Source organism: Parasphingorhabdus sp. (assembly GCF_048269865.1).
Classification (GTDB): Bacteria; Pseudomonadota; Alphaproteobacteria; order Sphingomonadales; family Sphingomonadaceae; genus Parasphingorhabdus.
Genome location: NZ_JBLWUA010000006.1, coordinates 173015 through 230210 on the forward strand (window position 1 = coordinate 173015; position 57196 = coordinate 230210).

Below are 57196 nucleotides of genomic sequence, written 5' to 3' on the forward strand. Positions count from 1 at the left end.
TGTCATCCGCAAGACCGAAAGCGGTGCCATCGGGCGGGTCCTGGCCAACCCTGCAAAGGTTAGCCATGCGATCGTTCAACCTATTTTTCAGGCCGAAACGATCCGGCAGCTCGCAAAAACGCCCACAACCGACGCCGAACAGGACAGCGGAGAATAGTGGCCCAATACCGTCAATCCAGAATTGGCCGCCAGCCATCCCAGTTGCGGATCAAGGTCGTTCCTCCGCTGACCGTCATACTCGGATCGATGATCACGGCCCTGCCGATCATCACCGACTATCCGATTCTGCCGCCAATGGGCTTGCTGGTGCTGCTGGCATGGCGATTGATACGCCCGGGATATTGGCCGGTATGGGCGGCATTTCCATTGGGCCTGATCGACGACATCTTCAGTGGACAACCGTTTGGTAGCGCGGCGTTCCTCTGGTCGGTCGTCTTTCTGGTACTGGAAACGCTCGATCGGAAAGCGGTGCGCCGAGACTATTGGCAGGACTGGCTTCTGGCCTCCACTGCGATCATAATTGTGCTAATAGGCGGTATGCTGATCATCGACTTCAAATCCAATCTGCTGCAACTCGAACTGCTGCTGCCACAAATTGTGCTTTCGATCCTGCTCTATCCTTTCGTCGCGCGGCTGATTGGCGCCATCGACCACTGGCGGGTCGCATCATGAAGGCTCCCAAAACGATCAGCGGCGCAATGCAAGAGATGACCTTCTCACGGCGGGCAACCGTCGTCGGCGGGTTGCAGATGGGCGTAGGTGTTCTGTTGGCGGCGCGGATGACCTATATTTCGGTTGCCGAAAACGAGCGGTACAAGCTGTTGTCCGAAAGCAACCGCGTGAACCTCACATTGGTCCCGCCAAGACGTGGCTGGCTGATCGACCGCAACGGCAAGCCAATTGCGAACAACAAGACCGATTTTCGCGTCGATATCATTCCGGATCGGCTGCGCGACAAGAAGAAAACCGTTGCCACTCTGGCCGAACTGCTGGCCCTCAATCCGGAAGAGCTGGAGCGAATCAACCGGGAACTGGCTCAGGCAAGTAGTTTCCAGCCGGTTCAGGTAGCCACCGGGCTGGACTGGGAACAATATGCTGCGGTCAGCGTCCGCCTGCCCGACTTGCCAGGCGTGTCACCGCGCCAGGGCTTCTCGCGCAACTATCCCAGCGGCCCGGCGATTGGCCATCTGGTGGGATATGTGGGCATCGCATCGGCCGAGGATTACAAGGAAAATCCCGATCCGATACTGATCACGCCGGGGTACAAGATCGGCAAGGACGGCCTCGAGAAAATGTTCGAGGACCGGTTGCAGGGCAAACCAGGGGCGAAAAGGGTCGAAGTGACAGCCCGCGGCAAGATTGTCCGTGAACTCGAAACTCGTCCCGACATTCCGGGCAAGCCGCTGCAATTGACCCTGGACATTGATTTGCAGGAATATGCTGCGCGCCGGCTTGGCCCCGAATCCGGAGCCGTAGTCGTCATTGACTGTCATACCGGTGATCTTTTGACGATGACGTCGATGCCGTCCTTTGATCCGAACAGTTTCTCCGACGGCATTGGTGTCACGGAATATGGGATGCTGCGCGAAGACGATCATGTTCCGCTGCTCGACAAGTCCCTCAAAAGTCTTTTCCCGCCAGGGTCGACGGTCAAGCCGATGGTCGCGCTGTCCTTTCTGGAGGCTGGTCTGGACCCCGACGAGACGGTAAATTGCAACGGCGGCCTGCAAGTCGGCAACCGGCGCTTTCGCTGCTGGAAACGCGGCGGCCATGGACGCGTGGACATGGCCAAAGGCATCTACCAGAGCTGCGACGTCTATTTTTACTATTTTGCTCAGAAGATCGGGATCAATCCGATCGCCCTGATGGCCAATCGGCTCGGGCTGGGTCAGAAATATCCTTTGCCGGTGGCCAGCCAGTTCTATGGCACCGTGCCCGACCCGGCCTGGCTGCGCAAAAAATATCACCGCGAATGGCAGGCCTATGACACCGTCAACACGACCATCGGTCAAGGCTATATGCTGGTCAACCCGACTCAGCTTGCCGTGATGGCGTCACGGCTCGCGACAGGCAAAAACATCATTCCCCGCCTGATCATGAAAGACCACAAACCCAAAATAGACACGCTGAATCTCGATCCGGAACATCTCTTATACGTACAGAAAGCGATGAGCGACGTCGTCAACGGTCCGGGCACCGCCGGTCGGGCGCGCTTGCCGATCGAAAATGTGAAACTCGCCGGCAAGACCGGTACGGCGCAGGTGGTCAATCTGGACTATGGTCGCGGCGGCTCGGATGTCGCATGGAAATACCGTGACCATGGCCTGTTCATCTGTTTCGCTCCCTATGACAATCCCCGCTATGCAGCGGCGGTGGTGATCGAACATGGTGGCGGATCCGGCGCGGCTTATCCGGTCGCGCGCGATGTCATGACCTTCCTCTATGATCGCCAGAAAGCGATGGACGTTCTGACCGGACTCGAAAAATCTTGGGGCGGGACGATTCAGGAGCGCATGGACACCAAGCTGGCCGCCTATCGCGCCAGAAAGAATCTGGAAAAGGCGATTGCCGAGAATCCCGGAACGGCCGCTCCGGAAAGCTCCTCAGCCGGCACCGAAGCCAGCGCTGGAGACTAGAAATTGAGTGATTTCATTCCAGCGCCGATCGCGCAATTGCCCTGGAAAACGATTCTGCTGCTGTTCGTGCTGGCCAGCTTTGGCTTCGTTGTTCTCTACTCGGCGGCCGGCGGCAGCCTGACCCCATGGGCCGGCTTGCACATGGTTCGGTTCTGCGTATTTGTTGCGATGGCGATCGTTTTGTCCCGGTTCAAGGAAAGCTTTTGGAAAACCATGGCTTTTCCGGGCTATGTCATAGTCGTGATCATGCTGCTTGGCGTGGAGCTGATCGGAGCTGTCGGCGGCGGGAGCCAGCGTTGGCTCAACCTCGGCTTCATCCGGCTGCAGCCATCAGAACTGATGAAGGTCGCAATAATATTGGCGGTGGCCCGATTTTATGATTTGCTGCCCCCCGCCCGGATCCGGACCTGGGGCGCGATCTGGCCGCTATTTGCTCTGCTCGCTGTCCCCTGCGCGCTGATTTTGCTGCAACCAGACCTTGGTACAACCATCACCGTGGTCGCTGGCGCGCTAACCGTCGCGTTTCTCGCCGGGCTGCCATTGCGGCTGTTTATCGGCGGCGCAGCGGCCATCGCCGTCCTCGCCCCCCTGGCCTATTTCTTCATGCTGGAAGAATATCAGCAAAGACGGGTGACGACATTTCTGAACCCCGAAAACGATCCGCTGGGTTCTGGATATCATATCAGCCAGTCGAAAATTGCCATTGGCTCCGGCGGTCTATTCGGCAAGGGCTTCATGAACGGGACCCAGAGCCATCTCGACTATCTGCCTGAAGGACATACTGACTTCGTCTTCGCAACCATGGCGGAGGAATGGGGTTTGATGGGCGGCGTTCTGGTACTATTCTGCTTCTTCCTGCTGTTCCGCTGGGGCCTGGGGGTGGCGATGAACGCCAAAACCCGTTTCTCGCAACTGACCGCCGCTGGCCTGACGGTGACGATTTTCTTCTATGTGGCAATCAACCTGATGATGGTCATGGGGCTGGCACCGGTCGTCGGCATTCCCCTGCCATTTCTCAGCCACGGCGGCTCATCGATGATGACCATCATGATCTGCGTCGGCATCCTGATGTCGATCGAACGCCACCCAGGACGGCGCGGCGGTGCCTTTGGATGATTATTGCAAGCAAGATGTTGCGTTTGCGAAATCCGGCTCTATATAGCCAGACAGACCATATGGACGCTTAGCTCAGTTGGTAGAGCAGCTGACTCTTAATCAGCGGGTCGTGGGTTCGAACCCCTCAGCGTCTACCATTTTTCGTCAATAGGAAACCATCCGGCGGATGGTTTCCTATTTTCACATTCAGTGCCCTGACTAAGCGCCGGAGGGAACACCAAGATCCTGATCTTGCGGCAGATCGAGTGGGGTTGCCGAGCAAATCGTGCGCAGTGCCTGCTTCAATCCCTCTTCAATGGTTGGATGATAGAAGGGCATTTCGAGCAATTGCGTGGCTGTCTGGCCCTGCTGGATTGCCCATGCCAGCATATGTGCCAGATGTTCACTGGCCGGGGTGCAGAGATCTGCCCCGATCAACCGTCCGTCGGGAGCGGCGGCATAGAGCGTGAGAACGCCCTCGTTAACACCTTCGACACGCGCGCGGCCCTGATCGCTGAAATCAGCCGTTCCGGTGATAACGCCGTCCTCCTCAGATTTGCCAATTCGCGCCACCGCCGGGCTGGTGAAGATGATACTGAACGGCGTGAAACGCTCCGCCTGCGTCGATGCCGGAAAAGCGACCGCATTGCGCCCGGCGATCGCGCCATCCTGTGACGCTTCATGTAACAGCGGCAGATCGTTCGCCAAGTCTCCGGCAAGAAAGATCGAACTGTCGCCGCACTGCATGGTGTTGCGGTCGTGCACCGGCACGCCGTCATCATCCAGTTCCAGCCCTGAATCCGCCAGATTCAGGCTTTCGAGATTTGGCGGCCGTCCGGTTGCGACCAACACATGGTCGAAATCCGCCTGTCCGGGTGACTCTCCGTTCCAGGCGAGGGTCACACGATCGTCCGCCGATTTGACCTCGAGCTCGACACCCAATTGCAGTGTCAGATCCCCCTCGATGATCGCCTTGAGCGCGTCATGGACTTTGGGACAGCGAATCCCGCCAAGTTGTTCGCCATGATCAAACACGGTCACATCGACATCCAGCCGCGCCATCGCCTGCGCCAGTTCGAGACCGATCGCTCCCGATCCGACGACGGCGAGTCGGTCCGGCAAATCCTCCAGCTCGAATATACTTTCGTTGGTGAGCAACCGCTGCCCCAGTCCGGCAAACTGATCCGGGATAAAGGGCGAAGATCCGGTCGCAATCACGATGCTGCGCGCTTCGATCACGCGGCCATCATCCAGTGCGAGCCTGTCCGGGGCAAGGAATCGGGCCTTGCCCGTCAACCGTATATCCGCCGGAATATCCTCAATACCTTCCCGCGTCAGTCGGGCAAAGCGATCGCGCTCGTCGCGCACGCGTTGCAACACGGCGCTGCCATCAATCGCGACATCCGAGACGGTGATGCCAAACATGTCGGTTGATCGCGCGGCGTGGGCGGCATGCGAAGCCGCGATCAGCAGCTTGGAAGGCATGCAGCCCACAGTCGCGCAGGTTGTGCCCGCATATTGCGGATCGATCAGCAACGTGCTGGCGCCGTTTGCGCGCGCAGCCCGTTCCGCTGCGAGACCCGCCGTACCAGCCCCGATAACCGCGACATCGCATTTCAGGGTTTCGGCCATATCAGGCGCCAATCGTAATCGCTTTCACGTTGACGAATTCCTTCAGACCAACTTCGCCGTGTTCGCGGCCATAGCCGGAATCCTTCACGCCACCGAACGGCATATCGGGCGAAGCGATCGAGTAAGTGTTGATGTTGACCATGCCGGTGTCGAAATAGGTGGAAGCCATTTTTACGGCGCGGTCGACGTCCTTGCTGAAGATGCCGCCGCCAAGACCATAGCGGCTGTCGTTGGCAATCCGCATCGCGTCCTCATCGTCTTTCGCCTTGATGATTGAGGCGACGGGTCCGAAGATTTCGTCATCATAAGCAGGTTGCCCCGGCGCGACATCAACGAGGACCGTGGCAGGATAATACCAGCCCGTCCGGTCCGGGATTTCACCACCGACCACAGTTTTAGCGCCTTTTTCGACGCTTTCCTCGACCTGCTTGTGGATCTGGTCGCGCTGGCTGCAGGACACAAGGGGGCCAAGCTGCGTATCATCGTCATTTGGATCGCCCATGGTTACGTCTTTGAATGCTGCTGCGTAGCCTTCGACGAAGGCATCATAGTTTTTCTCGGTGACAATGAAACGCTTGGCATTGACGCATGTCTGGCCGTTGTTGAACAGCCGACCCTGTGCACAGGTCTTGATCGCGAGATCCATATCCGCGTCGTCAAACACCATATAGGCGTCATTCGAACCAAGCTCGAGAACGGTCTTCTTGGACACCGAAGCGGCCTTTTGCGCCACCGTCCGGCCAGCCTTGTCACTGCCGGTCAGGGTTACGCCGCGCACCAGCTTATGCTCGATGACGGCATCGGACTGGTCGTGGGTAATCAGCAGGACCCCGAACAGACCTTTTGGCAGACCTGCCCGCTCGTAAATATCGCGCAGCAGCAGACCGCTACCAGTGCAGTTCTCGGAATGTTTCAGCAGGACGCCATTGCCAACCATCAAGCTGGAAATCGAATAGCGGATCGCCTGATAACACGGGAAATTCCAAGGCTGGATACCGTAAACGACGCCCATTGGCGAATACGTTACCAGACCGCGTCCTTCCGGCACGTCATGTTCTTCATCGGCCAGCATTTCGGGACCGTGCTCGGCGGTATAATCGCAAATACCGGCGCACAGTTCGACCTCTTCCTTCGCGTCGCTCAGCAGTTTGCCCATCTCGTCGGTCATCAACTGCGCGAACTCCTCCTTGGAATTGCGCAGTTCCTTGGCGATGGCGGCGATCACACTGGCCCGCTCTTCCCGGCTTTTCAAACGCCATTCGAGATAGGCCGCGTGACAGTTTTCAACCACGTCCATAGCCTCTTTGTCGGACATGATCGGATAGCTTTTGAGGCTCTGTTCAGTAAGTGGATTGACGGTTTCGATGGTCTTGTCAGTCATGGGGGATTCCTTTTGAATTATTCTTTATTATCGGGATGATCGGGACCGCGCAGCCGGGGGACGCGTTAGCCGTATTTATTGCGATGTTTGTCCAAAGTGTCGGAAGCATGATCAAGCGCTTCGTCCATCGCATCCGCGAACGTTTCTCCGTTCAGGCGGAAGATTCCATTATGGGCAGCGCACACCATCTTTGCGTCTACCCAGTCACTGCCGAGGCTCTTGGCCCAGGCGACATAGTCGTCTGCGGCACCGGCCCGCTTTTCCAGTCCATCGGCAAGTTTCGGATGAAAACGCAGCCTTGGACCGGGGACCAATTTATCGACCAGTGAAGGCAGATCGAGAAACATCAGCGTGTCGTCAACGTGAACGATACCGCTCTCGCGATGCTTCACCATCACGGAACTGACATGAACGCTTTCGTCTTCCGGAATGAAGTCGACGCCTGCCGGAATCGAAAAATCGAAAACATCGGCAAACTCCTGCTGCGTTGCAGGGTCCTCGATCAGCGCAGGATCCCACTGCAAATCCGGCTTTTCCTGGTAATGCCGGCGCGTGCCGATCAGCCTGGCATGGGGCAACATTTCCTCAATGAATTTGCAGTGGATAGTGTGGAACGGGTGGACATTCAGCACCGCCTTGATCAGCGACCCACCATAGGTGAGCGCCATCAGCTCTTCCTGAGCGGACTCGTGCAACTCATAGGAATCAAGCAGAATGAATGTGCCATCGGGCCTGCGCACGAGCGACATATGCGTGCCGATATTGATGACGTGCGAGATCTTGAAATCACCGCGTATATTCCAGAAATTGTCAGCCAGATGTTCGATCGCGGTGTTCCTTTGCAAATTCCGAGGGATTTGATGGAACAACAATTGACCGGAACTTTGGTTCCGGACCTACGCCAATGAATCGAGCGGAGGCCGCCTGCCCAGCAAGCAGCGGATAGACCACCAATATGAGACCGGTGCCGACGAGAACCGTCGCGACCCATTTCAGGCGTCCCATCCCGTTCCATGCAACGGCAAGGGCGTTACCCTGCCCTGCGCTCGAGGTCGGGCGAAGCGCTAGGCGTAGAGCAAAGACTGTGACCCCCGACACGCAGAGCATGGTAAGAAGGAGACCGAACAGGAACCAGATCAGTTTGCTCTAATATCCTGCGAAAGCCCCGAAATGCGGCGGGTCCGTGGCTTCCGAAATCCGCTGATGGATCGCACTCAAAGAAAAAAGCCTGTCCGGAATTTGCGGGAAAGATGATCCGCCGGATAGCGAGATTCGGGAAGGCGTTGCGGGCCGTTTCGAAGCTGGCGGGAAAAGCGAACGTCATCGCCAGGTCCGTCTCTGTGATGCGCGGCGAAAATCGCTCGCGCGTTTAGCGCAGCTGGCTGTCCTTGCTGCCGCGCCGGTTGATGCCTGCACTCGCCCGGGTTGAATCGCGCGCCGACTGGCAGGCGACACAGGTCCGGGTTCCCGGCAATGCACGCCGTCGCGCTTCGGGAATATCTTCGCCGCACTCCACGCAATATTTGGCCGCTTCGCCGGATGGCATATCAGCGCGTGCACGCTTCACTGCATCGGCAATCGTGTCGTCAATCTGATCCTGCACAGCGCCATCGCGCGCCCAACCGCCAGCCATTTCCTGTTCCCATATTACCAAAGTGGTGAGAGGCTAAATTTAGGCATGAAAGGCGCAATTACAAGGTGACCGCCATGTCAGCAGCGGATCTGGCCCTTTACCGGTCGCGCCGCTGATGATGCGACTTGATCAGACATCATGACAGGCGGTCAGACAAACGGATCAAGGCTCATCCGTTCGGAGGAGGAAATAAAGGCATCCAAAGTGCGCAGTCCTGCGGCCAGTGCACTTCTGCCAATTGGCCCACCGAGCGACACGCGAATTGCGCTGGGATCCCCGGGCTCACCCACGGCAAAACCAGTGGACGACACCAGTCCAAGACCGGTGTTGCGCATCAAAACTGGTAATTTTGAAGCTGTTTGCGCATCGGGCAAGGGCAGCCAGAGGTGATATCCTTCCGGGTGAGCGGCGAATATGTCGGCACCGAGAATGGTTTCCGCGGTTGTGCGACGCCACGCTCCTTCAGACCTTGTGCCCTGCACCAGCTTGTCGAAGGTTCCGTTTCTGAGCCAATGCGCGACCACCGCAGCATTGATGGGCGGTGCCATCACGGCCGTTTCATGCATCTCCGCAGCAAGCTGCATCGATTGGGCCACGCCGGGACTGCGAACGAAGGCCACTCGCAGAGACGGTGAAATAGCCTTGGAGACGCTGGCTATATACCAGGAACGGTCGGGAATCAGACTGGCGATTGGCTGCGGCGGATTGCTGGCCAGCAGTCCATAGGCATCGTCCTCGATGATCTGCACATTGTGGCGCTCGGCGACCTCAGCGATCTGCTGGCGCGTTTCCGAGGACAAGGTTTCGGTGGTCGGGTTGTCGTTGGTCGGAACGACATAGAGCGCCTTGATCGTTGTCTCTCGGCATAGCTGCTCCAGCGCGTCACCGGTCATCTCCGCCAGTGGCACCAGATGCAGCTGCATGCGCTGCGCAAGCGACTTCAGACCCGGATATACAAACCGTCCACAAGCTATATGGTCGCCCGGCTTCGCCATCGTCGCGAGCACGGCATGCAATGCATTTTGCCCGCCAGCTGTCACCACCGTCTGGTCCGCATCGGTGGCCAAACCGATACGGCTAAGCAACTGTGCTCCTGCATCGCGCACATGCGATGCCCCGCCCGGTCGCTGGTAATGAAAGACAGAGTCGGCATGATTGACCATGCAGCTCCGAACAGCGTCGCCAAAAGCCGTTGATAGCGCCTTGCCTGCCGGCAATGGCGGGCAATTCATCGCCTCATCATATTGGCCCGGGTCTGATGTCGCGGCGGCACGATCGTCCCGTACGAAACTGCCTGCCCTCCCGCGGCCTACGGTCAACCCGCGCTCCCGCGCCACTTCATAGGCGCGTGTCACCGTCGTCAGATCAAAACCGAGAGTGTCTGCGAGTTCGCGCTGCGGCGGTAGCCGGTCGCCCGGCGCCAAACTGCCCCTATCGATGGCTTCGGTAAGTGCATCCGCGATCGCAAGATATTTGGGCCCAGAGAATCTGGAAAGGTCAGGAATCCATCGATTCACCACTCAGCTCCCGTCAGACTTTCCCTCATTTTCACTGGTCTTGTTCAATTGCGCCCAAAGCTGTTCGGTACCCGCTTCCTGAGCCTTGTTCACATATTGTGAGGCGACCAGCCAGCCCTTGATCGGCTGAAGCGGCAATATACAACCGAGACTGACCAGCGGGAAAGAGGTCAACAAATGGACCCAGAAGGGTGGGCTCACAGCGACTTCAAACCAGACGATCAGAAAGACAAGCGGGAAGGCGACAATACACAGGGAAAAGAACGCCGGTCCGTCGTCGGGAGACGCAAACCGGAAATCCAGACCGCAAACGTCACATTTATCGGCAATCTTGAGCCAGCGGCTGAACATCCTGCCCTCGCCGCAGCGCGGACACAAGCCCTTGAGGCCACACCGAAAAATCCAGAGGAATTTCTGATCGTCAGCCATTTGCATCGCAACAACTCCATACATAATTGGAAGTACATATATTTGTATGGGTTGCTAGGTCCGCGACCTTGGCAAGTCAACGAGAATCGGGGCTAGAATATTCGGAAAAGCATCGATAAAGTGAGATTTCGGGTTGATTAGAAGACCGCCGAAGGACGTCAGCCCTCAACTTTTATGCATGGATATACATCCATACATAAACTGAAAAGTAGAACATGCCATGAATGTACCACCCAATACAGTCATCATCGCCAGGGATATTGCTGCGACCACATTGCGGGCGACGGGGCGACCAGATCTGGCAAAAATGGTGCTCAACGGTTCCGGCGATGACCTGCCCGAAGTGAGTGCTACAACTGCGGCTCTCACCGAGCTGCATAAGGGTCATGACTTGCTGAAACAGGCACTGCAATTTTATGCTGACGAAAGCTGTTGGGACGATGAGCTTCCCGGAGGTCCTTTGACGATGCATGACCGGGGCGAGATCGCCAGAGCCGTCCTCGCTGGCAAGGACCCTTTTCACCATCGAGACTGAGTATCGATCAGGACACCATTTGAACCGGCGGCGGCTTTGTTCAAACCCGGTCGATTGTTGCCGGTCGACTGCGTCAGGCCAAGGCCAAAGTAAAAAGGCGGGCCTCTTTTGAGGTCCCGCCTAATATTGTAGAACAAAGCGCGAAAAAATGGGGGACTAAACTCCGCCCCCCGGTTCGTTTTTAGTTGACGGCGTCTTTCAAGCCCTTGCCGGCCTTGAATTTTGCTTGGGTCGATGCTGGAATCTGCATCGGTTCGCCGGTGCGCGGGTTGCGACCGGTTGATGCTTTACGCTTCGAGGTTGAGAATGTGCCGAAGCCCACGAGACGAACTTCGCCGCCGCTGGACAGTGCACTGGTGATGGAATCAAATACGGCATCTACCGCTTTGCCGGCATCGCTTTTGCTGAGACCGCTGTGGTCCGCAACATTACTGATAAGATCCTGTTTATTCATTTGGGTATCCCCCCTTCTCTGGTGGCAATTCGTTTGAATCACGCTTTTGTCTGGCCGTAGTAATGCGAAATTATCGAGACCTGTCAAAGAAAAACCGCTGTTTTCTGCGCCAAACCCTCATTTTTTGCGCCAAACGACGGGAAATGCGACGAACGGATGAAGACCGCTGATGGTTTGCATAATTTTACAGCTGCATTTCACCTGCGTTTCAAAATCGCGACTCGATCATGACAGCAGATCAATGGCGCGCCGCCGAACCGGTTTCATCGGTAACTGGCGCCGTCGCATGACTGGCGAGTTCATCAGCGTCGCTCCATTCGATCGGCTCGACCTTCTCGGTTAACGCCTCAGCAAGCACCTCGTCGACATGGTTCAACGGAATGATCTTGAGTTTAGAGGTGATATTGTCCGGAATCTCGGCCAGATCTTTTTCATTGTCGGCCGGAATTAATACTGTCGTTATGCCTCCGCGCAGCGCCGCCAACAGCTTCTCTTTCAGTCCGCCAATCGGCAAAATGCGTCCGCGCAACGTAACCTCGCCGGTCATCGCAACATCGCGGCGCACCGGAATACCGGTCAAGGTCGAAACGATAGCCGTCACGATACCGACACCCGCCGACGGTCCATCCTTCGGAACAGCGCCTTCGGGCAGATGGATATGAATATCCCTGCGACTGAAGAAGCTGGGCTTGATTCCGTATGTGGGGGCACGCGCCTTCACGAACGAGAGAGCAGTCTGAATTGACTCGTTCATCACATCGCCCAGCTTGCCGGTGGTCTTGATCTGGCCTTTGCCAGACACGGTCACCGACTCGATCGTCAGCAATTCGCCGCCGACCTCGGTCCAGGCAAGTCCGGTTACGGCACCCACCTGATTTTCCTCTTCGCCGACGCCATGGCGGAATTTTTGCACCCCGGCATAGTCCGCCAGATTGTCGGGCGTGATTTCCACGCTCTTATATTCACCTTCAAGGATGCGGCGCAGCGCCTTCCGCGCCAGCTTGGCAATCTCACGTTCCAGGGTGCGCACGCCGGCTTCCCGCGTATAATAGCGGATCAGGTCACGCAGCGCATCTTCGCGCAGCACGAATTCCTCGGCTTTCAGACCATGCGCATCAATCTGCTTTTCAATCAGATGGCGCTTGGCAATTTCGACCTTCTCGTCTTCCGTATAACCTTCCAGACGGATGATCTCCATCCGGTCTAGCAACGGCTGCGGCAGGTTGAGCGAGTTCGCAGTGGTCACGAACATCACGTCTGACAGATCAATATCGATTTCGAGATAATGGTCCTGAAACTTGTCATTCTGCTCCGGGTCCAGCACTTCGAGCAGCGCAGATGCCGGATCGCCACGGAAATCCTGCCCCAGCTTGTCGATTTCGTCGAGCAGGAACAGGGGATTTGAGGTACCGGCCTTTTTCAGATTCGAAACAATCTTGCCGGGCAGTGACCCGATATAGGTACGGCGATGGCCGCGGATTTCGGCTTCGTCGCGCACGCCGCCCAATGACTGCCTGACAAATTCACGGCCGGTAGCCCGGGCGATCGAACGGCCAAGCGAGGTCTTGCCGACACCGGGAGGGCCGACGAGACAAAGAATCGGGCCTTTCAGCTTGTTGGTCCGCGTCTGCACCGCGAGATATTCGAGGATCCGCTCCTTGACCTTTTCCAGCGCGAAATGGTCATCATCCAGCACCTTTTCGGCCTGTTTGAGATCTTTCTTGAGCCGGGACTTCTTGCCCCATGGCAGTCCCAAAAGAACGTCCAGATAATTACGGGTCACTGTCGCTTCGGCAGACATCGGCTGCATGCCCTTGAGCTTCTTCAGCTCGGCCGTAGCCTTGGCTTTCGCTTCCTTGGACAGCTTCAGTTCCTTGATCTTCTTGCCCAGCTCGGCCAGTTCATCGCCCTCGCCGTCTTCGCCGTCACCCAGTTCTTTCTGGATCGCCTTCATCTGTTCGTTAAGATAATATTCGCGCTGCGTCTTCTCCATCTGGCGCTTTACGCGACCGCGGATTTTCTTCTCGACCTGCAACACGCCAAGCTCGCCCTCCATGAAGGCAAAGACCATTTCGAGGCGTTTGACCGGATCGCTTTCCATAAGCAGGCTCTGCTTGTCGGCGACTTTGACATTGATATTCGCGGCTACTGCATCGGCGAGACGCGACGCATCGTCAATCTCACCCAGCTGCACGACGGTTTCCGCCGGCATCTTCTTGTTGAGCTTCGAATAATTTTCAAACTGATCGACGACGGAACGCATCAAGGCTGAAGTTTCGGCGCTTTCGGCGACTTGCTCATCAAGCAAATCAACCGTGGCCAGCACATAGCCTTCGTCTTGTTCATCCAGAGAGACATGCTTGGCGCGCTGCTTTCCTTCGACCAGCACGCGAACGGTGCCGTCCGGCAATTTCAGCAATTGCAAAACAGTCGCTACTGCACCGAGATCATAAAGCTGGTCGCGAGACGGATCGTCTTCCGCCGGGTCCAGCTGGGCCACGAGGAAAATTTCCTTGTCGGCGTCCATCGCCTGTTCCAGCGCGACAACAGATTTGTCGCGACCGACGAACAGCGGCACGATCATATTCGGGAACACCACGATATCGCGCAATGGCAACAACGGCAGCGACTTTGATTCAGATGCAGGATTGGCTTCGAACTCGGACATTTTTACTCCAGAATGTTGCGCTGCAACAGCGCTTCTCGTCCCTATATGGTGCCTGTGGGAGACACTTCAAGCGCAATGGGTCCGATCAGAGCAGCGGTCTAAAATGGCAGTTTAAAACCTGGGGGTAACTGCATCCCGCTGGTCATCTTGCCCATTTCTTCTCCGCTCACCGCATCGGCACGATTGCGGGCGTCATTGAAGGCCGCTGCGACCAGATCTTCCAATATCTGTTTTTCGTCCGGCTTCATCAGGCTTTCGTCAATAGTTACCGCAAGCACACGGCCTTTCGCGGTCGCTTTGACCTTGACCAGCCCGCCACCTGCCTGGCCTTCGACTTCCAGACTATCGAGCTTCTTTTGCGCTTCCTCCATCTGGGTCTGGACCTGCTGCGCAGCTTCCTGCGCGGCCTTCATCATTTCTTCCATCGACTTCATAGCTAGGCGCTCCTTGATTCTTTTGGGCGTTGATCATCATTTTCCAGCAGTTGGGCATCCGGAAAGGCCTCAAACGCGGCCTTCACCAGCGGCGCATCCAAAATCGCCTGTCGCTCCGCATCGCGGGCTTGCTGCTCCTGTTCGGCCAGGCTCGGCTGTGCTTGCCCAGGCCCTTCGGAAATATGCCATTCAACACCGGTTTCCTGTTTCAGCGCTTCGGCAATTTTGCGGATATCCGCAGCCGCAATCGGACGCGCCGTCTGATAGACAATATTCGGTGCCTGGAATGAAACGATGCGCATGTCCGCGATCAGGATGCTTTCCAGTACCGCCGAGACCCGCCCCACGGTGCTCACAACTTCGGTAAACTGGGAGGGTAACCCGCCGGTGGAGGGCTCTTGCGTAGCGACCGGTGCAGGATCAGTCTCGACGCGCGCAACCGGCTCTGCTGCAGGCGATGGCGTTCGCTGCGGATCAGTTGCACTGGCTGCGGGAATACTCCCTTGCTCAAGCATTTTCGCCAGTTTCCCTGGATCAGGCATATCTGCGGCGCAGAGGACGCGCAGCAACGCCATTTCGCACGTTTCGCGCGGCAAATGCGCTTGCTGGACTTCCTGATAACCTTTCAGCAGCAGCTGCCAAAGCCGATGCAGCACGGGGTAGGAAAGCTGCTCGGACCACTCGGCAAACTGCTTTTTCGCATCGTCTGACAGGGTCGGATCGCTGGCCCTGCCAACCTTGAACAACGTAACCTGGTGCGAGAGCGACAATAATCCGTTCATTAACGACAGCGGTTCGACACCAATCCTGTATTGATCGGCGATAGCATCCAGAAGCGCAGTGGAATCCCCCTCAAGCAATTTGGCGAACAGACGCCGCACTGCGCCGCGATCGGAAAGACCGAGCATATCGCGGATCTGCGCCGCTTTCACTTCGCCATCGCCATCCATATCGGCATGAGCGATCGCCTGGTCGAGAATCGACAGCCCGTCGCGCACCGATCCTTCAGCGGCCTGCGCGATCAGATCGAGCGCTTCCTGCTCCGCCGTGACGCCTTCCTTGCCTACGATCATGCCGAAATGGTCGGAAAGCTGATCGACACTGATCCGCTTCAGATCAAAGCGCTGGCAGCGCGAAAGAACCGTGATCGGAACCTTGTGGACTTCGGTCGTCGCAAAAATGAATTTCACATGCGGCGGTGGTTCCTCGAGCGTCTTCAACAAGGCATTGAAGGCGTTTTTGGAGAGCATGTGAACTTCGTCGATGATGTAGATCTTGTAGCGTGCCGAAACCGACGAATAGCGCACCGCCTCGATGATCTCGCGGACATCGTCGACGCCCGTATGGCTCGCTGCGTCCATCTCGATGACGTCGATAAAGCTGCCTTCGGCAATGCTGCGACAGGGCTCACACACGCCGCACGGATCGATGGTCGGGCCGCCCTGCCCGTCTTCGCCGATGCAGTTGAGCGCCTTGGCAATCAGTCGCGCCGTGGACGTCTTGCCGACCCCGCGCACGCCGGTCATCAGAAAAGCGTGGGCCAACCGGTCGCGCTTGATCGCATTGCCCAGCGTCTGAACCATCGCGTCCTGCCCGATCAGCTCGGAGAATTTCGACGGGCGATATTTGCGTGCCAACACCCGATAGGGTTGCGCAGCACCGGGAGCCGGCTGCTCCGGCGCTTCAACACCGGTAGCGGCGAATATATCGTGTGAATCGGACATGAGCGTACAGTTTAGGCGAGAGCCCTCTGCTTGTCGAAGGCTATTCTCCCGGAAGTTCGAGTCTAACCAAAATTAAAGGAGAAGGCTGTAGAGCGTTGTCCGAGAAGGGGAATTGAGGGCTTTGCCAACCAAAATATTGCACATCGGGTTCGGCTTTGCGCTTTTCTGCATTGGATATCTGCTGATCAATCAGCAGATATTGGTGCAGTCGATCCTTTATCGGCTAGCCGCAAACGATTATCACAGCGCACTGATGGCATTTCTGGCCATGGCGCTGCAAGCGACCGTGCTGCTGATCGGCCTGCTTGTCCTGCCCCGCCGTCTGTTCTGGCTGCTATTGATCGTCGTCGGGATTTCAGCGGCTATCAACGTCGCTTTCGCGCAAATCCTCCGCGACACTATCGATCTTGCCAAGTTTAACTGGCTTGTGGCCGAGACCCGGCACGCGACAAATGCGGCGGGGAAATTTTTGTTTCCGGCTGCCGTTGGCCTGGGCAAAACTCTCGTGGCGATAGGACTTTTTGTAGCGAGCCGCAAAGTTTTGAAGACCGCCCTGTATCAGCAGCTCCCTCCGTTCCGCACCGGACCGGCCGTCGTTTGTGCGATATTTCTCGTTATTCTGCCGTCCCTTGCTTTTGGATTTGACGTCCCCGGGGCCATTGCGGCAGAACGGAATATCTACAATTACACCTATGAAAAACTGACGATCCCGCCGCCTCCGCAACGGCGTCCGGTATATATGTCCGATCCTGATCGGCAAAAATCGATCGACAAGATCGTGTGGATTATCGACGAAAGCGTTGGTTATGATGTTTTTGCGAAGAATATTCTGCCCAAGGTGACGACCTTCACGCCGGTCGATTTCGGGAAAGCGGCAGCCATGGCGAATTGCAGCGCGCCAGCGCATGTCGCGTTGCGGTCCGGCGTAGACGTTGTGAATGTAGCAGCGGACACAGACCTGCGCCGAACCCCGTCAATTTGGGGATATGCCAAGAAGGCAGGCTATGAAACAACCCTCATCGATGGGCAGGTGTCCGGTCCACCGCAAAACCTGCTGCTACCGCCGGAAGCCAGCAAGATCGACGAAATACAGTCTGCTGCAGCCGGTATCGGTACTGATCTGGCAATAGCCAAACAGATCAATGCTCGCCTGAAAACCGAAGGTCGGGAGTTTGTCTATGCAGTACTGCGCGGCGTTCATTTTCAATATTCCGACCATTATCCTGAAGGCTTCATCCCTGAAAATCAGCCTCTAGAGGAACAATATGAAGCCGCCATTTCCTATTCCAAACAGGGGTTCTTCCCTACATTGCTGTCTGGGGTCGATCGCGAAAATGTGGCCATTGTCTACACGTCGGATCATGGGCAAAACGTAAAACAAGGCGTGACCCCGCATTGCTCCGCCCATCCTGAGAAAGAGGAATTTGCTGTACCTCTATTGGTATTTTTGCCGCCCAATCTGGCTGAGCGTTATGTGGTAGAAGACGAAAACCGGTATAGCGCGAGCCAAATATTCCCGTCTACGCTGACATGGATGGGCTACGACCGATCCCAGGCAACCGAGAAATATGACAACACTTTGAAACGGCAGACCAAAAAATTCATATGGTTTGGACGGGGCGTGACCCCGCTCAGGCCGGGCGACAGGATAGCGGTCAGAAGATCGGAAGAAACTCTGGTAGATTGATGGCTGAAATGGGATTTTTGGATTGCAGCCAAACCGCCGAAGGCTTGGCAAGTAGGAGCCGGGCGACCCGCAGAAAAATCGTTACGGCTGCTTCCTTCCGGACCTGACCGGGTTGGCGACGACTACGTCCACCCGACTCCCGCTGCGCATATGGTAGCAGTCCGGCGAAAATGCAAGCCGTTAGATAGCCGCCCTTGGCCCCTAGATATTCTGCATATTGTGGCTTTCGATCGGCATATGAACGGTAAGGCCATCCAGTTCGGCGGCAAGGTCGATCTGGCAAGCCAGCCGGCTCGTGCGCCGGGCTCCGGCCGCCAGATCCAGCATATCCTCTTCCATTTCGCTCGCTTCGGGCAATTTTGCGAAATCTGCGGCGTCGACGATCACGTGACAGGTCGAGCACGCCATTTGCCCTTCGCAGGTACCCTCGAGCGGCTGATCATGGATTTGCGCCACGCTGAGCAAATTGTCGCCTTCGGATGCCTTGGCGGTTACCGTTTGTTCGCCGTCAGAACTGACAAAGTGGACCGTTACCGTGCTCATGATAGCTGATTCTCCGCTGCCTGGTTGATCAGGGCCGCAGCCTGCTCAACTTCTTCGATACTGTTATAGCGCCCAAAGCCCAGACGAATGGAAGACTTAATTTGAGCCGGCTCCAACCCGAGCGCGCTCAGCACATGGCTGGGTCTTCCCGATCCACTGGCACAGGCAGAGCCGGCGGAAAAGGCGACGCCGCGGACATCCGACATCAGCCGAGCGACATCAAGGCCATCACGGCGGATATTCAGATTGCCGGCATAGCGCTGGCCCAGCGATCCGTTCACCGTCCAATCGGCGAACAGACTGTGCCCCGTTTCCGCCAGTTTGGTGACATGCGCCATATCCTCTTTTCGGCGGTCAGCACAAAGTTTCGCTGCCCTCCCCAGTCCGACGCAGAGTGCGGGAGAAAGCGTGCCGGACCGTATTCCCTGCTCCTGACCGCCACCATGAATTAGGGGCGGCAGATCGACGCCGTCCCTAACCCACAGCGCTCCGATGCCTTTCGGGCCGTAGATCTTGTGTCCCGAAAGCGCGATCAAATCGGCCTGCTGCGGAATGTCGATCCGGCCAAATCCCTGCACCACATCGCACAGCATCAACGCTCCATAGCGGTGGGCGATATCCGCAATCTGGTCGACCGGCTGAATCGTTCCGATTTCGTTGTTGACCAGCATCGCCCCGACCAGCGCGGTCTGCTCGTCCAGACATGCTTCCAGATCATCCAGATCGACCAGCCCGGTCTGATCGACGCGGAGCAAGCGGGTTTCAAAACCTTGCGTTCGATACCACAGGGCGGTGTCGCGCACTGCGGCATGTTCGGTATCCAGCACAGCGATCTGGTTGCGTCCCTGGTGTGTTCGCACGGCTCCCATGGCCAGATTGAGCGCTTCGGTCGCACTGCCGGTAAAAATCACCCGTCCCGCGCGTGGCAGAAGGCCAGCGACCTGTTCGCGCGCGACTTCCACAGCGGCAGCGGCTTGACGCCCCATGAGATGAGGGCTGTGCGGATTACCAAAATTATCTCTCAGCCAAGGCAGCATCGCGTCCACGACTTCCGGCGCAATGGGCGTAGTCGCCTGGTTGTCCAGATAGATCGGTTGCATAGCCACGCCTCAGGCGCTTTTCGCTTCGGCAAAAATCGACTGCCATTTGTCGATGAAAGCGTAGATTTGCGCCCGGCTGGTGTCGCGTCCGATGCTGACCCGGATGACTTCGCGCGCGACTTGCGGGTCAGTGCCCATGGCCTCGAGCACATGACTGGTTTTCAGCGTTCCCGATGAACAGGCGCTGCCGGCAGACACCGAAAATCCGGCCATATCAAATTTGATCAGCTGCGTATTCGCGGCGACGCCGGGCATATGGTAACTGCCGATCGTCGCAATACGCTGGGCATTTTCCGCGATCACAGCCCCGCCTGCCTTGCGGATTGCATCATCGAGATGCTGACGCAATTCGGCCGCTCTTCCTGCCCAGTTGGCAGGCGCCTCCAATGCGGCGGTCATGCCCATGATATAGGGCAGATTCTGGGTGCCGGACCGATAGCCCTGCTCCTGTCCACCATCGGCCTGCAGCAGCCGGAGGCCCTTTACCAACAACGCACCAACACCAGGCGGACCGCCAAATTTATGGCCAGCGACGATGACCATGTCGGCATCGGGTAAAGGCAGTTTGCCAATCGATTGCGAGCAATCCGTCAGCAGATAGCTGCCGCGATCGCGGACCACCTTTGCGATCGCGTCCAGATCCTGCATCACACCGGTCTCGTTATTTACTGACTGAATCGCCACCAACGCCGGACTTTCAGCACTTTTTAGCAAATGGTTCAAATGCGACGGAGCGACGATCCCGTTCATATCGACCGGAATAGAATGGGCATTGCGGGCGAATCTCAAAACGACATCATGCTCTACCGGAGACACATATTGCGCGGATGGCTTGGACTGGGTCAGCGCCATCCGGATCGCTTCGCTCGCCCCGCTGGTAAAAATCACATCGCCGTCCCAGCCCAGCGCATCCTTGAACCGGCGCCGCGCATTTTCCAGCATCGATTGCGCTGCCCGTCCGTCGCCATGGGGTGAAGACGGGTTGGCCCAACGCTCAAAGCCTTCGATGCACGCCTGTTTGGCAACCTCCAGCATCGGCGCGGTTGCAGCATAATCAAGATAGATGCGTTTGGTTTCGGTCACGATAGCGGCAAAATCTCTCTGGCTTGCGGGATTGAGTTGCGGATTTGTCCACTCACCCTATATAGGCGCTATATCCAGCGCAAAAGCTATTCTATATTCTCGTGTTCTGGAAAATATAATTTTGACCGAAGAATTGAAAATCCATGCCAGACGTAATTTTTACCGGACCCGAAGGCCGCCTAGAAGGCCGTTTTAGCCCAGGACCCCGTGAACGCGCTCCCGTTGCCATGATATTGCATCCCCATCCGCAAGCGGGTGGTACGATGAACGACCGGATCACGCAGGCGATGTACAAGACCTTCGTGAAACGCGGCTTTGCCACCCTGCGCTTCAATTTCCGGGGTGTTGGCCGTTCTCAGGGCGTATTCGACAACGGCATTGGCGAATTGTCCGACGCAGCGGCAGCACTCGACTGGGTACAGAGCTTTCATCCGGAGGCACAGACCACCTGGATCGCTGGCTACAGCTTTGGGGCCTGGATTGGCATGCAGCTTTTGATGCGGCGTCCGGAAATTCGGGGCTTTATCTCCGTATCGCCACCAGCCAATATGTATGATTTCAACTTTCTCGCTCCCTGCCCCTCTTCGGGTATCATTGTGCAGGGCGTGAACGACGAAGTCGTCACCCCCAGCGCCGTGCAGAAACTGGTCGACAAGCTGCGGACCCAAAAACATATCACCATTCATCATGACGAGATTCCTCGGGCCAACCATTTCTATGAAAATGAGATGGATTTGCTGATGGGATCGATCGACAATTATCTCGATATGCGGCTGGCACCGGACTCGCCGATCAAATAAATTCAGTCCTCGGACATCGTCGGAACGGGTTGATTGCTTTCGGGCACCGGTATCGTCTGGATTGCCACATTGGCAAACATCACGGCAGCGGCCACGAGCATCAGCCAGCCCTGTTTTTTGTTGACGCCCTTGCGCAGAATATAAATTCCGCCAGCCACGAGGGCGGCGCCTGCCAGCATCAGCACTGATAAGATCAGGTTGGTCATAAGCTGACCGTTATCGGCGCGCCATCGCCCTGACAATCAAATGTTGCGATGATCGGCCAGAAATGGTGGCCCAGATTGTCAACCGCCCACAATTTCGGTAAAACAGGCATCCCGACGATACGCCAGAGGAGCCTCACCGGAACGCCTTCGTGACCCCCGATCCTCCTCTCTATATCATCGCTTCGGTGCCAGACTCATTTGAACTTGCGCACCTCCCGTGGCGTGAAGCGCTAGCCGGAAAGATAATCATCAACCGCGCCAAATTCGAGAATTTCGAAATGGTGGAAGTCATTGTCGACGCCATGCCCTTCCTGCTCTCTCGCCTCAATCCGGCGGAGACAGCACAGATGATTCGGCAGATCAATGATCGGGCACGCATAGCCGATACCCTGCCGCCTGACGCTTCCTCTGTCGGCGTCGCGCTAACCGAAAATCTGAGCAGTGCGATATATGTGCCGGAGGTCCATCAGCGCCTGCTGTTGCTGGGCAAGTGGATCGGAGAAAGCCTCAACGCCAGTGCGGCCGTGTGGATGCCATCGCAGAAGATCATGAGCTTTGCCAAGTTTCACGCGACAGTCGCAGAATATCTGGACCGGGCACCGACAGTCGATACCAATCCATAGCATCGTCTCCGCTGCGGCGCACGGCTGCTCTGGCTACTGCAAGGTCAGCCGTCTTAGAAAAACGGCACAGGTTCCGGCGGCGACGGCGCATGAGCACCGTCACCGCTAGCCACCGAATGACAGCTATGCCGCCGTAGGAGCAGCTTCCCGGACGTTCTGGTCAACATGATCGGCAAACTGCTCAAAATTGTTGATGAACAGATTGACCAGTTTTTGCGCGGTTTCGTCATAAGCGCTCGGATCGGACCATGTCGAACGCGGGTCCAATATAGCGCTATCGACGCCAGGTACCGAGACCGGCACTTCAAAACCGAAATTCTCATCGATACGGAACTCGCCCTCGTTCAGGCTGCCGTCCAATGCAGCGTTGAGCAATGCGCGGGTCGCCTTGATCGGCATCCGGTTGCCTTCGCCATATTTGCCGCCGGTCCAGCCGGTGTTCACCAACCAGCAGCGTACACCGCCTTTGGCAATCCGATCTTTCAACAGATTGCCGTAGACCGACGGGTGACGCGGCATGAATGGCGCGCCGAAGCAGGTCGAGAAAGTCGCTTCCGGTTCCGTCACACCGATTTCCGTGCCGGCAACCTTTGCGGTATAACCGGACAGGAAGTGATACATCGCCTGCTCTGGTGTGAGACGGGAGATCGGAGGCAATACACCGAATGCATCAGCGGTCAGCATGATGATATTCTTGGGAACCGGCCCCATATTTTCTTCGGAAGCATTGGGGATGAATTCGATCGGATAGGCGCCGCGGGTGTTTTCCGCTTTGCTATTGTCGCCCAGGTCCAGCTCGCGGGTTTCCGGGTCCATAACAACATTTTCCAGCACCGTGCCGAACCGGCGCGTCGTGGCATAGATTTCCGGCTCCGCTTCTTCCGAGAGCCGGATCATCTTGGCGTAACAGCCGCCCTCGAAATTGAATACGGCGGTATCCGACCAACCATGTTCGTCATCGCCAATCAATGTGCGGCTGGCATCGGCAGAGAGCGTGGTCTTGCCAGTTCCGGAAAGACCAAAGAAAATTGCCGTATCGCCTTCCGGTCCGATGTTCGCCGAGCAATGCATTGGCATCACCGAATCGAGCGGCAACAGATAGTTGAGCAGACCGAAAACAGACTTTTTCATTTCGCCAGCATATGCGGTACCACCGATAAGGATCAGCTTCTCGGTCAGGTTGACGGCAATGACGGTCTCGCTGCGCGTGCCATGACGCGCAGGATCAGCCTTGAAGCTTGGCAGATCGATGATCGTATATTCTGGCTGAAACGCTGCCAGTTCTTCGGCATTTGGCCGTACCAGCATCGTACGAATAAACAGATTGTGCCAAGCCAGCTCATTGATGATGCGGACATTGACGCGGTGCTCCGGCTGCGAACCGCCGAACAAATCCTGCACGAACAATGTGTCTTTCTCACCCAGAGCAGCGATGAAGTCTTCTTTCAGCGCAGCAAAGTGATCCGGGGTCATGCCGACGTTGGTTTTGCCCCACCAGACGCTGTCTTCGGTTTCGGCATCGCGGACAATGAACTTGTCATTGGCAGAGCGACCGGTGTGCTTGCCGGTTTCTACAACCAGCGGGCCGTCTTTTGCCAAATGCCCTTCGCCCCGGGAAACCGCTGCTTCCACCAGAGCGGGCGCGCCAAGGTTCCAGTGCTGTTCGGCTGAATTGGTAAAGCCTTGATCATTTAACGAAACAGACGAAGCATTTGGCACAGATAATCCCCTATAGCTTGAAACAGGTTGAAGTCACGCCGATCTGGCGAATTTGCATTGGCGCTTACCCAACGATATCGAGTCGGTCAAATTTCTTCACAATCACATAACAAAAATAAAGAATTTACAAGCGCTTCGAAAGCCCGCGTTCAGAGCAATTCACGACAAGCCATCTTGTAACATATTATCCCATCCCCTAGGTCATATTTAGCGCAAGCGGCAAAGGAACGCAGAGAAAATGGCAGCCAATATTGCTCTTGTCGATGACGACCGCAATATCTTGACGTCGGTGTCGATCGCGTTGCAGGCAGAAGGCTTCGTCACGCGGGTATATTCGGACAGCGAAGCAGCGCTTCACGCCATTTTGGAGAACCCGCCAGACCTTGCCGTTTTTGACATCAAGATGCCAAAAATGGATGGACTGGAGCTGCTGAGGCGGGTTCGCGAGAAATCCAATTTGCCGGTTATCTTCCTGACCTCAAAAGATGAAGAACTGGACGAAGCCCTCGGCCTTGCGATGGGCGCGGATGACTATATCAAAAAACCCTTTTCCCAGCGATTGCTGATCGCCCGGGTGCGCTCGATATTGCGGCGCGCGGACTTCATCAAGTCGGTCGACGAAGGGCAGGATGATGAGGCGACCGAGCCTCTTGTGCGCGGCAATCTGGAAATGGATCCCGCTCGCCATCTTGTCCGCTGGAAGAATGCAAATGTGACTCTGACCGTCACCGAATTCATGATATTGGAAACCCTGGCGCACCGGCCCGGTGTGGTGAAAAGCCGAAACCAACTGATGGACGCCGCGTATCAGGATGATGTCTATGTCGATGACCGCACGATCGATAGTCACATCAAGAGATTGCGGCGGAAATTCCGCGAGGTCGATCCTGAATTTGACGCAATAGATACGCTATATGGAGCCGGTTATCGTTACACCGAATGACGACGAACCAGAGGAAGAGAGCGGACTGTCGCTACGCTGGTCGGCCCGGCTCTCTCTGACAACCCGGATATTGGTCGTCAACGTGCTCGCGATTGCGTTGCTCGCTGGCGGACTATTCTATCTCAACAATTATCGTAACCGGCTGACCGAAGAGAGGCTGACCCAGGCGCGGCTGCAATTGACGATCGTGGCCGATGCATTGTCGACCGGCAACACCGATTATAAAAGCGCGCTCATTCGTAAATTTTCGCAGCATCTCGGGGCCCGGCTGCGTTTCTATGCTCCCGATGGTACAAAGCTGATCGACAGTTTTGCGCTGGCCAAGCCGACCTATCAATTTATCGATCCGGAGACCGAGCCCTGGCGAAAAGATGCCGCTCGCCTGCTCGATCAAACCATCGAAAGTTTCGTGGTCAGCGCGCCTATCCCGAGCTTCAGCGAACCGGCTGAGGATGTCGCCGACCAGTGGTCTGAACTCGTCGCCGCCAAAAACCAGTCCGTTGCGGTGAGCTCGGTCAGCTTTGCGCCGGACCGTACGCCGGTGATTGCGGCCGGGAAAACGCTGTCTGATGGCACCGGCTCTGTTCTGCTGACCTCCAATGCCCGCGATATAACGCGGATCGTCAGAGCCGAGCGATCCAGCGTATTGCTGGTCATATTGGTCGCCGCCACGGTTTCTATCCTGCTTTCGCTTTTTCTGGCCCGCACCATCGTCCAGCCCATTCGAAAGCTGGCCCGCGCCGCTCTGCGGGTTCGCATGGGACGGTCGGACGAGATTGCCATTCCCAGAATGCCCGGTCGCCGGGATGAAATAGGTCAATTGAGCCGCGCGCTATCCGACATGAGCGCGGCATTACGTGACCGGATCAACGCCACGGAAGCCTTCGCAGCCGACGTCAGCCACGAAATCAAGAACCCCCTCGCCTCGCTGCGGTCGGCGCTGGAAGGGCTGGGACGCGTCACCGATCCGGACCTGCAGAAACAGCTTCTCGACGTCGCCAACGACGATGTTCGCCGCATCGACCGGCTGATCAACGATATCTCCGATGCCTCTCGGGTCGACGCCGAGCTGGCGCGGGCAAAATTTGAACCGATCGACATCGGCAAGATGCTGGAACAGCTGCTCGCTGCGCGCGAACAACGCGACTCCAATCTCGGCGTCCATATCGCCTTTGCACGGCCGGCCAAAGATGTTGCAAAAGTGATGGGCGACGGCGGGCGTCTCGAACGGGTGTTCAGCAATTTGCTCGACAATGCGGTTTCCTTTTCACCCAAAGGCGGCCTCGTCGAAATCATGGCGACTCCGGATGGTGATGATATCGTCATCCATATCGCCGATCAGGGGCCAGGCGTGCGCCCGGAACAGCGGGAACAGGTTTTTCAGCGCTTTCACTCTGACAGGCCCGACGGCGAGGCGTTCGGGAAACATAGCGGCCTCGGTCTCGCAATCGCCAAAACGATCATCGACGGGCATCAGGGCGCCATCGAGGTAATCGACCGGCCCGGCAGTCAAACCGGCGCCTGTTTCGAAATTCGTCTGCCAAGAGCCTTGTGATGACCGACAATGCAGGCGTTGATGATCAAACCACCCTTCACGCGACCGCCGTTGCCATTTCCGGTTCCGGAGTCCTGATTCGCGGCAAGTCGGGATCGGGTAAGTCTGATCTGGCCCTGCGGCTGATCGATCGCGGCGCAAAACTGATCAGTGACGATCAGGTAACGATCGGGCGCGAAGACGACCAACTACTGATGAGCCCGCCACCCACGATCGCCGGCAAATTGGAGCTTCGCTCTCTTGGCATATGCGAGTGTGAATATCTCTCGGGAATAGCGCTGCGCCTGATCATCGAGCTGAAAGACCAACCCGAGCGCTTCCCGATGGATAATCAGGTCATGATTTTGCTGGGAATCAAGGTCCCGTGCTGTACATTGGCCGCTATGGAAACAAGCGCAGCCATCAAGGCAGAATGGGCCTTGCAACGCATAATGCAGCGCGTGGCAGGGTCGTGAGCGAAAAACTTACCAAACCCGTGCTGCTGGTTACCGGTCTGTCCGGTGCCGGCAAGTCAACAGCGTTGAAGACGCTGGAAGATATCGGCTGGGAAACCATCGACAATTTCCCGTTTCGGCTGGTGGAACGCTTGCTAAAAACCGAACCAGCGAGTTCAAGGAACGACCGCGATCCACCGCTCGCGCTCGGCTTCGATACCCGGACCAGAGGATTTGAACCCGGCAAGTTGATCGAACTGGTCAAGCGCCTGCAAAAAAACCAGAATTATCAAATATCTACACTCTATCTCGACTGCACGGGTGCCGAACTCGAACGGCGTTACGCGGAAACGAGAAGACGCCACCCGCTAGCACTCGACCGACCGGCCACGCACGGCATATCTCTCGAACGAACGATGCTGGCTCCGTTTCGACGTTGGGCCGATCATGTCATTGATACCACCGATCTGACGGCCAACGATCTGCAACGTCAGATCCGTGAGGAGTTCATGGTGAACAAGGATGCGATCACGACGATCACCCTCACCAGTTTCGGCTTTTCTCGCGGCATTCCCAATAATATCGACCTGTTGTTTGACGTTCGTTTCCTCGCTAACCCGTTCTGGGATTCAGAGCTCAAGCTAAAGACGGGACAGGACGCCGAAGTGGCAGAATATATCAGCAAGGACCCGGCTTATCCGGAAGCGATCGAGAAAATTCTCAACATGCTCAAATTTCTGCTGCCCCGCTATCAGGATGCCGGCAAGGCTTATGTGAATATCGGTATTGGCTGCACGGGCGGACGTCACAGATCGGTACATGTGGCCGAGCGTCTGAGCAAAGACTTGCGTGCCAGCGGATTTTCGCCCAATGTCGTGCATCGCAACTTGGCGTCAAGGCCGATGGAAGCGCTCGAATCTATGCAGAAATTAAACGGGAACAAGGGAATTTAATCGGGATGATTGGATTGGTTCTCGTGACACACGGGCATTTGGCAACAGAGTTTGTCATCGCAATGGAACATGTCGTTGGCCCACAGAAGGCGATTGCCGCGATCGGCATCGGTGCGCGTGATGATATGGAAGTCCGCCGCCGCGAAATAGCCGATTGCATCGCCAAGGTGGATTCGGGTGATGGCGTCATCATATTGACCGATCTGTTCGGCGGCACGCCCTCCAATCTGGCCATTTCGCTGATGGAAAAAGGCAAGGTTGAGGTGATCGCCGGAGTCAATTTGCCGATGCTGATCCGGCTCGATGGCGCCCGCAAGTCGATGGACGTCGTATCGGCCATCGCTGCCGCAAAAGAAGCCGGCCAGAAATATATCAGCGTTGCCTCGGAGATATTGGGAAGCGACGCGTGAGCGAAGTGCGGAAAACGGTGGAGATCACCAACAGCCGCGGCCTCCACGCCCGGGCAAGCGCCAAATTTGTGACCTATGTCAGTAAGTTGCCCGCCGACCTGGACGTGAGGGTGGCGAAAGACGGCAGCGAGGTTACCGGTTCATCGATCATGGGTCTGATGATGCTCGGCGCGGCCAAGGGCGATAGCATCGAGATTATCGTGTCGGGTGATCAGGCCGAGAGCGCGCTGGATAAATTAGCGGGACTGGTCGTCGACGGATTCGGCGAAGACTGATCCCATGCGCCATCAAATCACCGGTTTCTCCAATCCGACAATAAAGCGGCTGAGAAGCCTGCGGGAAAAAAAGCATCGCAAACGCGAAGGGCTGTTTCTTGCGGAAGGTCTGCGGATTTTGACCGAAGCCTTGGACAGCGGCAGAACCCCGAAAATATTGGTGGTGGTCGAAGGGACCGAGCTGCATCCCCTTGCCCAGAAAATCGAGGCAGCGACCGTCGCAGCGGGCGGTGATGTGATCGAAACCAGCGAAGCGATCATCGCCAAGCTCTCCGGCAAATCCAACCCTCAATCCATCATCGGTATTTACCCCGATCATCCTGTTCCGCTGCAAGAGCTGGACCGGTCCGCTTCCCATATCTGGCTGGTGGCACAGGCGCTTCGGGACCCCGGCAATCTCGGCACGATCTTGCGTACCGGCGATGCGGTTGGTGCCGGCGGACTGATCCTGATTGACGATTGTGTCGACCCCTTCTCGGTCGAAGCGGTCCGCGCCAGCATGGGTGCAATCTTCACCCAGCAGGTCACTCAAGCGCGCTGGCCGGAGTTTCTAGCATGGCTGCGCGAGGGGCCCGGCGAACTGGTCGGCACCAGCCTCAACACCGACAAGGACTATCAGTCCGTCCGCTACCAAGCTCCGACGTTCCTGCTGATCGGCAACGAAGCACAGGGCCTGCCGGCGGATTATGAAGCCGACTGCGACACGCTGGTAAAAATGCCGATGATGGGCAAAGCGGACAGCCTCAACGCCGCAGTTGCGGCCTCCGTCATGGCCTATGAAGTGCTCAACCAGAACCGTCAGAGATGATTTGGCGTTCCTGATCCCCTGTGCTAGCTTTTGCACAGGAGGGGTAAAATATGAAAAACATGATGCTATTGTCATCGCTCGCGGTCTTGCTGCTGACAGCCTGCGGAGAACCGGCGGAAGCACCCGTCGTCGAGGAAAAACTGGGCGACTATTCAGCACTGGGCACCGAACCGGGCTGGACCGTCGACATCGAGAACGACGAGATCGCCTTCTCTTCGCAGAACGGCAAAGATTTCAAACTGCCCGTCGAACGCGCCAAGAAAACAGCTACCGGTTGGGAAGTCAGAGGTTTCTCCGACGCCAGCAATATCAACATCTATATTACCAGCGGTGAAACATGCAGCGATGGCATGAGCGATCGCAGCTATGCCGATACGGTCAAGGTGCAAGCGAGCGAAGTTGGCACTCTGAACGGCTGCGGCGGGACGGTGACCGAAGGACCGGACGGCGCACCCTAGCGCCTATTCGGCTGCTTCGTCTTTGATCTCGCGATCATCTTCGATCAGCTTTTCGGTTACAGAGTCGCTATAGCGGGGCAGCGCCTCGACCAACTCAATGTCGGTCAGCTCTCTTTTGCCCTTCTCGACTTCTAACGCTTCGAATTTTCTGCCGGTGGCAATGAGGCGGCTTTGAAAACTATTGGCAAAACCGTTATAACTTGTAACCGCACGTCCTAAGTGCGTCCCAACTTTTTGCAGGTCTTCTGCAGCCTTAGCTAACCTTTCATGCATCTCCTTTCCTAGAACTGCAATTTCTGTTGCATTGGCATTCAGGGATTCCTGTTGCCAAACAGATGCGACCGTTCTCGCAATTGCTACTAGATTGGTTGGCGTTGCCAACAACACCTTCTTGTCAAAAGCGTTGTTCCAAAGGTTAGGATCGTGATCAAGCGCTGCGGCGAGGAAATGTTCTCCCGGAACAAACATGATCACATAGTCTGGCGCGGTCTCAAATTGAGTCTGATAAGATTTTGCGCCCAGAGCATTGATGTGCGCTTTCATCGATAAGCAATGCCTGTCTAGGGCACTTTTTTTATCAGTCTCATTTTCTGCGGCAAAAGCGTCTTGATAGTCATTCAACGACACTTTCGCATCGATGATCAATGAACGTCCACCCGGTATTCTAACTATTGCATCAGGTCGGAGACGACCTTCATCGGTCTCAATACTGACTTCCATTTGAAAATCCGTATGCTCAGCAAGGCCACATGTTTCGAGCACATTCTTGAGCTGTTGCTCGCCCCAGCGGCCGCGCGACTTGGGTGCGTTACGCAGGGAATTGACCAGCCGCGCCGCTTCCTGCTGCACCCTGTCCTGCCCCTGTCTCACTTGTTCTACGGTTGCTTTTATATCAGCATAAGACTCGGAGCGCTCTTTCTCGATTTTGCGAATACTCTCCTCGTAAGCCGTCAACCTATCTCTAACGGGCTGCAAAAGCTTGGCGATATTCTCGCCGCCCTTCTCATTGGCCTGGTCAAAACGCTGGTCTGCGCGTTCCAGAAACTGCCGCTGCGCGGTCTCCAGCATTTTGGCACCGATCTCGGAAAATTGCGAAGACAAGGCCTCTTTCGCTTCCAGCAATTGCTGCATCTGCTTTTCATGATTGCGCGCATCTGCCTGCAGCGCCGCCAGCTCCGTCCTCGCCGCGTCCCGCTCATCGCGCACCCCATCGAGCGTGATCCGCAGCGCATCGGTCGCCTGAGCGGCATCCTTGGCCGACTGTACCGCTGCTCTCGTCGCCTGCGCCGCATCTTTGGCCGGTTTGCTGCCAAGCACCCAGCCCAGCGCAAGACCGCCGAGCAGAGCGATAACGATGGCGATAACGGCGATAATCGGGTCCAAGGCTTTTCACTTTCGGATAAGAACGAAAAGGGAACTTAGAAGCGTTTCGGGGAATAGGCAATAGTTGTCATGACGGCCATATTCGCCACCCTCACCAGCGCCACATCGTCATCCTGAACTTGTTTCAGGATCCATTTTGCGGAGCCTAGAGGTCGACCAGCACAGGCCGGGGATGCTGAAACGAGTTCAGCATGACGGAATCAGGACGAGGAATACCCTGCCCTAAGCAGCGATCCCATGTTCCTTGCGCATTTTCGCAAGCTTCTTCAGCACCATTTGCCGCTTCAACCGCGACAGATGGTCGATGAACAAAATCCCTTCAAGATGGTCCATCTCGTGCTGCAAACAGGTCGCCAGCAAACCGTCAATCTGTTCTTCGTACTGCTTGCCGTCTTCATCCTGCCAGCGCGCGGTGATCGTCGATGGCCGTTCGACCTCTGCATATTGGTCGGGCACCGAAAGACAGCCCTCGCTGTAGACATTCAGGTCTTCGGACGGATCGAGAATTTCCGGATTGATGAACACCTTCGGATCGTTGATCACGCCATGGTCATGGTCGCAATGTTCGCCATGCTCATGCTCGTGCGGCGCCGGTTCCTGCAGGTCAATCACCAGCACTCTTTTGGGCACGCCCACCTGAATCGCCGCCAGACCGATGCCGGGCGCGTCATACATGGTATCAAACATGTCCTTGATCAGCGTTTTCAATTCGTCGTCAAACACCGTGATGGGTTCGGAAACAGTTTTCAGGCGCGGATCAGGCACCTCAAGGATCGGTAATATGGCCATGCGATAAATTTAGGGATTGCACCGGGATTCGTCAAGCCGCGCGCGCCTTCCTTCCTGTAACGAAAAAGGCGTGCGATCCCGTTTGGACCGCACGCCTTTTGGCACTCAGAATATGTGATCCGGTTTAGAAGCGGCCACGCAACGTGATACCATAGGTTCTTGGCTCAGCCAGAAAGGCCGAATAGGTCTGCTGCGATGCGACAAATGGCGTGTTGAACGCGACTTGCGAATAATCAACGTTGAACAGATTCTGCGCCCAACCTTCGATCGACCAGGCATCATCCGGGCCACGGATACCGATCCGCGCGTTGACCAGCGTGAAGCCGTCCTGTTCCTTGCCATAGAGCAAGTCCGAACCGGTATTATAGTCGCTGGTCGTACGGGCGTTGATGTAAAACAGTCCGGTCAACCCGCTATTGCCGAGTGGCGGAGTGTAGGACAGCGACGCGGTCGCCGTGATTTCGGGCGCGTTGGACAGATTGTCCCCCGGAAGCAGGCGCAAGGCCGGATCCAGGGCCGCACCGCTATCCTTGCCGACCAGATTATTTTCATAGCTGGTATCGGTATAGGTCAGGCCCATCGAGACATTCACATAGTTGACGGGATTGATCGATGCTTCCAGTTCAACACCCTGCGCGACAACGCCATATTTGACATTGTCCGGAGCACAGGAACCTGTCGCAGCGCTGGCATCCCGATCCGCACCGTTCAGATCATCGCTACAGGCGTTGATATTCTGCACGAGGAACACCGACCCGTTGAACGTATTGAGCTGAAAATTGTCAAACTGCTGGCGGAAGGCCGCAACACTCAGCGTAAATTCACGGGACGAATATTTGGCACCAATTTCGAACGCATCCACAGTCTCCGGATCAAACTGCAGATTCGCGGTGTTGCCTGCGACTGCCGGATTGACCAGCGTGGAGGTTGTGAGGGCCGAGCGATCCAGATTGAAACCACCCGCCTTATATCCGCGCGAGTAGCTGCCGTATAAAAGCAGATCGTCGGTTGGCTTGTAAGAAAGGATGGCGGTACCGGTGAATTCGCTCTCGCTCCGGCTGTCGCTCAACGTGACCCCATCCAGTTCAGCGGTGGAATTGCCCTGACAGGACAGGCCGATCAGGCCGCCTGCCAATCCGGCAAGCGGGCCGCCAAGCAACGGTGTAAACAATGCGCGCTGCGTCGGACACATCGTGTTGTCGTTGGAGAAGGCTGCATTAAAGTTTTTGGTTTCATCCGTATAACGCAGACCCAGGGTCAGATCTAGCTTGTCGGTCACATGGAAGATATTATGCGTGAAAACCGCAAAATTTTCGCTCTTCTGCTTGTAGACGTCCAGCACTGTGCCCCTGTCATTGATCTGTGACAGATTATCGAGACCGGCAAAGATCAGCGGTGTTGCGGCACCGAATGCACCTGCGCCTCCGTTAGCGGCCTGCAAGACGGCACGACCGCCGGCGCTCAGACATCCAGTGCTGCTCGGTGAAGCCAGCGCGGGATTGACCGCATTGACGATCCGGCACGGTGCAAAGGCACCATATTGCGAACCAAAACGCAGGTTATCCCGTGTTTCCAGTTTTTCATTGGCATAGAAACCACCGATCAACCAATCCAGCTTGTCGTCAAAAGCCGAACCCTGCAGCCGCAGTTCTTGGGTAAAGGTTTTAAATTCGCGGGCACCGGCATTCTTGGTCGGCGCGCGATAGAGGATATCAACCTGCGTATAATCGGTATCCGACGCCTGGAAGTTGGAATAGTCCCGATAGCCGGTAATCGAGGTCAGATTCATATCGCCCAGTTCCGCATTGACCTCGACCGACACGCCGAAATCCTCGGTCTCGCCGGCATAGGTACGGCCGGGAGTGACATAGATGTTCCGGTTGAACGTGCTCTGGCTCAGAGCAGCCGGGTTCTGGCCGAGGCCCAGCAGAATGGGAATGATCGGGTTGGCAGGGTCGGTCAGTGCCGGCGCGCCTGGCTGCGGCAGGGCGAACGGATCCAGCCCCGGGCTCACCCGCGCTTGCTGGGCAAAAGATGGCTGGACAAACGTCGCTGCGCAGCAGGATTCGTCTTTCTTGGAATAATCGCCGATCACCCGCACGCTCAGCCCGTCATTGGGCTCAAACAGCAATTGGCCGCGGACCAGATAGCGGTCTTTATTGTTAACGTCCGTTCCGTTCACCACATCGGTGTAGAAGCCGTCACGCTTCAGATAAACGCCATCGACGCGCGCCGCGATCGTATCGCTCAGCGGACCAGTGATGCCGCCTTCCAGACGAATTTGGTCATAATTACCATAGGTTGCAGCAGCGTAGCCGGAAAGCTCAAATTCGGGACCAGCCGTGGTGATGTTGATCATACCGGCCGAAGAGTTCCGCCCGCCCAGCGTTCCCTGCGGACCGCGCAGAACCTCAATGCGGTCAATCGGGCCCAGTTCGCTCAGCGCATTGCCGCTTCGTGAACGATACACGCCATCAATAAACACGGCGACGGAGCTTTCCAAACCGGGATTGTCACCGACCGTGCCGATACCGCGAACGCGTGCCGAGCCGTTGGCCTCATTGCCGGTCGAGGACACGAGCAGCGATGGTGCCAGCTGATTCAATTCCCGAATGTCGCTGGTGCCGCTTTGCTGCAATTGCTCTGCTCCAATCGCTGACACGGCAATGGGAACATCGGACAAGGCCTGAGCCCGTCCCTGAGCGGTGACGACGATTATATTTTCATCGACGACACCCTGGTCATTATCACTGACCTGGTCTGCAGAATCCGATTGTGTCTGTGCATAAGCAGGGGCGGTGGCGAATGCGGCAAATGCAAATGCGCACGCCGACAGGTTCAACGCTAGTTTCATAACAGGCTCTCCTAAATTTATTTTTATACTCAATAATGATAGGGACACCTGTCACGTTGAACAGCCAAATCTCGCTTCAATCCGCTGTTTTCTGCAAACTGTGGCTTTATTGTCAGTCTTTGTCCGCAACGTAAAAGCAGATATCTTGCTGCGGGCATTTCTGGCAGGCCGCTGTGGGCCAGAGAAAACAAATGAATGAGGAAGGATGACGTAGCGTCATCGCAAAAACTGTCTGATTTCGTGATATGTTGGATCGCTGTCACACAGATTTATCGCCGTCCCGGATAGTGTCAGATCGAAAACCGGGTCAATCTTTATTTATCGGCCTTCGAGAGCGCAACGCCTGTGCCAGAGTGCCCTCATCCAGATAGTCCAGCTCGCCACCCACGGGGATTCCATGGGACAGCTGACTGAGTCTCACAGGATAGTTTTCGAGTCTCTCCGCGATATAATGGGCCGTCGTCTGGCCTTCCAGCGTCGCATTCATCGCCAGCACCACTTCGTCAATGCCGCCCGCCTCAACCCGCCGGATCAGGGTGTCGATGCCGATATCTTCCGGCCGGACGCCGTCCAGTGCCGACAATTTCCCGCCCAGCACATGGAATTTTCCCGGAAACAGGCGCGATTTGTCGAGCGCCCACAGATCGGAGACTTCTTCGACCACGCACAGTGATTTTGCGTCGCGGCGCGGATCGCCACAAATCTGGCAGGGATCCTGCGTATCGACATTGCCGCATATCGTGCAGGTCACAAGGTGCCGATCGACCTGTTCCATCGCCGCCAGGATCGGTTTCATCGTCGTTTCGGGACGCTTGAGAAGATAGAGTACCGCCCGCCGCGCTGACCGTGGGCCAAGGCCAGGAAGTTTGGCGAGAGCCTGAACCAGATTTTCGATCTCTTGCGATGCCATGGCATAGTCATTAGGAGCAGCCGCACGAACCTGCCAAGCAGAAAATAGCTGTGCTACATGACGCTCAACCAATAACTTGCGGGCCATGACCGAAACGGACAGGCTATTTGACGGTGAACGCAGAAACAAGTGACCGAAACGCTCCGGCTCCGGAAAATCAATTTCCCGATTTGGCGGTGTAGCCCGTGTGACCCTGAGAAAGAGAAACTATGACGTCCGGCCAGAAATCCTTGCGGATTGCCTTCATGGGAACCCCCGACTTTGCCGTCCCGGCGCTCAAGGCGCTGCACAAGGCCGGGCATGAAATTGTAGCGGTCTATTCCCAGCCACCCCGGCGCGCCGGGCGTGGCAAGAATCTGTCACCCTCCCCTGTCCAGCGCGCAGCGGAAGATCTTGGCCTTGAGGTCAGGACGCCGGTTTCGCTGAAGGGCGAAGCAGACCAATCCGATTTTGCTGCGCTCGATCTCGATGCAGCCATTGTCGCCGCTTATGGCCTGATCCTGCCGCAGGCGATTCTGGATGCACCGAAAATGGGCTGCCTGAACATCCATGGTTCCCTGCTCCCCCGCTGGCGCGGCGCGGCGCCGGTGCAGCGCGCGATCTTGGCGGGTGACGCGGAAACCGGAATCACCATCATGCAGATGGAGGCCGGGCTGGACACCGGACCTATGCTGCTGAAGGCGGCAACGCCGATCGACCGCAAGACAGCAGGCGAACTGACCGAAGAACTGGCTGCAACAGGCGCCGAGCTCATGGTGCAATATCTCGCAACACCTTCGGACTATCCCCCCGAAGCGCAGACGGATGGATCGGCCACCTACGCCAAGAAAATCGAAAAACAGGAAGCGCGCCTGGATTTCACTCAGGCTGCCGCTCAGGCAGAGCGCCAGATACGGACGTTCAATCCGCAGCCCGGCGCCTTTTTCGAATATCAGGGAGACCGCTACCGGATTCTCCAGGCAGAAATTCGCGACAGCTCGGGGTCGGCCGGCACTATATTGGACGACCAATTGCTGATCGGATGCGGTACCGGATCAATCCAGCCGCTAGTCATCCAGAAAGCGGGCAAACCGGCGATAGACCTAAAGTCGTTCCTGAATGGCACAAAAATTCCGGCAGGAACCGTGCTGTCATGACCCGCTTTGCCCTTACCCTGGAATATGATGGCCGTCCGTTCATGGGCTGGCAGCATCAAGATCACGGTCCGAGCGTCCAGCAAGCGGTCGAACAGGCGATACACAAGATCACTGGCGCAGACGTAAAGGTATTTTCGGCGGGCCGGACAGACGCCGGCGTCCACGCACTGGCGATGCGCGCGCATTTTGACCTGGAGACAAAACTCACTCCGTTCCGGCTGCGCGAGGGCATCAATGCCGGACTGCGCCCGAACCCGGTAGCGGTGCTCGCCTGCGACATCGTCGATGACGAGTGGCACGCGCGCTTTGCCTGCCAGGGCCGCCGCTATCTCTACAAGATCACTAACCGCCGGGCACCGCTGACCTTTGATCGCGGGCTTGCCTGGCAGGTCGCGCCGACGCTCGATGCCGAAGCGATGCACAATGCTGCGCAGGCGCTGACCGGCCAGCATGATTTTACCACCTTCCGCTCGGCCCATTGTCAGGCGCAGAGCCCGGTCAAAACACTCGACAGCATCTCCGTCCACCGGTTTGGCGATGAAATCGAAGTGGAAGTCGCTGCCCGCTCCTTCCTGCATCATCAGGTCCGCTCGATCGTCGGTTGCCTGAAGCTGGTCGGCACCGGAAAATGGACAAAGGCGGACCTGAAAAATGCGCTCGCGGCCAAAGACCGCAATGCCCTCGGTTTCAACGCCCCGCCCGACGGTCTCTATTTCGTCGAGGCAATCTATCCGGATTGACCCTGCCCCTGCGCAGGGTGAAGCGAGGCGCGTGACTCGCTTCACGGCCCATCTCTGAGCGGTGCCTTCGGGCGCAATAGCTGGAGTTGGATTCCGGCCTACGCAGGAATACTAGATACCAAACAGCCGAGGCAGGCTCTTGTCAAGCATCAGCAGTTGCCACAGCAGGCGACTATGGTCTGACCGCCCGGCGATATGATCATCCGCGATTCTGCGCATTGCCTTGCTGTCAAACCAGCCGGTCCGCGCGAGATTACCGCCACTGGCAATATCCCGGGCGGTGTCGGCCAGCGGTCCGCGAAACCATTGCGCAATCGGAGTCACAAAGCCCATTTTCTGGCGATAGAGAATGTCATCGGGCAGATATTGTTCCATCGACTTTTTCAGAAGATATTTACCCTGCCCGTTTCGGACCCGCAGACTGGTCGGCAGCCGCGCGGCAAATTCCAGCAGTCTATAGTCGAGCAACGGCTCCCGCGCTTCGAGACTCACCGCCATGCTGGCCCGGTCCACCTTGGTCAATATGTCACCGGGCAGCCACATCTTCATGTCGGCATATTGCGCTTGATCCAAACCGTCGCGCGCCGGCGCATTGTCCATCAGATCGATCATCCGTTGCTCCGCCCGATAGTCGCCCAGATCGCTTCGCATGCGATCCGAATAGATGCGCTGTCGTCCGGCCGGCGTGGTCATACCCACCGCTTCGGCATAGCCTTCCGGCCCCGTGCGAGCCAGTGACAGCAAAGTGGACTTCGCCCGGAACGGGCGTGGCGCCCAGTCTGCCTTCGGATATACGGAGCCAAGCCAACCGAACGTCGGACCGCGAAAAGACTGCGGCAACAGTCGCCTCACCCGTTCTTCGGCATGGTGAAAAACATGGCGGCGATAGCCGGCCATCGCTTCGTCGGCACCGTCGCCGGACAGCGCTACCGTGACCGTCTCTCTCGCCAATTGGCACACCCGGTAGGTTGGCAAGGCGGAGGCATCGGCAAACGGTTCATCAAAATGATCGGCAAGCGTATCGATCAGACCGAAATCATCAGCAGCGACGGTCCGTTGGCTATGATCGGTATGGAACCGTTCCGCCACTTGCCGCGCATAGCCGGTCTCGTCGAGTGAGCGCTGGTCAAAACCGATCGAACAGGTCTTGACCGGCCGCCTGCTGTGTTCCGCCATCAGCGCCACCACGGCACTGCTGTCGACACCGCCGGACAGAAACGCACCGAGCGGCACATCCGCGACCATCCGCGAACCAACCGCCTGCTTGAGCAGCGCGACCAGTTCTTCCTCCAGCGCACCCGCCGAAGCCTTGTGCCGCTGGCTGAAATCCATATCCCAATATTGCACTGGTGCGGGTTCCGGCTTGCCCAGTTCGAGCAGCAGATAATGGCCGGCCGGCAGTTTCTTGACGCCTCTGAGCAGCGATGTCTGATCTGGAACATAGCCAAAGGCGAGATAGTCGTCGACCGCCCGAAGGCTGGGTTCCCGGCGCAGCAACGGGTTGGCGAGCAGCGCTTTCAGTTCCGACCCGAACAGGATGCTGCCATCGGAAACAGGTGCATAGAAAAGCGGCTTCACGCCCAAGCGGTCGCGGGCGAGAAACAATTGGCGTGTGCGTTGATCGTAGATCGCAAAGACAAACATGCCATTCAGCCGCTGCAGACAATCTACCCCCCATTGCCGCCACGCATAAAGGATGACTTCGCTGTCGCTGCTGGTCAGAAACTGATGGCCCAGCCGCTCCAGCTCTGCGCGCACTTCTCGAAAATTATAGATCTCGCCATTGAAGCTCAGCACTTGCGAGCTGTCTGCCGACAGCATAGGCTGCGCGCCGCCTTCAAGGTCGATGATCGATAGGCGGCGATGACCAAGCCCGACACCCGGTGCCGTCCAGATGCCCGAGCCGTCAGGACCACGGTGAGACAGGCTGTCGGTCATCTTGCGCAGACGATCGGGATCAACCGGCTTCGCCGTCTCCAAGTGAAAAATGCCTGCTATGCCGCACATGGGTGCGCCCTAGCGCAGACCAGCCATCGCGTCAGCCAATTTGTCAATTGGCCCCAAATCAGCGAGAAAGGCTCTGGTCGCGCGCCCCGGTGCATCATTGCCCGTTATCTCGGATGAAACCAGTATCGCCACCGCTTGTTGCGGCCCGCCGAATATATTCCTCTTCAGCGTCTCCAGTTTGACGACGGAATTGCTGCCCGTCAGTTTGTCACCGATCCGGTAGAAGGAAATAACCTCGCGGACCACTGGCCCGGGCGCGATCAGTTCCGCAGCATCCCCACCTTCTGGCGCATCCAGAGAGCGGTTGCGCGACCAGCCGGAATCCGGAACCAGAGCGCCCTGCCCGTAGCCGACCATTTCCCGGCCCTCGCCCTGACGGTCATAGACTGCGATCGCCAAATCGACCTGATCGCCGGTAGCCTGATTGCGATACCGACCGAGCAGCTCGTGACTGGCTCCATCAAATTGCGGCTGCCATGGATAGAGCGGCTGATAGGAGACGATCTCCCAACCGGGCACTTCCGGCAGCACGATTTTCTCCGGCACCGGCGATGTCTGGGCAGCCAGCACCGAGGTCCAGAGCACGGGCACGAGGACGATCGCGGCAATGGCCGCCATAACGGGCATCGGCTTGTGCCTGGACGTCCCCTTGTTCTGGCGTTCCCGCAACGCATCGCCATCGATCATTGGATCATCGATGCTGCGATCAAAGAACGGCCAGCCAATCGCCATCACCAGGATCAGGACAAAGGCGAAAAAGAACCAGCCATAAAAAATATGGTCAAAGCCGGCCGCGAAATCCAGCGTCGTGTGATGGGCAATATAGATCGTACCAAAGGCCCGAATACCGTTTGCGATAACCGGCACGATAATCGCAGCAGCCATGAACAAGATCCGCCGGTTCCAGCTCTGAAAGCAGACATTGCTGACCAGCGCGCCATAAGCGAGCATGGCGATCAGAAACTTGATTCCGGAACAGGCCTCGGCAACTCTGAAATAACCGGTCGGGGTCGAAATGAATATCCCGTCGATAAAAGCAGGAATATTCGCCCAGCCCAGAAAAATCATCGACAGCTTCGCAGTCACCATCTGCAAGAATGGCACGATTTCCTCGCCGAACGGCACCAGGAAAAAGCTGAACATAAGAGGAAAAAACAGACCGCGTGCGACTGTTGGACCCAGCAATGTTACGACCGCGCCCTGCAACATCATCAGCAAGCCTAGCTGCCGCGCAAAGGCAACGCCAGCGGCTTGGCCGAGCAGCCATCCGAGCGAGGCAATTGCTATCAGGCCCAATCCCGGGAGCCAGATTTCCGGCACCAGTTTCGCAAGCTCTTCCTGCCTTTGCTGAACCAGCCAGATCAGGATCGGGATAATCAGCAGACAATGGTTATAGGTGGAAATCGTCCACCAGATTCTCACCATATCCGCAGCGTCGCGCCAGAAGACTGCCAGAATGGCGACGCTGACCAGCGCCAGCCATTTCAGATGTCCGGACCAGGCTGAAGAAGAAACAGCGGGCTGGCGTCCGCTCTGGATTTGATCCGCCGTGGTGCTCGTCATGCCGCTGCCTCCGTCACCCTGTCTTCGATAAATCCGCACAGAGCTGGCAGGCCGGCAAGCTGCGTTTGCCAGGAATATTGCGAATGGATCAATATTCTGGCCTGCTCGCCCAGCCGGCGGGCCCGGGTTGGATGGTCGAGCAATTCGCCCACCAGAAGCGCCTCATCCTGCACCGAGTCTGCAATCAGAAAATGTTCGCCGCTGAGCGCATCGATACCTTCTGCTGCACAAGCCGATGCCACCACCGGCTTGCCCATCGCCATCGCCTCGAGCACCTTGTTCTGGATTCCGCGCGCGATCCTCAGCGGCGCAACCACGACGTCTGCTGCCTTGATCCAGCTGCGAATATCATCCACCGGCCCAACGACAACGGTTCCGCGCTTGCCTTCCAGTTGCGTCACCTGTTGAGTGGGCGCCCGTCCAACGATCGCAAACCGCGCATCGGGAAAGCGCGCGAGAATCGCGGGCATTGCCTCTGTGCTGAAACTGTGCACCGCCTGCACGTTCGGCTGATAGTCCATCTGACCGGTGAACAGGATCAGCGGTCCGCGATTCTCAACATCTGCAGATCGCACGTCATCGCCCCCGTAGAATGCCAGATCAATGCCATTGCCAATCGCCCTCACCCGGTCACCGGACAGTCCGGACCGATCGCGAAACAGCGCCGCTTCCGCTTCGCTGACGAACAGGCTGGAGTCGGCCCGTTCCGCCACTGCCTGCTCAAACTGTTGCAGCAGTTGTCCTTCGCGGCAATTGATCCAGGCCATCGGCCCCGAACCGCTGGCGGCATAGCTCTCAAATTTCGCGCTATCGACATCGGCAAAGTCCATCACCACCCGCCCGCTATAATCCGGCGGAATGAACTGGGCCATTTGCCCTGAGAAAACGAAGATGCAGTCAATCGACCGCGTCGCCAGGACTTGGTCAACATAATCCTGGATGTCAGGGCTTTGAAAGGAAGTAAGAGAAACCGGATTTCCGGACAAAAGCGCTTCAATCCCCGCGCGCCATTTCGGCTTGTTACGCACGATGATTTTGCTGGACGCAAGGTCCGTCTTGCGGCCCCAATCGGCCCGCTTCTCCTCCTCGTCGTCGGCAAAGCAGGCAAGATGGACGGGTGCGATATCCATCAGCTTTTGCAAAAAATGATGGGACCGGATCTTGTCACCACGATTGGGCGGCCAGGGCACGCGGTGCGCCAGAAACAAAATATCACCCATTAACCAAGGCCCTTGGCAATATACGGCCCGATCCTGTTCGCAACGGCCAGCGGCAGACGCTGCCACAGGGCGACCTGCAGCCGGTATTTCGGACTCATCGGATTGACGTCTCGCGCTTCTTCCCCATCGATCGTCCGCGTCCCGTAGGACAGCGGCTGTGGTTCGAAGCCCCAGTTCTTTTTGAACGAAAATGCGCCGGTACCGACTTTGGAACGACCAAAATCGAAAGAGGTGCATCCCCTCTCCCTGGCGTGATTCATCAGCGCATAATACATGATATCGTTGGCCCGAAGCCGCCGCGCATCCCATGTGCCGCCGCCCCAATAGGGCATCACCGTCTGTTTATGATAGAGACTGAGAACACTGGCGACCGGCTGACCCGCGTGCAGCACCGTCAGAATATCCGCGTCCTCGCCAAATCCATCGAGCACCTCGTCGAACAGGGCTTTGGGAAATACGGGTGTCCCCAGATTGCGCACACTTTCGGCATAGACCGCATAATGGTCTTCCCGGTCTTCTGCTTGCGTTCCAACGCGCACGGTCAACGCATTTTTCAATCCCTTGCGCACCTCTGCCCGCTGTTTCCTCGGAATATCCAAAAGCTGACTCTCGTCGTCCTCAGCCAATGGTTTGACAAAGCCGGCATAGACGCCGTCAACATGCTTCCAATGATGATCGGGAACAGGCCCGCCGCGCAATTCAACGCTCGGGAAACTGTGGCGTTCCGCGAAGCTCCACGCCTCGTCGGCCAGCATCTGGATCGCCTGATCGCTACTGCCAAGGATGCCGCCGCCGACAGCAAAGCCTGAGGAAACCAAAGCCCGGCCGAATAGGCCCGAATGAATGAGATGGAGCGGCATGATGCCCTGCAAAGCGCCCTCACCGTCTTCGGCGATCAGATAGCGCCACTCATGGCCGCAGGCCTTGCTGACCGATACCATCCATGCTGGCCTGTGAAACGGGGTTCCGTCCGCAGAAGCAGCAACATAGGATTCGATTCGCGCCAACTCATTCGCGTCCGCGCTGTCCAGAACACGAACCGTCACCGACTTGGGCTTGAACGCCATGTTCATTGCATCATCCCCGCTTCCAGCGCTGCCAGTTCGTCGACTCTGCCCCATTTGAAATCCTGTCCGGCGCGCAGCAGTTTTGCGCGCATCTTTTTCAAGTTGGTGTAGTGCCGGATTTTCGATCGTACCGGCGCGTTTTTTACCCGGGGCTGTTCGGTATCAATTTCCCAGGGGTGAAAATAGAATATCGCCCCATGGCCGTCATCGCGCTGCATTTTTCGAATGGATCGATCATATAATGCATAGGGCAAAAGCCGGAAGAATCCGCCACCGCCAGCTGCGAACACGCGATCGCCCAGCCGCACCGTCGTCACCGGCAATTCGATAAAATCGGATTGCGCGACCGGCTTCCAGGCAAATCGCGGCGACCCGGCCCAGCCATAATGGTCATGGTTTATTGGCGCGACGCTGGACGAATAGACATATCCTTCTTCAGCTAGAATCTGATGCGCCCAGGGCGTCCGCTGGTCGATCGAGAAACTGGGCGCTCGATAGCCGAGCACGCGCTGGCCGGACGCGTCTTCCAAAATCTTGCGGCTTTTATCCAGGTCGGCCCGAAATTGATCCGCCGACATGGTGAATACCCGGGCATGATCGTAGCCGTGGCTGGCAATTTCGTGCCCCGCCGAAACGATCTGCTGCATCAATTGCGGATAGCGTTCTGCCACCCAACCCAGAGTGAAAAAGGTCGCTTTTATTCCGGCCTCATCGAACAGCGCCAGGACCGCCTCGGTGTTGCGCTCGACCCGATGCTGCAGTTGATCCCAGTCCGCGCGATCGATGACCGTCTCAAAGGCTCCCACCTGAAACCAGTCCTCGATATCGACCGACATGGCATTGAGCAAAGCATCCGCTTTTCTCGCCGTTACAAAAGATTCAGGCTGCGCGTCCCGCATTATTATAGCTTTCTTTGCTCCGGACATCATTCTCGACCCATTCTACGAGCATGGTCAAGATACGGTGCAGATTCTCTTCCTGGCCATCCATGCGCGTTTCGAGCAGTGACAGCCGTTTTTCCATCATGTCGAGCCGCTGGACAATTTCTTTGTCAGCTTGCGGTGACTGCATCTTTGCGGGGGCAGCCGCTGCCGTTGATTGGGAGTCCGCCTCGGGCAACTTTTGGTCCGGCGGCGCGGGCTGCGCTGGCGCTTCCGGCTTGAGGAGATTGACGACGTCCGGCTCTGGCTTGAACTCTGGTTCTGCCTCCGGTGCCGACGAACTCGCCGCTGCTTCAGCTGTCTGTTCAGCGGCCCGTTGATAATCCCGTTTCGGTTTTTCCCACAGCGGGTTCCTCGGTTCTGTTGCCGCACTGGGTGGCGCAGCAATTTCGACATCCTCTCCTTTCAGGTCAGCAAGCACCCTTTCAACCAGCGGCTGATCGATCGTTTCAGCATGCTCGATAGATCCCATCAGCAAAATCCGGCTCATCAGCGCGTTGATCTTGCGTGGAACGCCGTCGGTTTCAGCATATAGCATCCGGAACACACCCGAAGTAATCTTCGGCCGGCCCGACCATCCGCTCTTGGAAAGCCGATGGGTTACATAGGGTTCGATTTCCTCGGGACCCATTGGCTCCAGATGATGATGCGCAATGATCCTCTGACGCAATTGTTCCAGCTGGTTGGAGTTTTGCAACATGTCGCGAAACTCTGGCTGGCCAAGCAGAAAAATCTGCAGCAAAGCCTGTCCGCCAAGCTGGAAATTCGACAGCATCCGCAACTCTTCAAGCGCTCCTGCCGGAAGATTTTGTGACTCGTCGACGATCAGCAGACAACGGCGACCGGCACGCGCTTCGGCATGCAGGAATTCCTCAAACGCACTGAGCAACTGAGCCTTGTCCATATGGTCAGTATCAATATCGAAATGATTGGCCGCCACGCGCACGATATCTTCGCTGTCGAGCTTCGTTGTCACGATGTTTGCGGCGGTCAGACGCGCCTTGTCGATCGTGGCCATCAGATGTCTGACCAGAGTGGTCTTGCCCGCTCCCACGTCACCGGTGATGACAATGAAGCCCTCGCCCTGCGCCAGGCCATAGCCAAGATAGGACAGCGCCTTGCGGTGGGTCAGGCTCTCGAAATAAAAATGCGGATCGGGAGTCAGCTGAAAGGGCCGCCCATTCAATCCGTAGAAACTAGCATACATACTCGTATCTCCGATCATCACCGATGATGATGTTTTTAAAAATCATATCTGAGCCCCAGCAAGGCGGATGCGGTAAGTGCGCTGTCAAAGCCATCCTGCTGAAAACTGTCCAGACCGACCGCTGCGGTACCCTGCAGACGCGGCAAAATCTGGCGATAATAGGCAGCATTGGCCCCAATCCCTAAGACATTCGGCGCATCGACAAAGCCGCTGTCGAGCAGATTGGCGTAGAGATTGGCGTCAAAGCTGGAATAGGCATCGAGTTCCCGGCCAACCGAAAGATTTGCATAGTAATTTTGATCGACCAGACCGTCTACTGCAGACACCGCGCCCAATTGTGAGGCGAAATAGCTGCGCCGCGCATAACCCAACCCGAGGCCGGTATTCCAGCCACCAGTATTGTAAGTCAACTGTCCGTTGACCCCGCGCGCCCGGAAGGACGATGCCGCCGCTGATTGCAGCACATCGTTAAAGCAGAGGCTGCTCGTTTCACCAAAGGCACATCCGTTCAGTTCACCACTGAGAGGGTTGCGCGAACTGGAGAAATTGGTTCCCAAACTGGCCAGATTGTCATTCAGCAAATTGCCGAAGCCGGACACCGTATCATAGACCGAGATATTCAGCGCCATGTTCTGATTGGGCTGATAGGCAAAGCTTCCGAAGTAGGTTTCGCTGCCATAGCGCTGACCAACCCGTGCTTCGAGCGAGGTGCGACGGCTGGGCCGCCACAGAACACCGGCATCCCAAAACACACCATCCTGATCATAGGACAGCAGTCGAGGCGATGTTTCATCGGTGACCAGCCGGCCGTCATCTCCGATGACCGGGACGCCATTGGCATCCCGCACCGCATCGCGTTCAGAAATTTCTATATCTTCATAGCCGACACCGCCAACCAGAGCGAGCGTTCCGGAGACCGGCACGGTCACGTCGGCGCGGACATGTTTCGCATCAAAGCGCTGGTCCAGCTGCCCGCCATCTTCCCGGTCCCAGCCGGCACTAACGGCCCAGCCGACCGGCAATTCACCGGGCTTCATGCCAACGCTCAGACTGGCCGACTGGCTGACACTATCGTCGAAGACGTCAATCGGGATCTGGCCCGGTGGCAAGGCACCAGTGCTCTTGTTTTCTACCTTGGTGTAGCCAATCCGATAACCCGCATTGACGTCAAGCGCGCCGACTTGGGTCGAAAGGTCCGGACCGGCATAGACCGAGTAGACCTGAGTCACATTGTCGATATTCCCGACCGTATTCGATGGTGCTCCGCCGCGCAGATCGACGCGGCTACGGGTCGCAATTCCACCAGCTTCCAGAGACAGGAGATTGGGCACGAGTTGCACCCTGCCGCGCGCCAACCCGGTAACGATATCATCGTCGCCCAGATTGTCCTGATAGTAGAATCGACGTTCATAGCGCACATTCAGCTGGGCTGCGGCATTGCGGGTCTGGATCGACGTATCGACACCGGCAGCAACCGACGTATAGGTAAGCACATCGCTGCCATCTTTCAGATCAGCGACGAGCACCTGCTGGATTTCGATATAGGGCGCCACGTCGGCCTTGCGTTCACGGGCCTCAGCTGCGGGCGCAGCGAAGCCAAGCAGAGGTAGCAACACACTCCCATATTTCAGGACATTTTTAGTCATAGGCGAGGTCATGGGTCACTCTCCATATCCGTAGTAGGATCCAAAGCGCCGTCCGGTTGGCGAAAATTTCGTGCCATTCAGAAGCAGTTGGATATGTTCACATCCGCCCATCAAACTGAGCGCATCGCGCAAGGCGGTTTCGGTTGTTTCGTCCGCTTTGACCACCATGACGACCTGGCCGACATGGGTTGCCAGCACCGAGGCCGGAGATGCCGACAAGGCTGGTGGTGAATCGAAAATCACGATGCGGTGGGGATTATTTTGCGTCAGACGGTTGAGCACCTGCTCCGTCCGCGAAGATGCCAGATATTCGGTGTCGGCGTTGGTCTGGTCGCCTGCTGGCAAGATGGCAAGACCAGGAATATCCGTATGAATGATACAATTTTCGACGGGCAGCTCAGGATCGGCCAGCGCGTCCATCAGACCCTTGCTGCCTTCCAGCCCGAGGCTGGACAGGATGCTGGGCTTGGCGAAATCTGCGTCTACCAGCAGCACCTCATTATCCTTCTCTGCGGCAATCGAAAGAGCCAGGTTCAGGGCGCAGAATGTCTTGCCTTCGTCAGGATGTGCCGAGCAGATCAATATCCGCTCACCATGGCGAACCGGCGCGGTCTTCTGGCTGCCCTTTGCGGCCAGAAGCAACTGGCGTTTGATGATTCGGAATTCTTCGGAAATACCGGTCACTGGTCCGTTGGGCACGATGAATCCGGCTTCGCGGAGCTTGTCGCGATCCACAATGACCCGCGGACCGTCATAAGTTTCGATTGGCCGCGGTGTCACCGGCGTGACGGGCCGGACCTCAGCACGAGGAGCCGCATCATCCTGCGCACTGCGGCGCTGGTCGCCGGTTCGGATGGCCGGGATATAGTCATAGACCTCCCCCGCTCTTTCGAGCAGCGATCCAGGCTTTCTGGGTGGGTTGAAGTTGTTCATATCTGCTTCCTCAAGCGACCATTCCGCGCTGGATAAATTCGACAATCATCAGCATCCCGAAAACGCCGAATAATGCGCCGCTCGTGCCGTAAAAAATCCGCAGTTTTTTCTTCTGTATCGCCCGCTGAGCGTTGGTCAGAATCTCCGAAACTGAGCCGATCACCGGCAGACCGCTGGCTTTTTCCAGCTTGTCAGCGGTTGGATAGGTTGTTTGCAACTGGCCCAGAGCAAAGGCCGTACCGATACCGCCGCCAATACCGGCGATCAAAACCACGGCCAGCAATAGCGGCCGATTCGGGGCTGCCGGAGAGCGCGGGCTGGACGGCGGGTCAATCACACGAAACTGGACCGAGTCCGTTTCCGATTCGACCTGACCACGCAATTTGATTTGCTCCCGATCGGCCAGCAGCTGGTCATACTGGTTCTTGAGCACCTCATAATCGCGATTGATCCGCGACATTTCCGCAGCCACCCCCGGCTCCATCGTCTGTTTCGATGCCAGTTGGGCCATGTCCGCCTGCAGCGCATTTTTCCGCGCCTGCAATGCAGCGATGCTTGCCTGCCGTTCGGCACGCATGCTCTGCAGCGAACTATAGGCTGGATTTGGGGTCTGATAACCACCTCCTCCAGCCGGTTCTTTTGCTGCCTGGCGTCGGAGCGCAGCAATTTCGTTTTTCATTGATATCACGTCAGGGTGGCTGTCGGTCCAACCGCGTGCGCGCGCAGCGGCCAAGTTTGCCTGTGCCTGAGCGAGTTGGCCACGGGCGCCGCCAGCGCCCACCCCGGGCGTCGCCAATGTCGGAGGCGTTCCCGACAGCTGGCCATTCAATGCGGCCAGCGACGCGGATGCCTGACTGATTTGCGAATCAATCTGCGCCAGTTCGGCCCGGGCGGCTTCCATGCGCTGGCTGATCGAGCCAACACCCGGCAACAGCCCCAGATTTTCTGTTTCGAACTGAACCCGCTTCTGTTCCAGCTCCTGAAGGTCTTTTTCCCGCTCGGCGAGCTGGGCATCCAGAAACTTGATCGTCTGGCTGGTTTCAACGCGGTCACCGGACAGATTTTCCTCGACAAATATGTCGATCATTTTCTGGACGATATCGCGGGCCAGAACGGCATTTTCGGCATCAGAAAGATTTGTCGCCGAGGATTTCGCCGTAATCTCGAACAGATTGTCTTTTTCGGATTTTATTTCGATGCTCTTGCGCAGCATCTCGACTTTGCTGGCAAGTTCGCGGTCCGTTGATACCGACTGGTTGAGCGCGGTGCCGCGGACAACTTTTTCCAGATTGATGGTGGAAGCGAGCGTTTCCTGGACGCGCTCCATATTCTTCTTGCGCTCCCGCGCATCGACCCCGACCTTGTCGGACAGGATCGATTGCATTTCGGCGGAAATGCGGGCTTTCGATTCATAAACATTGGGGATCAGTGCGACGACAAGCCAGCCCAGCAAGCAGAGAGCCCACGCAACCGCGAGTGCAAGCCAGCGTCGATTCCAGACGCTGTACACCGCAATTTTAAATTCGTCGTAGAGACCGTTCATATGTTCGTTCGATTCCTGTGAAAGAGAGCCAACGGCAGATTAAAACATGCTTTCCGGGATGATGATCACGTCTCCAGGACGCAGCATGACATTGGCGCGGGTTTCGCCCTTCTTCATCAAATCATCGATCCGCAGGGCGAATTCCTTCTGCTTGCCGGTGCCGCGATCAAAGCGGATCAACCGGGCACGGTTGCCCGATGCGAATTCCGACATGCCGCCCACCGCGATCATCGCGTCGAGCAGGGTCATATTGGCCCGATACGGGATGGACGCCGGCTTTTCGGTCGCCCCCACGATGCGGATTTGCTGCGAGAAAGTGCCGGAGAAATTGTTGACGATCACGGAGACCAGAGGCTCATTGATATATTGCGACAATTGCAGCGTCAGATCCTGCGCCAGCATCGCCGGTGTTTTGCCGACTGCAGGCATATCGGTAATCAATGGCGTGGTGATGCGGCCATCAGGTCGAACCTGGACTTTCGCGCCGAGTTCCGGATTGCGCCAGACGAAAATGGTCAGCTCGTCCAGCGGACCAATCACATATTCTTCACCGGGACCTTCCTGCATGGAGACAAAAGATGCCGGCGGCAGCTGCGGTCCGCCGGAACTACCCGAACAGCCAGCGACTGCCAGTGACGCCATGCCAGCACCGACCATCAACTTCGCCAAACGATTGTTTTTCATACCAGAACGCATTTTTCCACCTCGTATAAAACCTCTGGTAAATGGCAGTAATCCGGCGGAAAACAGCCATTCACGCAAAGTCACAACGTGGATATGATGGAAAATAGTGAATATAGCGTTAGGATTTGCTGAATTTGCGATTAACGCTAACAACCCGTTACCGAAGCCAACGGCATTGAATTATTTGACTAATATCTCGCTGGCTGGTCCCTGGCCAAGGAAATTGGCAGGGCTTGCAGTGGCACCATAGGCTCCTGCACAGAAGATCGCGACGACGTCACCCACGCTCGCCTTTGGCATAGCGGCATTGTCGCTCAAGCGGTCGAGCGGGGTACACAGACAACCGACGATCGACACCGTTTCGGCAGGCTCTTCCTCGAATCTGTTTGCGATAGCCGCTGGATAATTGCGCCTCACGACGGTTCCGAAATTGCCGCTGGCAGCCAGCTGGTGATGCAAACCACCGTCGGTAACGAGGAAAATATGCCCCTGGCTTTCCTTGCGGTCAACGATACGGGTCAGATAGACACCGGCTTCACCCACCAGATAGCGGCCCAGTTCGATGGCAAACTGGGTAGACGACAGAATATCCGGCAATTGTCTGAGCTGCTCGGATAATGCATCGCCGACCTTGATGATGTCCAGCTGTTCATCACCCGGAAAATAGGGAATACCGAAACCCCCACCCAGATTGACATGCTCCGGCGCACGCCCGATGGCCTCCGCCAGATCAGCCGCAAGCGCCAGGGTTTGCGACTGTGTCTCGATGATGGCGTCCGCGCTCAACGCCTGTGAGCCGGCAAAGATGTGAAACCCGCGCCAATCTGCGCCAGCTTCCAATATTCGTTTCACCGTCGGGGCCACCAACTCGATATCCATACCGAATGGCTTGGCGCCGCCGCCCATTTTCATTCCCGATCCCTTGAGATCGAAATTCGGATTGACCCGGATCGCCAATCGCGGCGCTTTCCCCACGGCTGAACCGATCTTCAGAGCCCGGTCACATTCGCCGGGCGACTCGAGATTGATGGTGACGCCAGCCCGGATCGCTTGCTCCAATTCGTCATCCCTTTTGCCCGGGCCGGCGAAGCTGATATGCGCCGGTTGTGCGCCGGCGTCGAGGGCCATGCGCAATTCTCCGCCTGAGGCAATATCGATCCCATCGGCCAAACCCACCATATGGCGGAGCACTGGCTGGAACGGATTGGCCTTCATGGCAAAGTGAAGATCCAGACCGTCAGGCATAGCGGCCCGCAGTTGCGCCATCCGGCTGTCAAGCATGCGGGTGGAATAGACAAACAGTGGCGAACCATGTTGCGCGACGAGCGCACTAGCGGTCAGGCCACCGATTGCAAGCTCACCATCAATCGCTTCATATCCGGACGGGATCGGCCCGGTGGGTTTGGTCTTAATCATTCAACATCCATGCTGGCCAGTAAATTGCGATCCAGTTTCCCGTTCGGATTCTTCGGGAATTCGGACAGCAGGACGATATCTCTGGGGTGCATAAAATTCGGTAAATTTTGCTTTAAATAGTTTTCCAGTTGAGCGGTGAGCGCATCGGTTTCGGACATATTTCCAACCGGCCGGACAAACAAACGGATGGCCTGGCCAAGCCGTTCATCGGGGACGCCCAGCGCAACCGCTTCGGCAGCAATGCCCGATTCCACGGCACTTTCCTCAATTTCTGTAGGGCTGATACGGTTGCCGGAGCTTTTGATCATGGCATCATCGCGGCTTACGAAATAGAGCAATCCATCCTTGCCGCGCTTGACGGTATCACCAGAGAAAGCAGCGGTGCCGCCGGACGTCGCGGCTGCCGGTGCGTCCTTGAACCGTTGGGCCGTTCGTTCGGGATCATTCCAATAGCCTTGCGCTACCAGGGGGCCGCAATGGACCAGTTCGCCCGGCTGATCAGGCGCGGCAATGGCACCGGTTTCATCGACCACCAGAATTTCGGCAAACGGGATCGCCGTGCCCATGCTGGTGGGATTATCGTCGATCAGCGAGGGATCAAGATAGGTGGAGCGGAACGCTTCGGTCAGGCCATACATCGCATAGATATCGGTTTTTGCGCCAAAAATCGCGCGCAACTGTTTGACCAGTGTCGGGGTCAGCGCTCCACCGCTGTTTGTAAGCCGCCGCATCGATGCAACCGCTTCCTCAGGCCAGTCTTGCTCGACCAGTTGCACCCAGAGCGGCGGCACCGCTGCTAGGGTCGTGATCTGCTCACGCGCACAGACTTTCAGCACATCGCGAGGCGTCAGATAATCCAGCGGTACCGCACATCCACCCGCCGCCCAGGTGGACAACAACTGGTTCTGGCCATAGTCAAAACTCAGCGGCAAGACGCAGATCGTGCGGTCATCGGACGATAGCTTGAGATAATCCGCGACACTTAGTGCGCCGAGCGTAAGATTGGCGTGGCTGAGCATCACACCCTTTGGCCGACCGGTTGAACCACTGGTATACAGGATGGCCGCCAAATCATCGATATTCGTCGTTGCGGCACTGGGTTCGACCGGATTGACGATTGATTCCAGAGCGACCTCGACCGCCTTGTCTTCGAACAGGCTCCACGCCGCATCGTCGCCGCTGTCCGCCAGCGTTTTCAGGCGTCCGCTATTGCTGATCAGCAACCTGGCCCCGCTATCCGCCATGATATAGGCAACCTGAGCCTGTTTCAGCAGAGGATTAATCGGCACGTGCACCAGACCGGCTCGAGCAGCAGCCAGCGGCATGAGGCAGGCCAGTTCGGTTTTCGAGAGCCAGGTCGCCACGCGATCGCCCCGGACGACGCCTTGAGCCTGCAGCCATGACGCCAGCAAAGCGATACGATGATTTAACATCTTGTAGTTAAGGGTACCGGAACGCGTCACGAGAGCGCTCGCATCCGGATCCTTGCCTATAGTCAAATGGTCGAGCGGAAATGCGGCGGTTTCGGGAGCAATATTCAATGTTTGACCTATGGGAAAAAGAGCAGATTTGTGACAGATACGACCTTAGCCATGACCAGCGAATATCATAGCAATTTCCAGTCGGTGCAAGCCATAGCTGGAGAAAAACTTGGGCGAGCCGCGCAAAAATCCCTGTTCGACCGGATTGAATGGCTCAAACCGCTGCACGAACTGTGCCTGCCGGACAAGACACCGCTGATTGTTCACAGCCAGGAAGGTGAAGCAGAAGCATGGATGTTTCTGATGAAAACCGGAATCGGCCGCCACGCTGCCTTGGCCAACTGGTATAATTTCACCTACCGTCCGATTTTCCTCGGCGAATATGACGAGGTTACCAAATTGGCGCTGCTGGCAAAGCTCGCGAAGAAACTGAAGTCCAGCTCTCACCATATTGAAATCACGCCGGTTCCGGATGAAGATTCGGCTGCAAGCCTGACTCAGCGGGCGTTTGAGCAGGCCGGCTGGATCGTGTTCCGATCGAAAGCCGACGACAACCATATCCTCAACGTCAACGGTCGCACATTCGACCAATATTGGGCCGACCGTCCCGGTCAACTCCGCAACACGGTACGCCGCAAAGAGAAGAAAAATCTGGTGTCGGTGCGGATTGAAAAGGAATTTTCCGACGAAGACTGGGATGACTATGTCTCGGTATATGAGCGCAGTTGGAAACCGGAAGAAGGCAATCCCGATTTTCTGCGCAAACTGGCGCAACATGAAGCCGCTGCTGGATGTATGCGTCTTGGCCTCGCCTATATCGATGGCGCGCCGGTCGCGGCCCAGTTCTGGACCGTCGAAAATGGCGAAGCACTGATCCACAAACTGGCGCATGTCGAAGATGCCACCAAGTCCTCTCCCGGCACCCTGCTATCGGTGGCCATGTTCCAGCATGTGATCGATATCGACCATGTCAATCTGATCGATTTCGGGACCGGCAACGACAGCTACAAAAGGGAGTGGATGGAGGATGTCCGGGACCGCTACCGGCTGGAGTTCTACTGGCCCAACAACCCACTGTCATGGCTACCAATTTTGCGACATTATGCGTCGGGCCTTGCCGGAAAGCGCGCTTCCCTTTAGGGAGGCGCCGTTATCCGGGATTCGGGGGTTTTTGATGGAAAATGAGGTCGATTTAACGCCGGAAGCTGCCGTGCGTGCAGTGATGCGGGATATTTTGGGCCTGAGCGAAGAGCAGGTCGCAGAATTCACGGCGGAAACCGAGCTTTTCGGCGCTCTCCCGGAGTTGGACAGCATGGCCGTCGCTGGATTGCTCACCGAACTCGAAGACCGTCTCGACATCATGATAGAAGATGATGAAGTTGACGGCGAACTGTTTGAAACCTTTGGCAATCTGGTTGCCTTTGCCGAGATGAAAGTCAACGAGTGACCGCCCCGCCCGCATTCGTCTCCTACGAATTTGCGGATCGCGAAGAGCTCTGTTTATGTACGGCGCCACAGTCACATCGCCGGATCCTGCTGGTTCCGCCGCTGTTTGACGAAATGAACCGGATGCGCAAGATGCTGGTCGACGTCATGCGCGCACTGGAAGCTTTGGAAGTTGGCAGCTTTTTGCCGGACCTGCCGGGCACGAACGAAAGCCTTGTCGCACTCGAACAGACCAGCTTGTCCGACTGGCAAAACGCCATCCAGACTTGCGCCCAGCAGCATGATATCTCCCATATCGCCTCCTTCCGTGCCGGCGCGTTGACGATTGCTGCGATGCCAGAGGCCAGTCACTGGGTATTCAGCCCGGTAAAGGGCGCAACCATTTTGCGGACGATGATGCGGACCAGGGTGGCAGCCGACCGGGAGGCAGGCCTCAGTACAAGCCTTGCCCAGCTAACCGAACAGGCTGAGGCCGGATCGATAGAGCTGGCCGGCAATATCCTCGGGTCAGAGCTCTTCAAGCAGCTGAATGCGGCGGACATACCGCAGATGCCGGATCAGCGGGTGGCACGACTGGACTCAGACAGCAAACCAGCTGACGTGCACATTCCCGGCAGCGCCTTGTGGTTGCGCGCCGAACCTGATGATGATCTGGCCATGTCATCGGCTATCGCTCAGGATATTGCGCAATGGATCGGGCAATGACGCGCAGTTTCCATGCAATCCCCTGTGGAGAAGAGACGCTCGCGGCCACCCTCGACACCGCCTCTGGCACGACCGCTCTGCTTATTGTCAGCGGCGGCAATGAAATCCGCTCGGGCGCTCATAATGGCATGGCATCTTTGGCGATGCAGATATGCGAACAGGGCTTTCCGGTGCTCCGCTATGACCGGCGCGGAATCGGCGAAAGCAGTGGGCAAAATGACGGCTTCCTGTCCAGCGCCGCCGATATCGCGGCCGCAGCACGCTTTCTCAGGGAAAAACAGCAAGCCCAGAAGATCGTCGCTTTCGGAAATTGCGATGCGGCTACCGCACTGGCCCTGTTCGGATCAGAGGCGGGCATTGACGGATATATATTGGCCAATCCTTGGGTGATTGAGCCGAGCGGTGAAGCAGAGCCCGACAAACCGACCATGTCATCGGCGGCCATCCGATCGCGCTACTGGGACCGTATCAAAAACCCGCGGACGATCATCGATCTGCTCTCCGGCAAAATTGACCTGAAGAAATTGGCGAAGGGCCTCAAACAGGCCTCTCGATCCGATGAGAATAGCGCATTGTCTTTGCGGTTGGGAAGCGCGCTGTCAGGACTGGAGCAACACGTCCAGATTTTGCTGGCAAAGCGCGACACAACCGCCCGCGCCTTCCTCGCTGCCTGGAATAGCGCAGATTATGAAACGCTGCGGCAGGAGAATAAAATCTCCATCGAAACGCTCGACAGCGCTTCTCACAGCTTTGCCGATACCGACGCCAAAAACTGGCTCACCGGAAAATTACTGGGTGCTTTGCGCAGCGCCTGATTATTCGGCTGCAATCAATTCAAATTCCTGTTCGGCCAGAAAACGCTCCGCATCCAGCGCCGCCATGCAGCCGGTACCAGCCGCCGTGACCGCTTGCCGGTACACATGGTCCATGACATCGCCGCAGGCGAACAGGCCCGGAATTTTGGTTTTCGGCGTGCCCGGCTGAACTTCGATATAGCCGCCGTCAATCAGGTCGAGATGGTCCTTGAAGATCTCCGTCGCTGGCGCATGCCCGATGGCGACAAACGCACCATCAACTGCCAGATGGCTGGTGTCACCGGACTGCGTGTCGATGAGATCAAGCCCGACCAGTCCGACCGGATCGCCACCACCGACGAACCGCTCCACATTCTTGTTCCACAAAACCGAGATTTTGGGATTGGCCAACAGCCGGTCCTGCAGGATTTTTTCCGCGCGCAAGCTGTCACGGCGATGGATCAGGGTCACATCATCGCTATGATTGGTCATGTAGAGCGCTTCCTCGACCGCGGTATTACCACCGCCGATCACCGCGACTTTCTTGCCGCGATAGAAAAAGCCGTCGCAGGTCGCACAGGCCGAGACGCCCTTCCCCGACAATTCTTCTTCGCCGGGCAGACCGAGCCATTTGGCTTGCGCACCGGTTGCTATAACCAGCGTGTCGCCTTCATAGATGTCGCCACCATCGCCCTTCAGCCGGAACGGTCGCCTGGAAAAATCAACATCGACAATCGTGTCGAATATGGTGCGGGTGCCGACGCTTTCGGCCTGCGCCTGCATCTCTTCCATCAACCACGGGCCCTGAATGACATCGCGAAATCCGGGATAATTTTCGACGTCGGTGGTGATGGTCAACTGGCCGCCGGGTTGCAGCCCCTGCACCACGATCGGCTCCATGCCAGCGCGCGCGCCATAGATAGCCGCCGACAATCCAGCCGGCCCCGAACCCAGAATGAGCATTTTTGTGCGATGCGTTTCGGCCATATTCCATTC

55 protein-coding genes, 1 tRNA gene and 1 other RNA gene (1 of these 57 only partly in view) are annotated in these 57196 nt (G+C 57.0%); 24 read left to right on the plus strand and 33 right to left on the minus strand.

All coding sequences use genetic code 11. The features are described from left to right. The 5 genes from mreC to ACN0WW_RS10000 all read left to right on the plus strand — a co-directional run. A protein-coding gene (gene mreC / locus ACN0WW_RS09980) for a rod shape-determining protein MreC (RefSeq protein WP_417611977.1) crosses the window boundary here: on the plus strand, nucleotides 1–157 show its 3' end. 746 nt of this gene lie to the left of the window's left edge; 157 of the gene's 903 nt are visible here — the last part of the coding sequence; its start codon lies beyond the left edge, outside the window; the stop codon is at nucleotides 155–157. Beyond that, nucleotides 157–672 (plus strand): rod shape-determining protein MreD, encoded by a 516-nt coding sequence (gene mreD / locus ACN0WW_RS09985; RefSeq protein WP_417611979.1) that lies wholly within the window; start codon nucleotides 157–159, stop codon nucleotides 670–672. Before mreC ends, mreD begins: the two co-directional genes overlap by 1 nt. Further along, the gene (mrdA, locus tag ACN0WW_RS09990; protein WP_417611981.1) at nucleotides 669–2636 is read left to right on the plus strand and encodes a penicillin-binding protein 2; all 1968 of its coding nucleotides are present in this window, start codon (nucleotides 669–671) and stop codon (nucleotides 2634–2636) included. Before mreD ends, mrdA begins: the two co-directional genes overlap by 4 nt. 3 nt (nucleotides 2637–2639) lie before the next feature. Then, the gene (gene rodA, locus ACN0WW_RS09995) at nucleotides 2640–3752 is read left to right on the plus strand and encodes a rod shape-determining protein RodA (protein ID WP_417611983.1); all 1113 of its coding nucleotides are present in this window, start codon (nucleotides 2640–2642) and stop codon (nucleotides 3750–3752) included. 61 nt (nucleotides 3753–3813) lie between these two features. Beyond that, nucleotides 3814–3889 (plus strand) — tRNA-Lys (locus ACN0WW_RS10000). Nucleotides 3890–3950: 61 nt separating this feature from the next. Here the strand turns inward: ACN0WW_RS10000 and ACN0WW_RS10005 are convergent. The 3 genes from ACN0WW_RS10005 to ACN0WW_RS10015 all read right to left on the minus strand — a co-directional run bounded on the left by ACN0WW_RS10005 (nucleotide 3951) and on the right by ACN0WW_RS10015 (nucleotide 7493). Then, the gene (locus ACN0WW_RS10005; protein WP_417611985.1) at nucleotides 3951–5363 is read right to left on the minus strand and encodes a dihydrolipoyl dehydrogenase; all 1413 of its coding nucleotides are present in this window, start codon (nucleotides 5361–5363) and stop codon (nucleotides 3951–3953) included. Between the two features lies 1 nt (nucleotide 5364). Further along, a complete protein-coding gene (locus ACN0WW_RS10010) occupies nucleotides 5365–6744 on the minus strand; it encodes an NAD-dependent succinate-semialdehyde dehydrogenase (protein ID WP_417611988.1) in 1380 nt (459 codons plus the stop codon). A gap of 65 nt (nucleotides 6745–6809) precedes the next feature. Beyond that, nucleotides 6810–7493, minus strand: a complete 684-nt coding sequence (locus ACN0WW_RS10015; RefSeq protein ID WP_417611990.1) for a hypothetical protein — start codon at nucleotides 7491–7493, stop codon at nucleotides 6810–6812. Between ACN0WW_RS10015 and ACN0WW_RS10020 the strand changes: the two genes are divergently transcribed. Next, nucleotides 7494–7652 carry a hypothetical protein gene (locus ACN0WW_RS10020; protein ID WP_417611992.1) on the plus strand — a complete coding sequence of 53 codons (159 nt, stop codon included), beginning with the start codon at nucleotides 7494–7496 and terminating at the stop codon, nucleotides 7650–7652. Nucleotides 7653–8113: 461 nt separating this feature from the next. On the opposite strand, the gene ACN0WW_RS10025 is transcribed toward ACN0WW_RS10020, so the two are convergent. The 3 genes from ACN0WW_RS10025 to ACN0WW_RS10035 form a co-directional block, all read right to left on the minus strand. Further along, nucleotides 8114–8377, minus strand: coding sequence for a DksA/TraR family C4-type zinc finger protein (locus tag ACN0WW_RS10025; RefSeq protein WP_417611994.1), 264 nt, complete (start codon nucleotides 8375–8377; stop codon nucleotides 8114–8116). 149 nt (nucleotides 8378–8526) lie between these two features. Beyond that, complete coding sequence (locus ACN0WW_RS10030; protein ID WP_417611996.1) at nucleotides 8527–9894, minus strand: PLP-dependent aminotransferase family protein; 1368 nt, start codon at nucleotides 9892–9894, stop codon at nucleotides 8527–8529. A gap of 3 nt (nucleotides 9895–9897) precedes the next feature. Continuing rightward, the gene (locus tag ACN0WW_RS10035; RefSeq protein ID WP_417612143.1) at nucleotides 9898–10323 is read right to left on the minus strand and encodes a DUF983 domain-containing protein; all 426 of its coding nucleotides are present in this window, start codon (nucleotides 10321–10323) and stop codon (nucleotides 9898–9900) included. A 220-nt stretch (nucleotides 10324–10543) separates the two neighbouring features. Between ACN0WW_RS10035 and ACN0WW_RS10040 the strand changes: the two genes are divergently transcribed. After that, a complete protein-coding gene (locus ACN0WW_RS10040) occupies nucleotides 10544–10858 on the plus strand; it encodes a hypothetical protein (protein ID WP_417611998.1) in 315 nt (104 codons plus the stop codon). A 181-nt stretch (nucleotides 10859–11039) separates the two neighbouring features. Here the strand turns inward: ACN0WW_RS10040 and ACN0WW_RS10045 are convergent, their stop codons facing one another. The 4 genes from ACN0WW_RS10045 to ACN0WW_RS10060 form a co-directional block, all read right to left on the minus strand. After that, on the minus strand, nucleotides 11040–11312 hold the full coding sequence (locus ACN0WW_RS10045) for an HU family DNA-binding protein (protein ID WP_323800759.1): 273 nt from the start codon (nucleotides 11310–11312) through the stop codon (nucleotides 11040–11042). A gap of 238 nt (nucleotides 11313–11550) precedes the next feature. Then, nucleotides 11551–13980, minus strand: a complete 2430-nt coding sequence (gene lon / locus ACN0WW_RS10050) for an endopeptidase La (RefSeq protein ID WP_417612000.1) — start codon at nucleotides 13978–13980, stop codon at nucleotides 11551–11553. Nucleotides 13981–14078: 98 nt separating this feature from the next. After that, nucleotides 14079–14414: a YbaB/EbfC family nucleoid-associated protein gene (locus ACN0WW_RS10055; protein WP_417612002.1), complete on the minus strand. Its 336-nt coding sequence runs from the start codon at nucleotides 14412–14414 to the stop codon at nucleotides 14079–14081. Between the two features lie 2 nt (nucleotides 14415–14416). Next, entirely contained in the window at nucleotides 14417–16138 is a 1722-nt protein-coding gene (locus ACN0WW_RS10060; protein ID WP_417612004.1) for a DNA polymerase III subunit gamma/tau, read from the minus strand. Between the two features lie 121 nt (nucleotides 16139–16259). On the opposite strand from ACN0WW_RS10060, the gene ACN0WW_RS10065 reads away from it, so the two are divergent. After that, entirely contained in the window at nucleotides 16260–17825 is a 1566-nt protein-coding gene (locus tag ACN0WW_RS10065) for a sulfatase-like hydrolase/transferase (RefSeq protein ID WP_417612006.1), read from the plus strand. A 48-nt stretch (nucleotides 17826–17873) separates the two neighbouring features. Here the strand turns inward: ACN0WW_RS10065 and ffs are convergent. From ffs to ACN0WW_RS10085, 4 genes are all read right to left on the minus strand, one after another. Continuing rightward, nucleotides 17874–17968: signal recognition particle sRNA small type (gene ffs / locus ACN0WW_RS10070), an RNA gene on the minus strand. 58 nt (nucleotides 17969–18026) lie between these two features. Further along, nucleotides 18027–18368 carry a 2Fe-2S iron-sulfur cluster-binding protein gene (locus tag ACN0WW_RS10075; protein WP_417612008.1) on the minus strand — a complete coding sequence of 114 codons (342 nt, stop codon included), beginning with the start codon at nucleotides 18366–18368 and terminating at the stop codon, nucleotides 18027–18029. Next, nucleotides 18365–19468: a cysteine desulfurase family protein gene (locus ACN0WW_RS10080; RefSeq protein WP_417612010.1), complete on the minus strand. Its 1104-nt coding sequence runs from the start codon at nucleotides 19466–19468 to the stop codon at nucleotides 18365–18367. The genes ACN0WW_RS10075 and ACN0WW_RS10080 overlap by 4 nt, the downstream gene beginning before the upstream one ends. A 9-nt stretch (nucleotides 19469–19477) precedes the next feature. Further along, on the minus strand, nucleotides 19478–20551 hold the full coding sequence (locus ACN0WW_RS10085) for a cysteine desulfurase family protein (RefSeq protein ID WP_417612012.1): 1074 nt from the start codon (nucleotides 20549–20551) through the stop codon (nucleotides 19478–19480). A 143-nt stretch (nucleotides 20552–20694) separates the two neighbouring features. On the opposite strand from ACN0WW_RS10085, the gene ACN0WW_RS10090 reads away from it, so the two are divergent. After that, nucleotides 20695–21351, plus strand: a complete 657-nt coding sequence (locus ACN0WW_RS10090) for an alpha/beta hydrolase (RefSeq protein WP_417612014.1) — start codon at nucleotides 20695–20697, stop codon at nucleotides 21349–21351. Between the two features lie 2 nt (nucleotides 21352–21353). On the opposite strand, the gene ACN0WW_RS10095 is transcribed toward ACN0WW_RS10090, so the two are convergent. Then, nucleotides 21354–21557 (minus strand): hypothetical protein, encoded by a 204-nt coding sequence (locus tag ACN0WW_RS10095; protein ID WP_417612016.1) that lies wholly within the window; start codon nucleotides 21555–21557, stop codon nucleotides 21354–21356. 149 nt (nucleotides 21558–21706) lie between these two features. Between ACN0WW_RS10095 and ACN0WW_RS10100 the strand changes: the two genes are divergently transcribed. Continuing rightward, nucleotides 21707–22180, plus strand: coding sequence for a hypothetical protein (locus ACN0WW_RS10100; protein ID WP_417612018.1), 474 nt, complete (start codon nucleotides 21707–21709; stop codon nucleotides 22178–22180). 123 nt (nucleotides 22181–22303) lie between these two features. On the opposite strand, the gene ACN0WW_RS10105 is transcribed toward ACN0WW_RS10100, so the two are convergent. Next, the gene (locus ACN0WW_RS10105) at nucleotides 22304–23899 is read right to left on the minus strand and encodes a phosphoenolpyruvate carboxykinase (protein WP_417612020.1); all 1596 of its coding nucleotides are present in this window, start codon (nucleotides 23897–23899) and stop codon (nucleotides 22304–22306) included. 238 nt (nucleotides 23900–24137) lie between these two features. Here ACN0WW_RS10105 and ACN0WW_RS10110 point away from each other — a divergent pair, with 238 nt between their 5' ends. From ACN0WW_RS10110 to ACN0WW_RS10145, 8 genes are read left to right on the plus strand one after another with little or no spacing between them, the layout of a single operon-like run. Then, the gene (locus ACN0WW_RS10110) at nucleotides 24138–24842 is read left to right on the plus strand and encodes a response regulator (RefSeq protein WP_417612022.1); all 705 of its coding nucleotides are present in this window, start codon (nucleotides 24138–24140) and stop codon (nucleotides 24840–24842) included. Next, nucleotides 24814–26397 (plus strand): ATP-binding protein, encoded by a 1584-nt coding sequence (locus ACN0WW_RS10115; RefSeq protein WP_417612024.1) that lies wholly within the window; start codon nucleotides 24814–24816, stop codon nucleotides 26395–26397. Before ACN0WW_RS10110 ends, ACN0WW_RS10115 begins: the two co-directional genes overlap by 29 nt. Continuing rightward, nucleotides 26397–26852 carry an HPr kinase/phosphorylase gene (locus ACN0WW_RS10120; RefSeq protein ID WP_417612026.1) on the plus strand — a complete coding sequence of 152 codons (456 nt, stop codon included), beginning with the start codon at nucleotides 26397–26399 and terminating at the stop codon, nucleotides 26850–26852. Before ACN0WW_RS10115 ends, ACN0WW_RS10120 begins: the two co-directional genes overlap by 1 nt. Beyond that, entirely contained in the window at nucleotides 26849–27784 is a 936-nt protein-coding gene (gene rapZ / locus ACN0WW_RS10125; RefSeq protein WP_417612028.1) for an RNase adapter RapZ, read from the plus strand. The genes ACN0WW_RS10120 and rapZ overlap by 4 nt, the downstream gene beginning before the upstream one ends. A 5-nt stretch (nucleotides 27785–27789) precedes the next feature. Then, nucleotides 27790–28194 (plus strand): PTS sugar transporter subunit IIA, encoded by a 405-nt coding sequence (locus tag ACN0WW_RS10130; protein WP_417612030.1) that lies wholly within the window; start codon nucleotides 27790–27792, stop codon nucleotides 28192–28194. Next, nucleotides 28191–28469: an HPr family phosphocarrier protein gene (locus tag ACN0WW_RS10135; protein ID WP_417612032.1), complete on the plus strand. Its 279-nt coding sequence runs from the start codon at nucleotides 28191–28193 to the stop codon at nucleotides 28467–28469. The genes ACN0WW_RS10130 and ACN0WW_RS10135 overlap by 4 nt, the downstream gene beginning before the upstream one ends. A gap of 4 nt (nucleotides 28470–28473) precedes the next feature. Then, nucleotides 28474–29277, plus strand: a complete 804-nt coding sequence (locus ACN0WW_RS10140; RefSeq protein WP_417612034.1) for a TrmH family RNA methyltransferase — start codon at nucleotides 28474–28476, stop codon at nucleotides 29275–29277. Nucleotides 29278–29327: 50 nt separating this feature from the next. After that, entirely contained in the window at nucleotides 29328–29735 is a 408-nt protein-coding gene (locus ACN0WW_RS10145) for a COG3650 family protein (RefSeq protein WP_417612036.1), read from the plus strand. 3 nt (nucleotides 29736–29738) lie between these two features. Here the strand turns inward: ACN0WW_RS10145 and ACN0WW_RS10150 are convergent, their stop codons facing one another. The 4 genes from ACN0WW_RS10150 to recR all read right to left on the minus strand — a co-directional run bounded on the left by ACN0WW_RS10150 (nucleotide 29739) and on the right by recR (nucleotide 35671). Beyond that, nucleotides 29739–31118, minus strand: a complete 1380-nt coding sequence (locus tag ACN0WW_RS10150; RefSeq protein ID WP_417612038.1) for a DNA recombination protein RmuC — start codon at nucleotides 31116–31118, stop codon at nucleotides 29739–29741. A gap of 222 nt (nucleotides 31119–31340) precedes the next feature. Further along, nucleotides 31341–31907: a peptide deformylase gene (gene def, locus ACN0WW_RS10155; protein WP_417612040.1), complete on the minus strand. Its 567-nt coding sequence runs from the start codon at nucleotides 31905–31907 to the stop codon at nucleotides 31341–31343. A 124-nt stretch (nucleotides 31908–32031) separates the two neighbouring features. Further along, the gene (locus ACN0WW_RS10160) at nucleotides 32032–34761 is read right to left on the minus strand and encodes a TonB-dependent receptor (protein WP_417612042.1); all 2730 of its coding nucleotides are present in this window, start codon (nucleotides 34759–34761) and stop codon (nucleotides 32032–32034) included. A 307-nt stretch (nucleotides 34762–35068) separates the two neighbouring features. Further along, a complete protein-coding gene (gene recR, locus ACN0WW_RS10165; RefSeq protein ID WP_417612044.1) occupies nucleotides 35069–35671 on the minus strand; it encodes a recombination mediator RecR in 603 nt (200 codons plus the stop codon). 230 nt (nucleotides 35672–35901) lie between these two features. On the opposite strand from recR, the gene fmt reads away from it, so the two are divergent. Continuing rightward, nucleotides 35902–36807, plus strand: coding sequence for a methionyl-tRNA formyltransferase (fmt, locus tag ACN0WW_RS10170; protein ID WP_417612145.1), 906 nt, complete (start codon nucleotides 35902–35904; stop codon nucleotides 36805–36807). Continuing rightward, nucleotides 36804–37547: a tRNA pseudouridine(38-40) synthase TruA gene (truA, locus tag ACN0WW_RS10175; protein WP_417612046.1), complete on the plus strand. Its 744-nt coding sequence runs from the start codon at nucleotides 36804–36806 to the stop codon at nucleotides 37545–37547. Before fmt ends, truA begins: the two co-directional genes overlap by 4 nt. 111 nt (nucleotides 37548–37658) lie before the next feature. Here truA and ACN0WW_RS10180 read toward each other — a convergent pair whose 3' ends face one another. The 12 genes from ACN0WW_RS10180 to ACN0WW_RS10235 all read right to left on the minus strand — a co-directional run bounded on the left by ACN0WW_RS10180 (nucleotide 37659) and on the right by ACN0WW_RS10235 (nucleotide 53315). Continuing rightward, on the minus strand, nucleotides 37659–39554 hold the full coding sequence (locus tag ACN0WW_RS10180) for an XrtA/PEP-CTERM system amidotransferase (protein ID WP_417612048.1): 1896 nt from the start codon (nucleotides 39552–39554) through the stop codon (nucleotides 37659–37661). A gap of 9 nt (nucleotides 39555–39563) precedes the next feature. Continuing rightward, entirely contained in the window at nucleotides 39564–41117 is a 1554-nt protein-coding gene (xrtA, locus tag ACN0WW_RS10185; RefSeq protein ID WP_417612050.1) for an exosortase A, read from the minus strand. Beyond that, a complete protein-coding gene (locus ACN0WW_RS10190) occupies nucleotides 41114–42337 on the minus strand; it encodes a TIGR03087 family PEP-CTERM/XrtA system glycosyltransferase (RefSeq protein WP_417612052.1) in 1224 nt (407 codons plus the stop codon). Before ACN0WW_RS10190 ends, xrtA begins: the two co-directional genes overlap by 4 nt. Next, entirely contained in the window at nucleotides 42337–43410 is a 1074-nt protein-coding gene (locus ACN0WW_RS10195) for a FemAB family XrtA/PEP-CTERM system-associated protein (protein WP_417612054.1), read from the minus strand. The genes ACN0WW_RS10190 and ACN0WW_RS10195 overlap by 1 nt, the downstream gene beginning before the upstream one ends. Then, a complete protein-coding gene (locus ACN0WW_RS10200; RefSeq protein ID WP_417612056.1) occupies nucleotides 43407–44303 on the minus strand; it encodes an XrtA system polysaccharide deacetylase in 897 nt (298 codons plus the stop codon). Before ACN0WW_RS10200 ends, ACN0WW_RS10195 begins: the two co-directional genes overlap by 4 nt. Then, nucleotides 44284–45552 (minus strand): XrtA/PEP-CTERM system-associated ATPase, encoded by a 1269-nt coding sequence (locus ACN0WW_RS10205; RefSeq protein ID WP_417612058.1) that lies wholly within the window; start codon nucleotides 45550–45552, stop codon nucleotides 44284–44286. The genes ACN0WW_RS10200 and ACN0WW_RS10205 overlap by 20 nt, the downstream gene beginning before the upstream one ends. A gap of 35 nt (nucleotides 45553–45587) precedes the next feature. Beyond that, a complete protein-coding gene (locus ACN0WW_RS10210; protein ID WP_417612060.1) occupies nucleotides 45588–47210 on the minus strand; it encodes a hypothetical protein in 1623 nt (540 codons plus the stop codon). A gap of 3 nt (nucleotides 47211–47213) precedes the next feature. Further along, entirely contained in the window at nucleotides 47214–48131 is a 918-nt protein-coding gene (locus ACN0WW_RS10215; RefSeq protein WP_417612062.1) for an AAA family ATPase, read from the minus strand. Between the two features lie 10 nt (nucleotides 48132–48141). Continuing rightward, nucleotides 48142–49674, minus strand: coding sequence for an XrtA system polysaccharide chain length determinant (locus tag ACN0WW_RS10220; RefSeq protein ID WP_417612064.1), 1533 nt, complete (start codon nucleotides 49672–49674; stop codon nucleotides 48142–48144). 39 nt (nucleotides 49675–49713) lie between these two features. Beyond that, nucleotides 49714–50331 (minus strand): XrtA/PEP-CTERM system exopolysaccharide export protein, encoded by a 618-nt coding sequence (locus tag ACN0WW_RS10225; protein WP_417612147.1) that lies wholly within the window; start codon nucleotides 50329–50331, stop codon nucleotides 49714–49716. A gap of 207 nt (nucleotides 50332–50538) precedes the next feature. After that, nucleotides 50539–51774, minus strand: a complete 1236-nt coding sequence (locus tag ACN0WW_RS10230; protein ID WP_417612066.1) for a pyridoxal-dependent decarboxylase, exosortase A system-associated — start codon at nucleotides 51772–51774, stop codon at nucleotides 50539–50541. Next, nucleotides 51771–53315, minus strand: a complete 1545-nt coding sequence (locus tag ACN0WW_RS10235) for an acyl-CoA ligase (AMP-forming), exosortase A system-associated (RefSeq protein ID WP_417612068.1) — start codon at nucleotides 53313–53315, stop codon at nucleotides 51771–51773. The genes ACN0WW_RS10230 and ACN0WW_RS10235 overlap by 4 nt, the downstream gene beginning before the upstream one ends. A gap of 30 nt (nucleotides 53316–53345) precedes the next feature. On the opposite strand from ACN0WW_RS10235, the gene ACN0WW_RS10240 reads away from it, so the two are divergent. The 4 genes from ACN0WW_RS10240 to ACN0WW_RS10255 are packed head-to-tail and all read left to right on the plus strand — an operon-like array spanning nucleotide 53346 to nucleotide 56221. Then, nucleotides 53346–54395 carry a GNAT family N-acetyltransferase gene (locus tag ACN0WW_RS10240; protein WP_417612070.1) on the plus strand — a complete coding sequence of 350 codons (1050 nt, stop codon included), beginning with the start codon at nucleotides 53346–53348 and terminating at the stop codon, nucleotides 54393–54395. A 34-nt stretch (nucleotides 54396–54429) separates the two neighbouring features. Further along, nucleotides 54430–54702, plus strand: coding sequence for an acyl carrier protein (locus tag ACN0WW_RS10245; protein ID WP_417612072.1), 273 nt, complete (start codon nucleotides 54430–54432; stop codon nucleotides 54700–54702). Beyond that, entirely contained in the window at nucleotides 54699–55406 is a 708-nt protein-coding gene (locus tag ACN0WW_RS10250) for a hypothetical protein (RefSeq protein WP_417612074.1), read from the plus strand. Before ACN0WW_RS10245 ends, ACN0WW_RS10250 begins: the two co-directional genes overlap by 4 nt. Then, nucleotides 55403–56221, plus strand: coding sequence for a hydrolase 1, exosortase A system-associated (locus tag ACN0WW_RS10255; RefSeq protein ID WP_417612076.1), 819 nt, complete (start codon nucleotides 55403–55405; stop codon nucleotides 56219–56221). The genes ACN0WW_RS10250 and ACN0WW_RS10255 overlap by 4 nt, the downstream gene beginning before the upstream one ends. Here ACN0WW_RS10255 and trxB read toward each other — a convergent pair whose 3' ends face one another. Then, nucleotides 56222–57187 carry a thioredoxin-disulfide reductase gene (gene trxB, locus ACN0WW_RS10260; RefSeq protein ID WP_417612078.1) on the minus strand — a complete coding sequence of 322 codons (966 nt, stop codon included), beginning with the start codon at nucleotides 57185–57187 and terminating at the stop codon, nucleotides 56222–56224. Nucleotides 57188–57196 lie beyond the last annotated feature (9 nt).

Bases quoted from the DNA above. Each gene is read 5' to 3' on its own strand.
- xrtA (WP_417612050.1), bottom strand. From the start codon at position 41,117: ATGACGAGCACCACGGCGGATCAAATCCAGAGCGGACGCCAGCCCGCT.
- ACN0WW_RS10110 (WP_417612022.1), top strand. From the start codon at position 24,138: ATGGCAGCCAATATTGCTCTTGTCGATGACGACCGCAATATCTTGACG.
- ACN0WW_RS10005 (WP_417611985.1), bottom strand. From the start codon at position 5,363: ATGGCCGAAACCCTGAAATGCGATGTCGCGGTTATCGGGGCTGGTACG.
- ACN0WW_RS10205 (WP_417612058.1), bottom strand. From the start codon at position 45,552: ATGTATGCTAGTTTCTACGGATTGAATGGGCGGCCCTTTCAGCTGACT.
- ACN0WW_RS10060 (WP_417612004.1), bottom strand. From the start codon at position 16,138: ATGTCCGATTCACACGATATATTCGCCGCTACCGGTGTTGAAGCGCCG.
- ACN0WW_RS10040 (WP_417611998.1), top strand. From the start codon at position 10,544: ATGAATGTACCACCCAATACAGTCATCATCGCCAGGGATATTGCTGCG.
- ACN0WW_RS10045 (WP_323800759.1), bottom strand. From the start codon at position 11,312: ATGAATAAACAGGATCTTATCAGTAATGTTGCGGACCACAGCGGTCTC.
- ACN0WW_RS10015 (WP_417611990.1), bottom strand. From the start codon at position 7,493: ATGTCGCTCGTGCGCAGGCCCGATGGCACATTCATTCTGCTTGATTCC.
- ACN0WW_RS10090 (WP_417612014.1), top strand. From the start codon at position 20,695: ATGCCAGACGTAATTTTTACCGGACCCGAAGGCCGCCTAGAAGGCCGT.
- ACN0WW_RS10080 (WP_417612010.1), bottom strand. From the start codon at position 19,468: ATGCAACCGATCTATCTGGACAACCAGGCGACTACGCCCATTGCGCCG.
- truA (WP_417612046.1), top strand. From the start codon at position 36,804: ATGACCCGCTTTGCCCTTACCCTGGAATATGATGGCCGTCCGTTCATG.
- lon (WP_417612000.1), bottom strand. From the start codon at position 13,980: ATGTCCGAGTTCGAAGCCAATCCTGCATCTGAATCAAAGTCGCTGCCG.
- ACN0WW_RS10200 (WP_417612056.1), bottom strand. From the start codon at position 44,303: ATGCGGGACGCGCAGCCTGAATCTTTTGTAACGGCGAGAAAAGCGGAT.
- mrdA (WP_417611981.1), top strand. From the start codon at position 669: ATGAAGGCTCCCAAAACGATCAGCGGCGCAATGCAAGAGATGACCTTC.
- ACN0WW_RS10225 (WP_417612147.1), bottom strand. From the start codon at position 50,331: ATGGTCGGTGCTGGCATGGCGTCACTGGCAGTCGCTGGCTGTTCGGGT.
- ACN0WW_RS10140 (WP_417612034.1), top strand. From the start codon at position 28,474: ATGCGCCATCAAATCACCGGTTTCTCCAATCCGACAATAAAGCGGCTG.
- ACN0WW_RS10215 (WP_417612062.1), bottom strand. From the start codon at position 48,131: ATGAACAACTTCAACCCACCCAGAAAGCCTGGATCGCTGCTCGAAAGA.
- recR (WP_417612044.1), bottom strand. From the start codon at position 35,671: ATGGCATCGCAAGAGATCGAAAATCTGGTTCAGGCTCTCGCCAAACTT.
- ACN0WW_RS10195 (WP_417612054.1), bottom strand. From the start codon at position 43,410: ATGAACATGGCGTTCAAGCCCAAGTCGGTGACGGTTCGTGTTCTGGAC.
- trxB (WP_417612078.1), bottom strand. From the start codon at position 57,187: ATGGCCGAAACGCATCGCACAAAAATGCTCATTCTGGGTTCGGGGCCG.
- ACN0WW_RS10115 (WP_417612024.1), top strand. From the start codon at position 24,814: ATGGAGCCGGTTATCGTTACACCGAATGACGACGAACCAGAGGAAGAG.
- ACN0WW_RS10055 (WP_417612002.1), bottom strand. From the start codon at position 14,414: ATGAAGTCGATGGAAGAAATGATGAAGGCCGCGCAGGAAGCTGCGCAG.
- ACN0WW_RS10180 (WP_417612048.1), bottom strand. From the start codon at position 39,554: ATGTGCGGCATAGCAGGCATTTTTCACTTGGAGACGGCGAAGCCGGTT.
- ACN0WW_RS10210 (WP_417612060.1), bottom strand. From the start codon at position 47,210: ATGACCTCGCCTATGACTAAAAATGTCCTGAAATATGGGAGTGTGTTG.
- ACN0WW_RS10130 (WP_417612030.1), top strand. From the start codon at position 27,790: ATGATTGGATTGGTTCTCGTGACACACGGGCATTTGGCAACAGAGTTT.
- def (WP_417612040.1), bottom strand. From the start codon at position 31,907: ATGGCCATATTACCGATCCTTGAGGTGCCTGATCCGCGCCTGAAAACT.
- ACN0WW_RS10035 (WP_417612143.1), bottom strand. From the start codon at position 10,323: ATGGCTGACGATCAGAAATTCCTCTGGATTTTTCGGTGTGGCCTCAAG.
- ACN0WW_RS10255 (WP_417612076.1), top strand. From the start codon at position 55,403: ATGACGCGCAGTTTCCATGCAATCCCCTGTGGAGAAGAGACGCTCGCG.
- ACN0WW_RS10245 (WP_417612072.1), top strand. From the start codon at position 54,430: ATGGAAAATGAGGTCGATTTAACGCCGGAAGCTGCCGTGCGTGCAGTG.
- ACN0WW_RS10220 (WP_417612064.1), bottom strand. From the start codon at position 49,674: ATGAACGGTCTCTACGACGAATTTAAAATTGCGGTGTACAGCGTCTGG.
- ACN0WW_RS10010 (WP_417611988.1), bottom strand. From the start codon at position 6,744: ATGACTGACAAGACCATCGAAACCGTCAATCCACTTACTGAACAGAGC.
- ACN0WW_RS10020 (WP_417611992.1), top strand. From the start codon at position 7,494: ATGCGTGCCGATATTGATGACGTGCGAGATCTTGAAATCACCGCGTAT.
- ACN0WW_RS10025 (WP_417611994.1), bottom strand. From the start codon at position 8,377: ATGGCTGGCGGTTGGGCGCGCGATGGCGCTGTGCAGGATCAGATTGAC.
- ACN0WW_RS10190 (WP_417612052.1), bottom strand. From the start codon at position 42,337: ATGGGTGATATTTTGTTTCTGGCGCACCGCGTGCCCTGGCCGCCCAAT.
- ACN0WW_RS10120 (WP_417612026.1), top strand. From the start codon at position 26,397: ATGACCGACAATGCAGGCGTTGATGATCAAACCACCCTTCACGCGACC.
- ACN0WW_RS10160 (WP_417612042.1), bottom strand. From the start codon at position 34,761: ATGAAACTAGCGTTGAACCTGTCGGCGTGCGCATTTGCATTTGCCGCA.
- ACN0WW_RS10230 (WP_417612066.1), bottom strand. From the start codon at position 51,774: ATGATTAAGACCAAACCCACCGGGCCGATCCCGTCCGGATATGAAGCG.
- ACN0WW_RS10145 (WP_417612036.1), top strand. From the start codon at position 29,328: ATGAAAAACATGATGCTATTGTCATCGCTCGCGGTCTTGCTGCTGACA.
- ACN0WW_RS10095 (WP_417612016.1), bottom strand. From the start codon at position 21,557: ATGACCAACCTGATCTTATCAGTGCTGATGCTGGCAGGCGCCGCCCTC.
- ACN0WW_RS10075 (WP_417612008.1), bottom strand. From the start codon at position 18,368: ATGAGCACGGTAACGGTCCACTTTGTCAGTTCTGACGGCGAACAAACG.